59 protein-coding genes (2 of these 59 running past the window's edge) are annotated in these 55,866 nt (G+C 71.9%); 27 read left to right on the forward strand and 32 right to left on the reverse strand.

The features are described 5' to 3' along the window. The 4 genes in view from QM517_RS07335 to QM517_RS07350 are tightly spaced (at most 28 nt apart) and all read right to left on the reverse strand, a layout consistent with a single transcriptional unit that may run on beyond the window. A protein-coding gene (locus QM517_RS07335) for a 1,4-dihydroxy-2-naphthoate polyprenyltransferase (protein WP_283286251.1) crosses the window boundary here: on the reverse strand, positions 1–398 show its 5' portion. It extends 574 nt beyond the left edge of the window; the window shows 398 of its 972 coding nt (coding positions 1–398); it begins with the start codon at positions 396–398; the stop codon falls past the left edge of the window. Positions 399–409: 11 nt separating this feature from the next. Next, positions 410–1,552, reverse strand: coding sequence for an AMP-binding protein (locus tag QM517_RS07340; RefSeq protein WP_374114681.1), 1,143 nt, complete (start codon positions 1,550–1,552; stop codon positions 410–412). Positions 1,553–1,580: 28 nt separating this feature from the next. Beyond that, positions 1,581–2,483 carry a 1,4-dihydroxy-2-naphthoyl-CoA synthase gene (locus QM517_RS07345; RefSeq protein ID WP_283286253.1) on the reverse strand — a complete coding sequence of 301 codons (903 nt, stop codon included), beginning with the start codon at positions 2,481–2,483 and terminating at the stop codon, positions 1,581–1,583. 5 nt (positions 2,484–2,488) lie between these two features. Then, positions 2,489–3,286 carry an LLM class F420-dependent oxidoreductase gene (locus tag QM517_RS07350; protein WP_283286254.1) on the reverse strand — a complete coding sequence of 266 codons (798 nt, stop codon included), beginning with the start codon at positions 3,284–3,286 and terminating at the stop codon, positions 2,489–2,491. Positions 3,287–3,333: 47 nt separating this feature from the next. On the opposite strand from QM517_RS07350, the gene QM517_RS07355 reads away from it, so the two are divergent. Continuing rightward, positions 3,334–4,335, forward strand: coding sequence for an o-succinylbenzoate synthase (locus QM517_RS07355; protein ID WP_283286255.1), 1,002 nt, complete (start codon positions 3,334–3,336; stop codon positions 4,333–4,335). Here QM517_RS07355 and QM517_RS07360 read toward each other — a convergent pair. Beyond that, positions 4,322–4,948: a TetR/AcrR family transcriptional regulator gene (locus tag QM517_RS07360; protein ID WP_077052389.1), complete on the reverse strand. Its 627-nt coding sequence runs from the start codon at positions 4,946–4,948 to the stop codon at positions 4,322–4,324. The two genes, QM517_RS07355 and QM517_RS07360, sit on opposite strands and share 14 nt — an antisense overlap. A gap of 122 nt (positions 4,949–5,070) precedes the next feature. Here QM517_RS07360 and QM517_RS07365 point away from each other — a divergent pair, with 122 nt between their 5' ends. From QM517_RS07365 to QM517_RS07375, 3 genes are all read left to right on the forward strand, one after another. Continuing rightward, entirely contained in the window at positions 5,071–7,968 is a 2,898-nt protein-coding gene (locus tag QM517_RS07365; protein WP_283286256.1) for an MMPL family transporter, read from the forward strand. Next, complete coding sequence (locus tag QM517_RS07370) at positions 7,965–10,007, forward strand: YhgE/Pip domain-containing protein (RefSeq protein ID WP_283286258.1); 2,043 nt, start codon at positions 7,965–7,967, stop codon at positions 10,005–10,007. The genes QM517_RS07365 and QM517_RS07370 overlap by 4 nt, the downstream gene beginning before the upstream one ends. Before the next feature lie 527 nt (positions 10,008–10,534). After that, the gene (locus QM517_RS07375) at positions 10,535–11,086 is read left to right on the forward strand and encodes an endonuclease domain-containing protein (RefSeq protein ID WP_283286260.1); all 552 of its coding nucleotides are present in this window, start codon (positions 10,535–10,537) and stop codon (positions 11,084–11,086) included. 92 nt (positions 11,087–11,178) lie between these two features. Here QM517_RS07375 and ccsB read toward each other — a convergent pair whose 3' ends face one another. From ccsB to QM517_RS07410, 7 genes are all read right to left on the reverse strand, one after another. Continuing rightward, positions 11,179–12,195, reverse strand: a complete 1,017-nt coding sequence (gene ccsB / locus QM517_RS07380; protein WP_283286262.1) for a c-type cytochrome biogenesis protein CcsB — start codon at positions 12,193–12,195, stop codon at positions 11,179–11,181. Between the two features lie 4 nt (positions 12,196–12,199). Beyond that, entirely contained in the window at positions 12,200–13,942 is a 1,743-nt protein-coding gene (gene resB / locus QM517_RS07385) for a cytochrome c biogenesis protein ResB (protein ID WP_283286264.1), read from the reverse strand. A gap of 25 nt (positions 13,943–13,967) precedes the next feature. After that, a complete protein-coding gene (locus QM517_RS07390) occupies positions 13,968–14,717 on the reverse strand; it encodes a cytochrome c biogenesis CcdA family protein (protein ID WP_283286265.1) in 750 nt (249 codons plus the stop codon). After that, a complete protein-coding gene (locus tag QM517_RS07395) occupies positions 14,714–15,307 on the reverse strand; it encodes a TlpA family protein disulfide reductase (protein ID WP_077052395.1) in 594 nt (197 codons plus the stop codon). Before QM517_RS07395 ends, QM517_RS07390 begins: the two co-directional genes overlap by 4 nt. Next, a complete protein-coding gene (locus tag QM517_RS07400; protein ID WP_077052396.1) occupies positions 15,307–15,951 on the reverse strand; it encodes a histidine phosphatase family protein in 645 nt (214 codons plus the stop codon). The genes QM517_RS07395 and QM517_RS07400 overlap by 1 nt, the downstream gene beginning before the upstream one ends. Before the next feature lie 84 nt (positions 15,952–16,035). Then, the gene (locus QM517_RS07405; RefSeq protein WP_077052397.1) at positions 16,036–16,722 is read right to left on the reverse strand and encodes a DedA family protein; all 687 of its coding nucleotides are present in this window, start codon (positions 16,720–16,722) and stop codon (positions 16,036–16,038) included. A 91-nt stretch (positions 16,723–16,813) separates the two neighbouring features. After that, positions 16,814–17,206 (reverse strand): hypothetical protein, encoded by a 393-nt coding sequence (locus tag QM517_RS07410; protein ID WP_278102560.1) that lies wholly within the window; start codon positions 17,204–17,206, stop codon positions 16,814–16,816. A gap of 67 nt (positions 17,207–17,273) precedes the next feature. On the opposite strand from QM517_RS07410, the gene QM517_RS07415 reads away from it, so the two are divergent. From QM517_RS07415 to QM517_RS07430, 4 genes are read left to right on the forward strand one after another with little or no spacing between them, the layout of a single operon-like run. After that, entirely contained in the window at positions 17,274–18,017 is a 744-nt protein-coding gene (locus QM517_RS07415) for a hypothetical protein (RefSeq protein WP_283286269.1), read from the forward strand. After that, a complete protein-coding gene (locus QM517_RS07420; RefSeq protein ID WP_283286271.1) occupies positions 18,014–19,270 on the forward strand; it encodes an adenosylhomocysteinase in 1,257 nt (418 codons plus the stop codon). The genes QM517_RS07415 and QM517_RS07420 overlap by 4 nt, the downstream gene beginning before the upstream one ends. After that, the gene (locus QM517_RS07425; RefSeq protein WP_283286274.1) at positions 19,267–20,562 is read left to right on the forward strand and encodes an amidohydrolase family protein; all 1,296 of its coding nucleotides are present in this window, start codon (positions 19,267–19,269) and stop codon (positions 20,560–20,562) included. The genes QM517_RS07420 and QM517_RS07425 overlap by 4 nt, the downstream gene beginning before the upstream one ends. After that, positions 20,555–21,922: an NtaA/DmoA family FMN-dependent monooxygenase gene (locus tag QM517_RS07430; RefSeq protein ID WP_283286276.1), complete on the forward strand. Its 1,368-nt coding sequence runs from the start codon at positions 20,555–20,557 to the stop codon at positions 21,920–21,922. The genes QM517_RS07425 and QM517_RS07430 overlap by 8 nt, the downstream gene beginning before the upstream one ends. Positions 21,923–21,938: 16 nt before the next feature. Here QM517_RS07430 and QM517_RS07435 read toward each other — a convergent pair whose 3' ends face one another. Next, positions 21,939–22,931: a nucleoside hydrolase gene (locus QM517_RS07435; RefSeq protein ID WP_283286278.1), complete on the reverse strand. Its 993-nt coding sequence runs from the start codon at positions 22,929–22,931 to the stop codon at positions 21,939–21,941. Between the two features lie 181 nt (positions 22,932–23,112). Here QM517_RS07435 and QM517_RS07440 point away from each other — a divergent pair, with 181 nt between their 5' ends. The 5 genes from QM517_RS07440 (at position 23,113) to QM517_RS07460 (ending at position 28,681) form a co-directional block, all read left to right on the forward strand. Then, positions 23,113–24,351, forward strand: coding sequence for a sugar ABC transporter substrate-binding protein (locus tag QM517_RS07440; RefSeq protein ID WP_278102566.1), 1,239 nt, complete (start codon positions 23,113–23,115; stop codon positions 24,349–24,351). Further along, complete coding sequence (locus QM517_RS07445) at positions 24,348–25,295, forward strand: carbohydrate ABC transporter permease (RefSeq protein ID WP_283286280.1); 948 nt, start codon at positions 24,348–24,350, stop codon at positions 25,293–25,295. The genes QM517_RS07440 and QM517_RS07445 overlap by 4 nt, the downstream gene beginning before the upstream one ends. Next, on the forward strand, positions 25,292–26,173 hold the full coding sequence (locus QM517_RS07450; protein ID WP_077052403.1) for a carbohydrate ABC transporter permease: 882 nt from the start codon (positions 25,292–25,294) through the stop codon (positions 26,171–26,173). Before QM517_RS07445 ends, QM517_RS07450 begins: the two co-directional genes overlap by 4 nt. A 39-nt stretch (positions 26,174–26,212) precedes the next feature. After that, positions 26,213–27,553 carry an aspartate--tRNA(Asn) ligase gene (gene aspS, locus QM517_RS07455; RefSeq protein ID WP_160897444.1) on the forward strand — a complete coding sequence of 447 codons (1,341 nt, stop codon included), beginning with the start codon at positions 26,213–26,215 and terminating at the stop codon, positions 27,551–27,553. 72 nt (positions 27,554–27,625) lie between these two features. After that, positions 27,626–28,681, forward strand: coding sequence for an ATP-binding cassette domain-containing protein (locus QM517_RS07460; protein ID WP_283286283.1), 1,056 nt, complete (start codon positions 27,626–27,628; stop codon positions 28,679–28,681). 9 nt (positions 28,682–28,690) lie between these two features. Here QM517_RS07460 and QM517_RS07465 read toward each other — a convergent pair whose 3' ends face one another. The 6 genes from QM517_RS07465 to QM517_RS07490 form a co-directional block, all read right to left on the reverse strand. After that, on the reverse strand, positions 28,691–28,993 hold the full coding sequence (locus tag QM517_RS07465; RefSeq protein WP_077052406.1) for a Dabb family protein: 303 nt from the start codon (positions 28,991–28,993) through the stop codon (positions 28,691–28,693). Beyond that, the gene (locus QM517_RS07470; RefSeq protein WP_083735193.1) at positions 28,990–29,268 is read right to left on the reverse strand and encodes a glutaredoxin family protein; all 279 of its coding nucleotides are present in this window, start codon (positions 29,266–29,268) and stop codon (positions 28,990–28,992) included. Before QM517_RS07470 ends, QM517_RS07465 begins: the two co-directional genes overlap by 4 nt. A gap of 31 nt (positions 29,269–29,299) precedes the next feature. Continuing rightward, complete coding sequence (locus QM517_RS07475) at positions 29,300–29,593, reverse strand: rhodanese-like domain-containing protein (protein ID WP_077052408.1); 294 nt, start codon at positions 29,591–29,593, stop codon at positions 29,300–29,302. 86 nt (positions 29,594–29,679) lie between these two features. After that, complete coding sequence (locus tag QM517_RS07480; RefSeq protein ID WP_003792170.1) at positions 29,680–29,778, reverse strand: 30S ribosomal protein bS22; 99 nt, start codon at positions 29,776–29,778, stop codon at positions 29,680–29,682. A gap of 83 nt (positions 29,779–29,861) precedes the next feature. Next, a complete protein-coding gene (locus QM517_RS07485; protein WP_022877899.1) occupies positions 29,862–30,053 on the reverse strand; it encodes a helix-turn-helix domain-containing protein in 192 nt (63 codons plus the stop codon). 142 nt (positions 30,054–30,195) lie between these two features. After that, entirely contained in the window at positions 30,196–30,591 is a 396-nt protein-coding gene (locus QM517_RS07490) for an ArsR/SmtB family transcription factor (RefSeq protein ID WP_077052409.1), read from the reverse strand. 95 nt (positions 30,592–30,686) lie between these two features. Between QM517_RS07490 and QM517_RS07495 the strand changes: the two genes are divergently transcribed. Together QM517_RS07495 and QM517_RS07500 are read left to right on the forward strand one after the other, a co-directional pair. Continuing rightward, positions 30,687–32,102, forward strand: a complete 1,416-nt coding sequence (locus QM517_RS07495) for a TrkH family potassium uptake protein (RefSeq protein ID WP_374114682.1) — start codon at positions 30,687–30,689, stop codon at positions 32,100–32,102. After that, positions 32,095–32,766 carry a potassium channel family protein gene (locus QM517_RS07500; RefSeq protein WP_077052411.1) on the forward strand — a complete coding sequence of 224 codons (672 nt, stop codon included), beginning with the start codon at positions 32,095–32,097 and terminating at the stop codon, positions 32,764–32,766. Before QM517_RS07495 ends, QM517_RS07500 begins: the two co-directional genes overlap by 8 nt. Here the strand turns inward: QM517_RS07500 and QM517_RS07505 are convergent. Beyond that, positions 32,763–33,050 (reverse strand): DUF1905 domain-containing protein, encoded by a 288-nt coding sequence (locus tag QM517_RS07505; protein WP_283286288.1) that lies wholly within the window; start codon positions 33,048–33,050, stop codon positions 32,763–32,765. The two genes, QM517_RS07500 and QM517_RS07505, sit on opposite strands and share 4 nt — an antisense overlap. A 1-nt stretch (position 33,051) precedes the next feature. Further along, the gene (proC, locus tag QM517_RS07510; RefSeq protein WP_283286289.1) at positions 33,052–33,897 is read right to left on the reverse strand and encodes a pyrroline-5-carboxylate reductase; all 846 of its coding nucleotides are present in this window, start codon (positions 33,895–33,897) and stop codon (positions 33,052–33,054) included. Between the two features lie 100 nt (positions 33,898–33,997). Between proC and QM517_RS07515 the strand changes: the two genes are divergently transcribed. Next, positions 33,998–35,110 (forward strand): alpha/beta hydrolase, encoded by a 1,113-nt coding sequence (locus tag QM517_RS07515; protein WP_283286291.1) that lies wholly within the window; start codon positions 33,998–34,000, stop codon positions 35,108–35,110. Positions 35,111–35,119: 9 nt separating this feature from the next. Then, positions 35,120–36,049 carry an LLM class F420-dependent oxidoreductase gene (locus QM517_RS07520; RefSeq protein WP_283286292.1) on the forward strand — a complete coding sequence of 310 codons (930 nt, stop codon included), beginning with the start codon at positions 35,120–35,122 and terminating at the stop codon, positions 36,047–36,049. Between the two features lie 15 nt (positions 36,050–36,064). On the opposite strand, the gene tadA is transcribed toward QM517_RS07520, so the two are convergent. After that, entirely contained in the window at positions 36,065–36,499 is a 435-nt protein-coding gene (gene tadA / locus QM517_RS07525; protein ID WP_283287301.1) for a tRNA adenosine(34) deaminase TadA, read from the reverse strand. Between the two features lie 86 nt (positions 36,500–36,585). Here tadA and upp point away from each other — a divergent pair, with 86 nt between their 5' ends. Beyond that, positions 36,586–37,218 carry a uracil phosphoribosyltransferase gene (gene upp / locus QM517_RS07530; RefSeq protein ID WP_077052416.1) on the forward strand — a complete coding sequence of 211 codons (633 nt, stop codon included), beginning with the start codon at positions 36,586–36,588 and terminating at the stop codon, positions 37,216–37,218. Between the two features lie 335 nt (positions 37,219–37,553). On the opposite strand, the gene QM517_RS07535 is transcribed toward upp, so the two are convergent. Continuing rightward, a complete protein-coding gene (locus tag QM517_RS07535) occupies positions 37,554–41,090 on the reverse strand; it encodes a TM0106 family RecB-like putative nuclease (protein ID WP_283286294.1) in 3,537 nt (1,178 codons plus the stop codon). A 139-nt stretch (positions 41,091–41,229) separates the two neighbouring features. On the opposite strand from QM517_RS07535, the gene QM517_RS07540 reads away from it, so the two are divergent. Beyond that, complete coding sequence (locus QM517_RS07540; RefSeq protein WP_077052418.1) at positions 41,230–41,436, forward strand: hypothetical protein; 207 nt, start codon at positions 41,230–41,232, stop codon at positions 41,434–41,436. Between the two features lie 61 nt (positions 41,437–41,497). Beyond that, entirely contained in the window at positions 41,498–43,558 is a 2,061-nt protein-coding gene (locus tag QM517_RS07545; protein WP_308208895.1) for an NAD(+) synthase, read from the forward strand. Between the two features lie 2 nt (positions 43,559–43,560). Here QM517_RS07545 and QM517_RS07550 read toward each other — a convergent pair whose 3' ends face one another. After that, on the reverse strand, positions 43,561–44,058 hold the full coding sequence (locus tag QM517_RS07550; protein ID WP_077052420.1) for a DUF427 domain-containing protein: 498 nt from the start codon (positions 44,056–44,058) through the stop codon (positions 43,561–43,563). A 113-nt stretch (positions 44,059–44,171) separates the two neighbouring features. On the opposite strand from QM517_RS07550, the gene QM517_RS07555 reads away from it, so the two are divergent. The 4 genes from QM517_RS07555 to QM517_RS07570 all read left to right on the forward strand — a co-directional run bounded on the left by QM517_RS07555 (position 44,172) and on the right by QM517_RS07570 (position 46,212). Continuing rightward, positions 44,172–44,369, forward strand: coding sequence for a hypothetical protein (locus QM517_RS07555; RefSeq protein ID WP_283286297.1), 198 nt, complete (start codon positions 44,172–44,174; stop codon positions 44,367–44,369). After that, positions 44,366–44,515 carry a hypothetical protein gene (locus QM517_RS07560; protein WP_160897446.1) on the forward strand — a complete coding sequence of 50 codons (150 nt, stop codon included), beginning with the start codon at positions 44,366–44,368 and terminating at the stop codon, positions 44,513–44,515. Before QM517_RS07555 ends, QM517_RS07560 begins: the two co-directional genes overlap by 4 nt. A gap of 70 nt (positions 44,516–44,585) precedes the next feature. Further along, complete coding sequence (locus tag QM517_RS07565) at positions 44,586–45,530, forward strand: aldo/keto reductase (protein ID WP_077052422.1); 945 nt, start codon at positions 44,586–44,588, stop codon at positions 45,528–45,530. A 124-nt stretch (positions 45,531–45,654) separates the two neighbouring features. Further along, positions 45,655–46,212, forward strand: coding sequence for a phosphorylase family protein (locus tag QM517_RS07570; RefSeq protein WP_283286300.1), 558 nt, complete (start codon positions 45,655–45,657; stop codon positions 46,210–46,212). A gap of 33 nt (positions 46,213–46,245) precedes the next feature. On the opposite strand, the gene QM517_RS07575 is transcribed toward QM517_RS07570, so the two are convergent. From QM517_RS07575 to QM517_RS07605, 7 genes are all read right to left on the reverse strand, one after another. Continuing rightward, on the reverse strand, positions 46,246–47,733 hold the full coding sequence (locus QM517_RS07575; RefSeq protein ID WP_077052736.1) for an MFS transporter: 1,488 nt from the start codon (positions 47,731–47,733) through the stop codon (positions 46,246–46,248). A gap of 119 nt (positions 47,734–47,852) precedes the next feature. Then, the gene (locus QM517_RS07580; protein WP_283286303.1) at positions 47,853–48,035 is read right to left on the reverse strand and encodes a hypothetical protein; all 183 of its coding nucleotides are present in this window, start codon (positions 48,033–48,035) and stop codon (positions 47,853–47,855) included. 9 nt (positions 48,036–48,044) lie between these two features. Next, the gene (locus QM517_RS07585; RefSeq protein WP_283286304.1) at positions 48,045–51,116 is read right to left on the reverse strand and encodes an SMC family ATPase; all 3,072 of its coding nucleotides are present in this window, start codon (positions 51,114–51,116) and stop codon (positions 48,045–48,047) included. Then, positions 51,113–52,267, reverse strand: coding sequence for an exonuclease SbcCD subunit D (locus tag QM517_RS07590; RefSeq protein WP_283286306.1), 1,155 nt, complete (start codon positions 52,265–52,267; stop codon positions 51,113–51,115). The genes QM517_RS07585 and QM517_RS07590 overlap by 4 nt, the downstream gene beginning before the upstream one ends. A gap of 78 nt (positions 52,268–52,345) precedes the next feature. Then, positions 52,346–52,663, reverse strand: coding sequence for a hypothetical protein (locus tag QM517_RS07595; RefSeq protein WP_077052427.1), 318 nt, complete (start codon positions 52,661–52,663; stop codon positions 52,346–52,348). Between the two features lies 1 nt (position 52,664). Next, the gene (locus QM517_RS07600) at positions 52,665–52,874 is read right to left on the reverse strand and encodes a hypothetical protein (RefSeq protein ID WP_077052428.1); all 210 of its coding nucleotides are present in this window, start codon (positions 52,872–52,874) and stop codon (positions 52,665–52,667) included. 90 nt (positions 52,875–52,964) lie between these two features. Next, positions 52,965–53,258: a GNAT family N-acetyltransferase gene (locus tag QM517_RS07605; RefSeq protein ID WP_077052429.1), complete on the reverse strand. Its 294-nt coding sequence runs from the start codon at positions 53,256–53,258 to the stop codon at positions 52,965–52,967. 431 nt (positions 53,259–53,689) lie between these two features. On the opposite strand from QM517_RS07605, the gene QM517_RS07610 reads away from it, so the two are divergent. The 3 genes from QM517_RS07610 to QM517_RS07620 are packed head-to-tail and all read left to right on the forward strand — an operon-like array spanning position 53,690 to position 55,769. Further along, positions 53,690–54,451, forward strand: a complete 762-nt coding sequence (locus QM517_RS07610) for a winged helix-turn-helix domain-containing protein (RefSeq protein WP_283286310.1) — start codon at positions 53,690–53,692, stop codon at positions 54,449–54,451. A 50-nt stretch (positions 54,452–54,501) separates the two neighbouring features. Continuing rightward, entirely contained in the window at positions 54,502–55,491 is a 990-nt protein-coding gene (locus tag QM517_RS07615) for a DNA-3-methyladenine glycosylase family protein (protein WP_283286311.1), read from the forward strand. Between the two features lie 56 nt (positions 55,492–55,547). Beyond that, positions 55,548–55,769 (forward strand): hypothetical protein, encoded by a 222-nt coding sequence (locus QM517_RS07620; protein ID WP_077052432.1) that lies wholly within the window; start codon positions 55,548–55,550, stop codon positions 55,767–55,769. Between the two features lie 9 nt (positions 55,770–55,778). On the opposite strand, the gene QM517_RS07625 is transcribed toward QM517_RS07620, so the two are convergent. Then, a protein-coding gene (locus QM517_RS07625; RefSeq protein ID WP_283286313.1) for a S16 family serine protease crosses the window boundary here: on the reverse strand, positions 55,779–55,866 show its 3' portion. It continues 1,706 nt past the right edge of the window; 88 of the gene's 1,794 nt are visible here — the last part of the coding sequence; its start codon lies beyond the right edge, outside the window — the gene reads right to left on this strand; its stop codon occupies positions 55,779–55,781.

The raw sequence follows: 55,866 nt of genomic DNA on the forward strand, positions 1-55,866 counted from the left end.
AGCGCGAAGAACGCCAGCGCCACGATGAGCACCGTGCGCGGCTTCGCCTTCCGGCCGCCCGTCAGGCGGCCGGGGCCCACGCGGACGTCGTCGGTCCCCCGGATGCCGTCGCTGTAGTCGTTGGCGTAGTTCACCCCGATCTGCAGCGCGAACGCGACCGCGAGGCACGCGAGGGCGGTCACCCCGTGGAGCTGGTCGTCGACGAGCGTCGCGGCGCCGGTGCCGATGAGCACCGGGGTGATCGCGAGCGGCAGCGTCCTCAGGCGCGCGGCACCGATCCAATCGCGCGCGGTCGCGCGTGTCGCAGCGCGCGGCGCGGGACGGTGCGCCTTCTGGGGGTTGCCGCCGGGACGCCGCTTCGGGGCCGGACGCGAGCGCTTGCGAGACTGTGCTGCCACGGAGGGAAAGCCTAATTCTTCGCGGAGCCGAACCGTTGCCGCAGGGCGGCGCGGTCGGGCTTCCCGGATGCCAGGACCGGCAGCGCGTCGACCAGGATCACCCTCGCGGGCCGGGCGACGGGTCCGACCGCTGCGGCGACGGCGGTGCGCACACGCTCGAGCGTCTCCCGTTCGCCTCCGGGCGCCGCCACCACGACGGCGGACCCCTGCCCCCACTGCGCGTCCTCGACCGGGATCACGACGGCGGACTCCAGACCCGGGATGCCACGAACCGCCGCCTCGACCCGGTCGAGCGAGACGTTCACGCCGCCCGAGACGATGACGTTGTCGAGGCGCCCGGTGACCCGCAGCACTCCGTCGGCGAACTCGCCGCCGTCACCGGTGCGGTACCACCGGGTACCGGCGGCATCCATGGGGAAGACTTCGGCCGTGCGGTCGGGATCGCCGAGGTAGCCGTCGGCCAGGGTCGGGCCCGAGATGCGCACCTCGCCGTCGACGATCGCGACCTCCACCCCGTCCAGCGGGACCCCGTCGTACACGCACCCGCCGCTGGTCTCGGTCGACCCGTACGTCCGCACGATCCGCACGCCGGCCGCGGCCGCCCGCTCGCGCAGCGCGACGGGCAGCGCCTGCCCGCCGATGAGGATGCGCTCGAACGAGCGGAGCGCCCGGAGAACCTCGGGGTCGCCCTCGGAGGCATCCAGCAGCCGCTGCAGTTGCGCGGGGACGAGGGACGTGTACGTCGGGACGCGCTCGCCGTTCTCGTGCGACGCCATGCCGAGAGCAGCCGCGGCGAAGGGCTCGGGACGGAAGGGCCCGGCCAGGACCGCCGGCTCCCGCCCGTTCACGAGCGCGCGCACGAGGACCTGCACGCCCGCGACGTAGGTCGCCGGGACCGCCAGCAGCCACGCGCCCTCGCCGATGCGCGCCGCCGTCGCGAAAGCACTCGCGATCAGAGCGTTGCGGCCGATCGCGACCGACTTCGGCACGCCCGTCGACCCCGACGTCGTGATGACCGCCGCCGTCCCGGCCGCCACCTCCTCCGGCAGCCCGCCGCCACCCAGGGCCACCGCGGGCCCCGCCCCCAGGACGGCGTGGCGCAGCGCGCGCAGCACGTCGCGGGGATCGTCGGATGCCGCCGCCTCCAGCTTCACGAGCGCACCGGGGCGCGGCATCCCGGGTTCAGTAGTGCCACGGGACGCCCGACCAGTCGGGGTCGCGCTTCTGGAGGAACGAATCGCGGCCCTCGGCCGCCTCGTCGGTGCCGTAGGCGAGCCGCGTCGCCTCGCCCGCGAACAGCTGCTGCCCGACGAGCCCGTCGTCGACCGCGTTGAACGCGAACTTCAGCATGCGGATCGCGGTCGGCGACTTCGTGAGGATCGTCCGGGCCATGGCCAGCGCCTCGCGCTCGAGGTCGGCGTGCGGGACGACGCGGTTGATCGCGCCCATCTCGTACGCCCGCTGCGCGGAGTACTCCTCGGCGAGGAAGAAGACCTCGCGCGCGAACTTCTGCCCGATCTGACGAGCGAAGTAGGCCGAGCCGTAACCGGCGTCGAACGACCCCACGTCGGCATCCGTCTGCTTGAAGCGACCGTGTTCCGCGCTCGCGATCGACAGATCGCACACGACGTTGAGCGAGTGACCGCCGCCCGCCGCCCATCCCGGGACCACCGCGATGACGACCTTGGGCATGAAGCGGATGAGTCGCTGCACCTCGAGGATGTGCAGACGCCCCGCCCGACCGTGGTCGGCGACCGACGTCTCGTCGTCGGAGTACTTGTACCCGTCGCGCCCGCGGATCCGCTGGTCGCCGCCCGAGCAGAACGCCCAGCCTCCGTCCTTCGGGCTCGGACCGTTGCCGGTGAGGAGCACGACGCCGATGCGGTGGTCCTGCCGGGCGATGTCGAGGGCCCGGTAGAGCTCGTCGACGGTGTGCGGGCGGAAGGCGTTGCGCACCTCCGGTCGGTCGAACGCGATGCGGGCCACCCGGCCGTCGTGCGTGACGTGGGCGGTGATGTCGGTGTAGTCCTCGGCCCCGGGCGCGAGCGTCCACTCGGCCGGGTCGAAGATGTCGGAGACCTTCACGTCACTCAGGCGTTCTTGCTGTCCCGCCAGGCGAGCCACCGCTCGATGATCGAGTAGTCCCAGTCGGGACCGGAAAATCCGAGCGTGAACAGGCGCGTGCCGGCGTCGTACAGCGCGTCGGCGACGGTCTCGTCGCGGTCCTTGAGCTCGTTCGACACGATGAGGCCCGACAGGTCGCGCCCCTCGGTCTCGGCCCAGCGCTCGATGACCCCGAACTTATGGGGCAGTTCGTCGGGCGTGACGAAGCTGTGCCAGATGTCGGCGTGGCGGGCGACGATGCGCAGCGTCTTCTGCTCGCCCTTGCCGCCGATCATGACCGGGATCTTGCGGGTGGGGGCGGGGTTGAGCTTGCCCCAGCGGTCGACGATCCGGTCGAGATCGCTCGCGAGCGCGTTCAGGCGGGACCCCGCCGTGCCGAAGTCGTAGCCGTACTCGTCGTAGTCGCGCTGGAACCAGCCCGATCCGGTGCCGAAGATGAAGCGACCGGTGTCGCCGCCCTTCTTGCTGATGTGGTCGACCGTGCGGGCCATGTCGGCCTGCAGGTCGGCCCCGCGGTAGCTGTTGCAGTTGACCAGCGCGCCGAACTCCACGCGCTCGGTCTGCTCGGCCCAGGCGGCGAGCATCGTCCACGACTCGAAGTGCTCGCCGTCGGGGTCGCCGTAGAGGGGGAAGAAGTGGTCCCAGTTGAACAGGATGTCGACCCCCATCTCCTCCAGACGGAAGACGGCGTCGCGGATGTCGGAGTACTGCACGTGCTGCGGCTGGATCTGGACGCCGAGCCGGACCGGGGTGTCGAAGAGCATGCCGCCAGCCTATTCCCGGTGTCCGACACCGAGGCCAGGATGGGGGGATGAGTCCCCTCCCGCCGCTCGCCGACGTCCTCGCCACCGCCCGCGTCGTGGCCCTCCCCCTCGCCACCCGGTTCCGCGGCATCCGGACGCGCGAAGCCGTCGTGTTCGAGGGTCCCGAGGGATGGACGGAGTTCTCGCCGTTCGTCGAGTACGGCGACGCCGAGGCCGCGACGTGGCTCGCGGCCGCACTCGAGTTCGGCTGGCATCCCACCCCTCCCCCGGTGCGCACCCGCGTCGTCGTCAACGCGACGGTCCCCGCCGTGCCCGCGTCCGAGGTCGACGGCGTGCTCGCCCGCTACGACGGATGCCGCACGGCCAAGGTGAAGGTCGCCGAAGCGGGCCAGGTGCTCGCCGACGACGTGGCGAGGGTGCGTGCGGTGCGCGCGGCGATGGGCCCCGAGGGACGCGTCCGCATCGACGCCAACGGCGGATGGAACGTCGACGAGGCCGAACGCGCCGTCCACGCCCTCGCCGAGTTCGACCTCGAGTACATCGAGCAGCCGTGCGCCGAGGTCGAGGAGCTCGCCGAGCTCCGGGAGCGCATCGGCTATCTCGACATCCCCGTCGCGGCGGACGAGAGCGTCCGGAAGGCGAGCGACCCGCTCCGGGTCGCCCGCGCGGGAGCGGCCGACCTGTTGGTGATCAAGGCGCAGCCGCTCGGCGGGGTGCGCGCCGCTCTCGCGATCGTCGCGGAGGCGGGTCTTCCCGCGGTGGTGTCGAGCGCCCTCGACACGTCAGTGGGGCTGTCGATGGGACTGGCCCTCGCCTCCGCCCTGCCCGACCTGGAGTTCGACTGCGGTCTCGGTACCGCGGCGCTGTTCACCGAGGACGTCGTCGCCTCACCCCTGCGTCCGCAGGGTGGGGCGCTCCCGGTGACCCGCGCGAGCCCGACCACAGCCTCGCTCGACCGTGTCGAGGCATCCGCCGACCGGCGCGACTGGTGGCTGCAGCGCCTGACGCGCTGCTACCGCCTCCGGGAGGCCGACCTCACTCGAGGATGAGCGTCAGGATGTGCGAGAGCCGAGCGGCGAGCTCGGGCTGCGCCGCGCGCGGGTCGCGACCGGCGATGAGCGCGTGCTCCGTCGCCGAGACCCACATCGACAGCAGCAGCTCGGTCGCGGCCTCCGGGGGAACCCTCAGGCGCAGACCTCGCGCCTCGGCGATGTCGCGGACGAGGTGCGAGACGTTCTCGGACAGCCCCCGGTCGAGGGCGAGGTACGCCACGGCGAAGTCCGCGTTGCGCAGCGCCTGCGTGCGGATCTCGGCGTTCAGAAGCACGTCGAGTCGATCCTGGGCGGCGATCTCGAGCACTTGCTGGACGAGATTGCGCAGCTCCGTGTGGGCGTCGAGGTCGTTCGCCTCGAGCGAGGCGATGCGTTCGCGCAGCGTCGCGAGCGTCGCCTCCGCCGACCTCTCGCACAGCGCGAGGAACAGCTCCTCCTTCGAGGCGAAGTTCGAGTAGAAGGCGCCCCGGGTGAATCCGGCGCGCTCGCAGACGGCCTCCACCGACGTCGCGTCGATGCCCTCTTCGGCGAACAGCTGGGCCGCGGCATCCATGAGTCTGGTGCGGGTGTTCTCGCGTCGTCGCGACGGCGCCGGTGCCGTGTCGGTCATGCGGCGCTCCTCTGGCTTCACGGGCGAGACTCAGGTTGGCCCCGCACCCCGACGACTACGATACATTGTTGTATCCGATACGGTGCTGTATCGACCCACCGCCGACCTCGGGAGCAGCCACCGTGTCCACATTCCTGTACACCCTGGGCCGTTGGTCGTTCCGCCACCCGTGGCGGGTCCTCTCGGCCTGGCTGCTCATCCTCGTGCTCGCGGGCGGCGGGGTCGCGCTCTTCGCCAAGGGCACCGACAACACGTTCGCGATCCCCGGGACCGAGTCGCAGGCCGGTCTCGAGATGCTCTCGCGCACCTTCCCGCAGGTGAGCGGCGCCAGTGCCGACATCGTGGTCGTCTCCGCCGACGGAGCCGGTGTCCGCGACCAGGGATATCAGGATGCCATCGGTACGACGATCTCCGACATCGAGAAGCTCGACTTCGTCGAGGCCGTCACCGACCCGTTCGACGAGCGCATCTCCGGCGGGGTGTCCGACGACGACCGTGCCGCCATCATCCGCATCCAGTTCTCGGGTGAGGCCACCGAGGTGCCCACCGCCACCGAGGACGGCCTGCGCGAGGCCACCACGGCGCTCGGCACCGCCCTCCCCGCGGGGTCGCAGGCGGTGCTGGGCGGTCAGCTCTTCGCCACCGAGATCCCCGGCGCGAGCATCACCGAAGCCCTCGGCGTGGTGATCGCCGCGATCGTCCTCATGCTGACGTTCCGCTCGTTCCTCGTGGCCGGGATGCCGCTGGCCACGGCGATCCTCGGCGTCGCGCTCTCCGTCGCCCTCATCTTCATCGCGACCGGCTTCGCCACGGTGTCCTCCACGACGCCCCTGCTGGCGGTGATGCTCGGACTCGCCGTCGGCATCGACTACGCCCTCTTCATCGTGTCGCGACATCAGGATCAAGTGCGCGGCGGCATGGACCCCGAGGAATCCGCCGCCCGCGCCACGGGCACGGCGGGCTCGGCGGTCGTGTTCGCCGGCATCACGGTGCTCATCGCCCTGATCGGCCTCGGCTTCGCCGGCATCCCGTTCCTGACCACCATGGGCGTCGCCGCATCCGTCGCCGTCGCCATCGCGGTGTGCATCGGGCTGACGCTGACGCCCGCTTTCCTCGGATTCGCCAAGGGCCGCGTGGTCGGCTGGGGCTTCGCCCGCAAGCGGACGTCCGGACGCCGCCGCCGCACGATGACGGCGGAGCAGAGCGCCGAGGCCGACGCCGCGGCCGAGGCCGCCCGCGCCGGGAAGGCGGCCGCCCGCAAGGCCCGCACCGAGCGCAACGGCCCGGCCAAGCGCTGGGTCGGCCTGGTGACGCGGCATCCCGTCGTCACCTCCGTCGCCGTCATCGGTCTGCTCGGCGTCACCGCCATCCCCGCCGGGAGCCTCGCGCTCACGCTCCCCACCGCGGGACAGCTGCCCCCGGGCAACGAGGCGCGCACCGCCTACGAGCTGACCGACGAGTACTTCGGGCCCGGTGCCAACGGTCCGCTCATCATGACCGGCACGATCGTCACCTCGAACGACCCGCTCACCCTCATGACCGACATCGGCGATGAGGTCGCGAAGATCCCCGGCGTCGCGCAGGTCGCCCTGGCGACCCCGAACCAGACGGCCGACACCGGCATCGTGCAGATCGTGCCGGAGACGGGGCCCGAGGACCCCCGCACGGCTGACCTCGTGCGGGAGCTCCGCGCGGCCGAAGACCGTCTCTACGACCAGTTCGGCGTCCGGCTGCTCGTCACCGGGTACACCGCCGTCACCATCGACATCTCCGACCAGCTCGGCGCCGCACTGCTGCCGTTCGGCCTGTTCGTCGTCGGACTGTCGCTGATCCTGCTCATGATCGTGTTCCGCTCGATCTGGGTGCCGCTGACCGCCGCGGGCGGGTACCTGCTGTCGGTGGCCGCCTCGTTCGGTGTCGTCGCGGCCGTGTTCGAGTGGGGCTGGTTCGCCGACGCGCTGCACGTGGCGAAGGTCGGACCGATCATCAGCTTCATGCCGATCGTGCTCATGGGCGTGCTGTTCGGCCTGGCGATGGATTACCAGGTGTTCCTGGTCTCACGCATGCGCGAGGACTATGTGCACGCCGACCGCGAGGGCCGCACGCCCCGCGAGGTCGCGCTGGGGGCGGTCCGCAGCGGCTTCATGGGCTCGGCCCGCGTGGTCGTTGCCGCCGCGGTCATCATGTTCTCGGTGTTCGTCGCGTTCGTGCCGGAAGGCGATTCGAGCCTCAAGCCGATCGCGCTGGGCCTCGCCGTCGGCGTCGCCGTCGATGCGTTCCTCGTGCGCATGACCCTGGTCCCCGCGGTGCTCGCGCTCCTGGGAGCGAAGGCGTGGTGGATGCCGCGCTGGCTCGACCGGCTGCTCCCCAAGCTCGACGTCGAGGGCGAGGCCGTCGAACGCGAGATCGGCCTGCGGGATTGGCCGACGGAGCCCGCCATCGCCCTCGCCGCCGACGACCTGCGCGCCGCCACGTCCTCCGACGACGAGGAGCCGGCGTTCGCCGACGTCCACCTGCGCGTCGGATACGGCGGCACCCTGCTGGTGACCGGCGAGACGCGCGTCACGCGCCCCCTCCTGCTCGCACTCGCCGGCCGACTCTCCGCGGTCGATGGTCGCCTGCGCGTCGACGGCCTCCTGCTCCCCGAGCGAGCCGGCGCCGTCCGCTCCCGCGTCGGGCTGGCGCTCCTCGACGATCCCGGATCCGCCGTCGACGAGGTCGCCCGGGCGCTCGCCGGCCGCACACGCCTCGCGGTGCTGTGCGACGTCGACCGGCTCGACGCCGACACCCGTTCCGACGTCGCCGAAGAACTCCGACGCGCCGTCGTCGCCGCGCGCGAGCGCGCCGACGACGCCGGGACGGCGTTCACGCTCGTCGTGTCGGCCCGCGACGAGCGTCGCGCCCTCGCCCTCCTCGCCGACGCCCACCGCCCGGACGTGACCTCGCTCGCGCTCCCCGCGCCCCACCGGCACCGCCCGGCCCCCGAGTCCTCCACCGATCTCTCCGAGGTGTTCGCATGACCGTCCCCGTCGAGCGCTCCCGCTCGCGTCGCCCCGTGACCTGGCTGACCCTCATCGGCGTCCTCCTGCTGCCGGCCGTGATCGGCGGCATCCTCGTCGGAGCGCTGTACAACCCGACCGATCGCCTCGACAACATCACCGCCGCGATCGTCAACGACGACAAGCCCGTACAACTCAACGGCCAGACGGTGCCGTTGGGCCGGCAGCTCACCGGCGGGCTCGTCCAGGGCGCGGACGACCAGCCGAGCAACATCGACTGGGTCATCTCCAACGACGAGGATGCCGCGGCGGGCCTGAAGGACGGCACCTACACCGCCGTCGTCACCATCCCGGAGAACTTCACCTCGGCGGCGCTGTCCACCCGCCCCGGCGAGACCCCCGAACGCGCGACGATCGGGCTCGAAACGGCCCCCGACGCGCGGGTGGTCGACGGCGCGATCACCGCGCAGCTGGCATCCACCGCCTCCTCCGTGTTCGGCACCGAGCTGTCGTCGCAGTACCTCACGAACGTGTTCCTCGGCTTCACGACCCTGGGCCAGAAGCTCGGGGAGGCGGCCAGCGGCGCGCACCAGCTCGCCGACGGCGCCGGGCAGGCCGCGACCGGCGCGACCACGCTGACCGACGGCCTCGGGCAGCTCTCGGACGGCGCCGATCAGGTCACGTCCGGCGCGCAGCAGCTCGCGGGCGGCACGACCCCGCTCGCCGACGGCGCCTCGCAGATCGCCGGCGGCGCGACCGCGCTGGCCGGGGGGACGCGCGAGGCCGCCTCCGGCGTCCGCGACCTCGCGGACGGCAACAAGGCGCTGGCGGCCGAGATCAACGACCTGGCCGACCAGATTCCGCCGGGCTTCGCGCAGGCAGCGACCGACCTCTCGAACGCAGCCCCGAAGGTGAACGACGCGCTCGTGGAGGCGGCCGCGGCGCTGCAGAAGGCGGCGGACGAGTGCACCGGCACGCCCGCGCAGTGCGACGCGCTGAAGAAGGCCGCCGCCGACGCGAACGCGGCGCTCCCGCAGGCCACCGAGACGGTGACCCAGATCGGCACTCTCGCCGGTCAGGCGGCGAAGCTCCCCGCCGGAGTCCGCGCGATCGCCGACGCGAACCAGAAGCTCGCCGACGGCGGGTTCAAGGCCGCGAACGGCATCGACACGATCGCCGGCGGCATCGACGGCCTCAGCACCGGCGCGAGCCAGGTGGCCGACGGCACGCGTCAGCTGGGAGCCGGCGCCGCCGCGCTCAGCTCCGGCGCGGCGCAGGTGGCATCCGGTGTCTCCGCATCCCGCGACGGCTCCGCGCAACTCGCGGACGGCGTCCAGCAGGTGGCATCCGGAACCTCCTCGCTCGCCGACGGACTCGACACCGCCGTCGCCCAGCTGCCCGCCTACACCGACGCGCAGGCCACGAACCTCGCGAAGGTCGTCGCCGACCCGGTGTCGGCCACGGGCGTGAGCACGTCGCTCTTCGGCATCTCGGCGGTCCCGCTGCTGGCCATGGCCGTGCTGTGGTTCGGCGGGGTCGCGTCGTTCGTCGCGTTCCAGGCCGTGTCGGCGCGGGCGCTCACGAGCCGGCGCGCGTCCGGGCTCGTCGCCCTCCGCGGCTTCGCCCCCGCGGCGATCGTCGGCGCCGTGCAGGGGCTCCTCGTCGCCGCCGTGGTGCAGGTGGCATCCAACTACGACTGGGGCGACTGGGCGCTGTTCGCGCTCGTCTGCATCGCCGCCGGCGTGGCCTTCGCCGCCGTGAACCAGGCGCTCGTCGCGGTGTTCGGCGGCGCCGGCCGCTGGATCGCCGCGATCGTCGGAGCGCTCGCCATCGCGGCCAACATCGTTTCGACGGTGCCACCCGTGCTCGCCGGGTTCGCCGCGTTGCTGCCGACATCGCCGGCGTATTCCGCGATGCTGGGCGCGCTCGCGTCGTCGGGGGGCGTCGGCACCGGGATCGTGGCGCTGGCGGTCTGGGCCGTGCTGGCTCTGATCGTGACGACGCTCGTCGTGGTCCGCCGCCGTACGGCGTCCGTCCGCACCGCCGCCCAGCCCGCGTAGGCGGGCGCGGCGCCGGGGCGCGTGCGTGTGCACTCGGTCGAGTGTCCAAGACACGCCGTATGGCTCCACGGCGTCGCGGCGTGTCGTGGACACTCGATCGGGTGAGGTGCTTCGCGACGGCTCCTCCACAGCGGTGCTGTTGTGGAGAGCGCGCCGCGCACTCGAACCGCTGGGACTGAGATGGGAGGGTGCGTCCTCGCCCCCTCCCTCCGCGTCTCCCCGATGCGTTCCATGTCCGGGATGCCGACGACCTCGGCGTTCCCCGACGGCGCTTGGTCGCGCGCGACGTCTGGGCTCCGTTCCACGGCGTGCGTGCGCGTTTCGGGACGACCTCGACCGAAACGCTCGACCGTTGTCGCCTGTACGCTCCTCGTCTCCGTAGCGGCCAGGCGTTCAGCCACGAAACTGCCGCGGCGCTGTGGGGAATGCCCGTTCCTCAGCGTCCGGGGGCGGGAACCCTGCATGTGAGCGCAGCGCCGCCGTCCCGAGAACCGCGAACCGTCGGCGTCGTCGGTCATCGCATCACTATGGACGCTGAGGACACCACCACCGTGGCAGGGCTGCCGGTCACAACGCCGGTCGCCACCTGGGCCCACCTCGCGGGCTCACTCTCCGAGCACGCGCTCGTGGGCATCGGAGATTGGCTGCTGGCTCGCGGCATCCCGAAGGCGACGCTCGAAGCGACGGTCGCGGAGTTCACCGGGAGGGGTTCGGTGGTATTGCGTCGCGCGGTCGAGCGAGTGCGCCCGGGGGTGGAGTCACCTCGTGAAACCGCGGTACGACTCGTGCTCGTCGACGCGGGGCTCCCTGAACCGTCGCTGAATTGGACGTTGCACTCGAACGGTCGGTTCGTCGCCCGCCTCGACATGGCGTATCGGGACTATCGCGTGGCGGTCGAATACGACGGCCGTCACCACGCGCTCGACGAGCAGTTTCGTCGCGACGCGGATCGATGGCGCGCTATCGGTGACGCCGGCTGGATCCTGGTGCGGATCGTGTCTCACCACATGGAGTCGCCCGAGCGCGACATCGTCGACCCGGTGCGCCGCGCCCTTGCGTCCCGTGGCTGGTCGCCGTGATCGCTCCGGCCGAGTGTCCAAGACACGCCGCGTCTCGATGCGCGCATACGGCGTGTCTTGGACACTCGGATGCCGCAAAGACCCCCGCGACCTCAGGTGGTCAGGCCGGAGTAGGCGTGGAGGCCCTTGAAGAAGACGTTGACGATCGTGAAGTTGAACAGCACGGCGGCGAAGCCGATGATCGAGAGCCACGCCGAGCGGGTGCCGCGCCAGCCGCGGGTCGCGCGGGCGTGGATGTATCCGGCGTAGAGCACCCAGATGACGAACGTCCAGACTTCCTTGGTGTCGAAGCCCCAGAAGCGACCCCAGGCGTCGTTGGCCCAGATGGACCCGGCGATGAGCGTGAAGGTCCAGAAGATGAACCCGACGATCGCGAAACGGTAGGCGAGCGACTCGAGCGCGTCGGCGTTCGGCAGGGTCTGCAGGAAGCTGCGCCGAGGGGCCGGGGCGTCCGACGACGCCGCGAGGGCGAGCTTGCGCTCCCGGCGCGTCTGCAGCAGCTGCATCACCGACAGCCCGAAGGCGAGGGCGAACAGCGCCGTCGCCAACGACGCGACGAAGACGTGGATGACGAGCCACACCGACTTCAGCGGATCGGCCAGCGGCACGACCTCGACATGGAACGCCAGTGTCGCTCCGCCCAGCAGCACGATGGCGAGCCCGGTGATGAGCGCACCGAGGAAGCGGAGGTCGAAGCGGGTCAGCACGACGAGGTACACCGCGACGACGAGAAGCACGCCGGTCAGCGCGAACTCGTACATGTTCGACCACGGCACGCGCCCCGCGGCGACGCCGCGCAACACGGTTCCCGCGAGGTGGAAGAGGAATCCGAGCGCGACGAGCGCCGTGCCCATGCGCGCCCACAGGTAGCGCGGCTTGGCGGAGGAGGGGCCGGATGCCGACGACCGCGGCGACGCGTCGATGACGCCGCCGCCGCCCGCGGTGACCAGTTCGCGCGCGACGACCTCGTCCTTGGCCTTGATCGCGAGGTCGGAGCGGCGGGCCAGGTCGATCGCGTACGCGATGAAGGCCAGCACGTAGATCGCAACGGCCGTCCACACGAGCAGGAGAGAGATCTCGTCGAGGAGCAGCGGGTCGGTTCCGGGCATGGTGTCAGTCTACTTTTCCGGGGTCGGGGCGGCTCTGGTCGTCCGAAGCCGGACGGGAGGGGCGGCTCTGCGTCTTCGGAGCCGGGAGTGAGGGGCGATGCCGTTCGACGACCTGGTCGACCGCGGCGGCGAGCGTGGGATCCTCCCCGCGGGCGAGGCCCGCGTACTCCACGCGGACGCTGTCGCCGTGGGTCGTGGCCTTCACCCACATGCGACGGCGCGGTACGAACAGCGCGGCGAGCAGGCCGAGGGTCGCGAGCGCGGCGAAGCCGAGCACCCAGGGCCCCGCGAGGTCGCGGTGGATCGACAGCGACGCGAAGCGCTTCACCGACCCGGCATAGCCCGTGGCACCGTCCGGCGCCTCGTTCTCGAACGTGATGGTGCCGAGGCCGTTCGGCAGGTCCTGGGTCTCGCCGGGCATGAGGCGCAGGGCGGGGGTGCCGCTGTCGCCGCCGGCGATCTGGGTCATGCCCGTGGGGTCGAGGGTGTAGACCGAGCGCGGGGTGCCGTTGTCGATACCGAGGTCGCCCGCGTACACGCGCAGCGTGAGGACCGGGTACTCGAGGTCGCCGTAGGTGGAGGTGAGCGCCCCCGACGTGAGGGTGTCCATCGTCGGGTAGAAGAATCCGATGAGACCGAGCTGCTCGGGCATGCCGTCGGCGACCTTGATGACGCCGAGCGAGGTCATGTTGGCATCCTGGGGAAGGAATGCCACGGAGTCGTGGAACACCTCCACGCCGTCGGCGTTGCGGATGGTCACCGTCGGCGCGTAGCCGTTGCCGAGGAGGTAGACGCGGTCGCCCTGCACGTCGAGCGGGTGGTTGACCCGAACCTGTCCGTCCTGGCTCTGGCCGTCCGGGGTGAGGGTGGTCACGTTGGCGGCGAAGTCGCCGGCCTGCCCCGATCCGGGCTGTCCGGGCGGCACGTAGGTGACGTCGAAGCGGTCGAGCGTCATCGAGTACGGAGCGAGGGCGTTGCTGTCGACGAAGCGGCCGGGATTGAACGACGAGTAGTCGAGGAGGCTGTTGGTGAACGCCTGTCCCTCGACGAGGACGCGCTGCCCGGTGTAGGTGAAGCCGCCGCCGACGCCGACGGCGACGAGCACGCCCACGAGCGCGGCGTGGAAGACGAGGTTGCCGGTCTCGCGCAGGTACCCCCGCTCGGCCGAGACCGAGAAGGCGCCGCGCCCGTCGTACCGGGCGACGCGGTAGCCGCTCTTGCGCAGCTGCGCCGCGGCGGAGCCGACGGCCGCGGCCGCGACGGTCGCGGCATCCTGCCCCGGCGGCACGGGGACGTCGACGGTGCGATGGTCGTCCAGGCGCGACAGCCGCGCGGGCGTCCGCGGCGGCTGCGCCCGCAGGGCCTTCCAGTGGTGCTTGGTGCGCGGCAGCACGCAGCCGATCAGCGAGATGAACAGCAGGATGTAGATCGCCGAGAACCAGGGCGACGTGTAGACGTCGAACAGGCTGAGCTTGTCGAACACCGGCGCGAGGTCGGGGTTGTCCGTGAAGTACTGCGTGACGCCGTTGGGGTCGGCGCTGCGCTGCGGGACGAGCGATCCCGGGACCGCGGCGATCGCGAGCAGCAGCAGCAGCACGAGCGCGGTGCGCATGCTCGTGAGCTGGCGCCACGCCCAGCGCAGCCACCCGACGACGCCGAGGCGCGGCGAGACGACGTCGTCGCCGGACGGGGGCGCGGAGTCGGCGTGGTCGGACGGGCGGAGCACGCCGTCGGTGGGTTCGGTCACGGTCTTCTTCCGGTCGTGCGAGAGGTCAGAGCGGGAGTTGGACACCCTGCATCACCCCCTGCAGCGTCGACATCCACGTGCCCCAGAGGCCGGTCACCATCAGCAGGCCGAGCACGATCAGCAGGGCGCCGCCGATGAGGTTCACGAGCCGGATGTGGCGGCGCACGAACGCCACCGAACGGGTCGCCCACCCGAACCCGAGGGCCAGGAGCAGGAACGGGATGCCGAGGCCCAGCGAGTACGCGAGGCCCAGGAGGGCGGCGCGGCCGGGGTCGCCCAGGTTGTACGACACCGAGAGGATCGCCGCCAGGGTCGGGCCGATGCACGGGGTCCAGCCGACCCCGAGCGCGATGCCCAGCAGCGGGGCGCCGATGAGGCCGAGGTTGCCGCGGGCCTGCAGACGCACCGAGCGCTGGGCGAGGCCGAACAGCCCGACGAACACCAGACCCAGGAGGATGATGACGACGCCCATCACGCGGGTGATCACGTCGGCGTACCGCAGGAAGAACATCCCCACGGTGCCGCTGAAGACGTTGACGGCCATGAACACCAGCGTGAATCCGGCGATGAACAGCAGCGTGCCGAACACCAGCCGGGACCGGGCCGGCGCGGATGCCGATCCCCCGCGCGGCGAGACGGCGCCGCCGATGTAGCCGAGGTAGCCCGGGACGAGCGGCAGCACGCACGGGGAGAGGAACGAGATCAGCCCCGCGGCCAGGGCGATGGGGATCGCGAGCCAGAGCGCGCCGTCGAAGACGAGGGCGCCCGGGTTCACGTGGTCTCCGCGAGGACCGTGCGCACCATCGCCTCGAGGATGGATGCCTCGGGCAGCTCGCCGATGATGCGCGCGGCGACGCGACCCTGCCGGTCGAGGACCAGGGTCGTGGGGGTGGCGTTGATGGGTGTCTTGTCGGCGAACGCCAACTTCAGTTCGGCGTCGCTCACCGCCATCAGGCTCGAGTACGACACCCCGTTGTCACGCGCGAAGGACAGCGCGGTCGCGGGCTGGTCGTACGTGTTGACGCCGAGGAACGAGACGTCCTGGCCCTCGAACGTCTGGTAGGCCTGCTCGAGGCGCGGCGCTTCGATGATGCACGGGCCGCAGGTGGCGTACCAGAAGTTCACGACGAGCACCTTGCCGGCGTAGTCGGCGCTGGAGGCGGTGGAGCCGTTGTCGAGCGTGCCGGAGAAGTCCACGGGTTCGCCGCGGTTCTCGGGGGCGAGCTCCTGCGTCTGGAACCCGTTGGCGGCGATGTAGCCCTTGTTGTCGCCAGCGCGGTACTGCTCGGCGAGCGGGTCGGCGCTGCACGAGGCGAGGCCCGCGACCAGCGCGAGGGCGGCGGCGGCGGAGAGGATTCGGCGCATCACACGGCTCCTACGTCGACGGCTCCGGCCGTCGCGGCCGGCTCGGCGTACGCCACCTCGACCCAGCGCGAGGAGCCGGCGGCGCCGTCTCGCCGCTCGAAGCTCGTGACGCTCGACAACGCGCAGCGGCGCTTGCGGGGGTCGTGGCGGGTGGGCTGCTGGGAGAGCGCGAGGTGCGTCACCCAGATGGGGAGCTGGTGGGAGACGACGACGACGTCGCCCGAGGGCACGCGGTCCCAGGCGTCGGCCATCGCCTCGGTCATGCGCGCGACGATGCGCTCGTACGGCTCGCCCCAGCTGGGCACCGCCGGGCGGGAGAGGTGCCGCCAGTTCAGCGGGTTGGCCAGGGCCTTCTTCATCCGTCGGCCCTCGAACACGTTCGTCGGTTCGATGACGCGATCGTCGATGAACGGCTCGATGCCGAAGAGTCCGACGAAGGGTTCGGCCGACTCGCGCGTGCGCTGCAGCGGCGAGACGACGAGGGCGCCGATCGGGCGCTCGAGCGCGTGCACGTACTCGGCGGCCTGCCGTGCCATGCGACGGCCGTCGACGCTCAACCCGAATCCGGGGAGCCGACCGTACAGCACGCGGCGGGGGTTGTGGACTTCCCCGTGGCGCACGAGATGGAGGCGGTCTGCGGGCACGGACTCCAGTCTACGGTCGGGTCTTGTGGGCCCGCTGAGCGAGGAGCGCCGTTGGTTCGACGGCGACCTATCCGCCCGCCCCGGTCACGCGTCGCGGCGCGCGGCGAGCAACGAGCGCACGCGCGCATAGAAGAACCACGCGACCCCCACCGTGACTCCGACGATGACGACGTACTTCAGGACGTCGGCGTACTGCTCGATGACGTGCCAGTTCTCGCCGAGCAGGTACCCGGCCAGCACGAAGATCGTGTTCCAGATGAGGCTGCCGGCGGCGGTGAGCAGGCCGAAGCGCCACAGCGGCATCTTCGCGACGCCGGCGGGGATGGAGATGAGGCTGCGGAAGATCGGCACCATCCGGCCGAAGAACACGGCCTTGCCCCCGTGCCGCTCGAACCACGCGACGGTGCGGTCGACGTCCTCGGGGTGCAGCAGGGGGACCTTCGCCGCGATCGCGCGGAGCCGGGCGGCTCCGAGCCAGCGTCCGAGTCCATACAGAGCGAACGCGCCCACGACCGAGCCGAGAGTGGTCCACAGCAGTGCTTCGAACAGCGTGAACGAGCCGCGGCTGGCGGTGAGTCCGGCCATCGGGAGCACGACCTCGCTCGGGAGCGGCGGGAAGAGGTTCTCCAGCGCGATCGCGAGGCCGGCGCCGATGGGGCCGATGATCTCCATCAGCGAGACGGTCCAGTCGGCGAGCGACGTCAGCCAGGACTCGTCGCCCGAGGAGGAGTCCGCGGACGCGCCGCGCAGGGTCAGGGTGCTGTCGGTCATCGGGTGCCTTCGCGCTCGGTGATCGGCCGCCCGTCCGGACGCCCGCACGAAGCCTACGGCCGCAGGCTCGGCAGCACCTGTGAGGAGGAGGTCAGGATGCCGAGACCCCGGCGCCGACGATCGCGGCGGCGACGAACCACGTCACGGCCATGAGGGCGATCCCCGTCAGCGGCACCCAGAAGGCGATGCGGTGCCGCACCAGGCGGATGATCGCGACGACCACGGTCAGCAGCAGCACGACCCACGGGGCGAGGACGGCGAACCAGAGGCCGAAGTTCATCACGCCGTAGTCGCACGTCACGGAGCCGCAGGCGTCGGACGCGAACGCGAGGAAGAACCCCGCGTACGAGCAGGCGAGGGCAGCGAGCGGCAGGAGGACGAGCAGCACGACCGTGATGACGAGGTCCCAGCCCCGGCGCGCGGGACGCGGCGGCCGCTCGGGCCGCAGCGTCCGGTACGACTCCGGGGAGAGGGAATACGTCACGGCCACATCCTAGAGATGCGGCGTCATCGATTCGCGTCGGACGGGCGTCGCGCCCTACGTTCGAGCCGTGTCGTCCTCCACGTCCGCCGCCCCCGCCGGGCCCGACGCCGTGTTCCCGATCGCGCGGGGGTTCCTCGACGCGCGTCCGGTCGGGCCCGTCGCGCTCTCCTACGGCGGCCCTCTTCCCGCCGTGCCCGCCGACCTCCGCGCCGATCTCCGCTCGGCCTGGGACCTCGACGTCATCCACGATCCCGCGGCGCCCGACCCGCTCGCCTCGCGGGCGTTCGGCATCCTGTACGGCCACCTGCGGGCCGAGCAGGTCGTGCTGGCACTGTCGGCCCGCACGAACCTGACGCTCGCCGGAGGCACGGTGCGCATCATCGGTGACGGCGCGCCGGCCACCGCGCTGACGACGGTGCTGCGACGTCTGGGGGCCGCCGTCGTGCGCGCGACCGACGATCCGGTCGAACGACTCGCCGCCCGGCTCGACGGCATCCGCGTCGAGGCCGTCGCCGCGCCCGGCTCGACGCCCGTGACGATCCTGACGGGTGTCGGCCACGACGGCCTCACGGCGACCGACGTGCGGGGTCTGGTCGCCGATGCCTCCCCCCGACCGGTGGATGCCGCCGACCTGCCGTCCCCGCGCCCGCACGTGCGCACGACCCCGAACGGATCCCTGGTGGAGATGCCCTCGCCCCTCCCCGTCGAGGGCGAGCGACCCACCTCGGCGCAGCTCCACCTCGTCGACGCCCTGATCGCGGCACTGATCACCGGCGCCGACGACGCCTTCGCCTCGGCGGTGACCCCGTGAGCGGCCGGATCGCCGACCCGGGGCTGTGGCGGGCCGGGCACGACCGGATCGAGTGGGCCCGCGCCCACATGCCCGTGACGACGGCGCTCGCCGCCCGGCTCGCCCGCGACGGCACCGTCGCCGGGGTCCGCATCGGCGTCTCGGACGTGCTCGAGCCCAAGACCGCGACGATCGCGCTCGCGCTGGCCGAGGCCGGGGCCGACGTGACCGTCACCTCCGCCGGTCGCAACACCGACGACGCGGTGGCTGCGGCGCTGGCCCACGCCGGCATCCCGACCTACGCCCGCGCCGACGCCGACCGCACCGAGGACCGGGCCAACGCCCTGGCGCTCCTCGGGCACCGTCCGCACGTGATCGTCGACGACGGCGCCTCGACGATCCGCCTCGCCCACCTCGAGCGCCCCGACGTCGTCGCGGAGATGCGCGGGGCGACCGAGCAGACGACCTCGGGGGTACGGCCGCTGCGGCGCATGGAGGCCGAGGGCGCGCTGCGCATCCCTGTCGTGGCCGCCAACGACGCCCGGTCGAAGTCGCTGTTCGACAACATGCACGGCACCGGGCAGTCGGTCGTGTTCGCCGTCGCCGACGTGGCGGACCGCTCCTTCCGCGGCGCGACCGTCGCCGTCGTCGGGTTCGGACGCGTCGGCACCGGTATCGCGCAGCACGCCGCCGCGCTCGGCGCGCGGGTGGTCGTGACCGAGACCGATCCGGTCGCCGCGCTCCAGGCGGCCTTCGCCGGGTTCGAGGTGCGCACCCTGGCGGAGGCGGTGCGGTTCGCCGACATCGTCATCTCGGCCACCGGCATCCGTCACACGATCGACGTCCCGCACCTCGATGCGCTCCGCGACGGAGCGGTCGTCGCGGTCGGCGGCGGCGTGGGCCAGGAGATCGCCCTGGATGCCGCTCGCGCGGCGGGGGCCGTCGAGATCGCGCGCACGGGAGCCGTCTCGATCCTCCGGATGCCGAGCGGTGCCGAGGTCCACGTCCTCGACGACGGGAACTGCCTCAACGTCAGCGCCGCCGAAGGCAACCCGGTGGAGATCATGGACCTCTCCTTCGGTGTCCAGCTCGCCTCCGTCGCCCATGTGCTCTCGACCCCCGACCTCGCCCCGGGGGTGCACGACCTGCCCCGGGCCGCCGACGACGAGGTCGCCGCCATCGCCCTCTCCTCGTTCGGCGGCACGTTGGACGCGCCGTCCGCGGCGCAGCAGGCGTTCCTCGCGACGTGGAATCCCGAGGAGGGCGAGGAGTGACCGTCGTCGTCCACCGCGCCCCGGTCGTCCTCTCCCCCGGCTCCCCGCCGCTGACGGACGGAGCCGTCACGATCGCGGACGGTCGCATCCGAGACGTCGGTCCCGCCGACGAGGTGCTCGCCGCCGCCGGCCCCGACGCCGAGCTGCACGAGTGGGACGGCGCGCTGACCCCCGGTCTCGTCAACGCCCACACGCACCTGCAGTACAGCGACATGGCGGCCGTCGGCCTCGCCGAGCACACCGGCTTCGAGGCGTGGATGAGCGCCTTCATGGAGCTCTACCCTGTCCCCCGCGACTGGGGCGCGTCGGCCGCGGCCGGCGCCGCCCTGGCCCTGCGCTCCGGCACGACGGCCGTCGCCGAGATCGTCACCGATGCCGCCGCCGGTTCCGCCGTGCACGACGCGGGGCTCCACGGCATCGCGTTCTGGGAGGTGCTCGGCTGGACCGAGCGCGCGTGGGCCGAGAACGGCGAGCGCACGGTGCGCGCCGAGCTCGCGGCCCTCCCCACCCCGCCGGCGACGGGTCTGTCGCCCCACGCGATCTACTCGCTCGACACGGCAGTGCTGCGCGATCTCTCGCGCCTCGCCCGAACGCTCGGTGTGCGCCAGCACATCCATGCGGCGGAATCGGCGTGGGAGGACGCGTACGTGCGCTCCGGGACGGGCGATCTCGCCGAGCGGTGGCGGGCCAACGGACGCGGCGAGTTCGCCCTGCTCCGCGACGGCGGCGTCGGCACGGGTGTCATCCGGTACCTCGACGACCTCGGCGCCCTGACCCCGACGACGCATCTCGCGCACGGGATCTACGTGGATGCCGACGACCGGGCGCTCCTGCGCGCCCGCGGCGTCGGCGTGGCGCTGTGCCCCCGCTCGAACGCCGTGATCGGCCTGGACCCGCCCCCGGTGGCCGCGTACCTGCGCGAGGGCAACGCCATCGCCGTCGGCACGGACTCGCTGTCGTCGTCGCCGAGCCTCTCCCCGTGGCAGGACGTCGCCGCGCTCGCGGACATCGCCCGCGCCCAGGGGTACGCCGATGACGACCTCCACGCGCGCCTGTTCGCGGCCGCGACGACGGGAGGCGCGCGCGCCCTCGGACTGGATGCCGACACCGGCGTCCTCCGGGCGGGGGCCCGCGCCGACCTCGCCGTCTTCCCGGTCGCCTCTGCCACGCCGCGCGACGCCCTCGCCGAGCTCGTCGAGGACGGCCCCGCCGAGGCATCCCTCACCGTCGTCGGCGGCCGCGTCCGCTGGGCGACCACCGCCGATCACGAACGGACCACCGCCCATGTCTGACCCCCGCCCGCTGCTGTTCGGCCTCTACGAACAGGCCTGCGTCGGCAACGGCTCCTCGGCCGCGAGCCTGTGGACCCACCCCGCCGACGACCGGTTGTCGGCGACGTCGCTGCGCTACTGGACCGACCAGGCGCGGCGCGTCGAGGACGCCGGCATGGACCTGTTCTTCTTCGGCGACGTGCTCGGGCTGTACGACACGTACCGGGGCGGGGCCGAGACCGCGATCCGTCACGGCGTGGAGATCCCGGCGCTCGACCCGATGCTGCACATCCCGGCGCTCGCCGCGGTCACCGACCGCATCGCGTTCGGGACGACGGTGTCGACGACGTACGAGCACCCGTTCGCGCATGCCCGCCGCTTCTCCACTCTCGACCACCTCACCGGCGGGCGGATCGGCTGGAACGTCGTGACGTCGTACCTGCCGGGAGCCGCGGCGAACTTCGGTCTGGACGTCATGGCCCACGACAGCCGCTACGACCGCGCCGACGAGTTCCTCGAGGTCGCGTACGCGCTGTGGGAGTGCAGCTGGGACGACGACGCCTTCGTCGGCGACAAGGCGTCCGGGGTCTTCGCCGACCCCGCCAAGGTGCACCGCATCGACCACGTCGGCGAGCACTTCCGGGTCGCGGGTCCTCACCTCGTGACCCCGTCGCCCCAACGCACCCCCGTGGTCATCCAGGCCGGATGGTCGCCGCGCGGCCGCGAGTTCGCCGCCCGGCACGCCGAGCTGATCTTCGTGGGCGACTCCGATCCGGTCGCGGTGCGCGAGGGGCTGGCCGGCATCCGCCGTCGGGCGGAGGAGCTGGGGCGGGATGCCTCCCAGATCCGCGCCGTGGTGGGCATGAACCTCGTGGTCGCCCCGACCGCGGTCGCGGTGCAGGAGAAGATCGACTCGCTGCAGGCGCACTACGCGGCGGAGGCGCAACTGGCGGCCTACGCCGGGTGGGGCGGGATCGATTTCTCGCAGTACGCCGACGACGAGCCGCTCGTCAAGCGCAGCACGAACGCGACGCAGACCAAGGAGACGCGCAGCGACGCGCCCGTGCTCACCGCCGGAGACGTGCGCCGCCAGTTCTCGAAAGTGACCGCGTTCGCGGACGACCGCTTCCTCGGCACGCCCGACACGGTCGCCGACTCCATCGGGGCCTTCGTCGAGGAGTCGGGGGTCGACGGCTTCCTGCTGCACCCGTTCCTGTCGCCCGGATCCGTCGAGGACTTCGCCGAGCTCCTCGTCCCGGCGTTGCGCGAGCGGGGGCTGTACGGCGGCTTCCCGCAGGACGGCACGTTCCGGTCGCGGCTGCGCACCGACCGCCGCGACCGCCTCGGCGACGACCACCCCGCGCGCTCCGGCGCGCGGTGAGCCGGCGGCGCCGCGGTCAGTCGCGCGGCGCCGGTCCGGTCGAGAGCGCGTGGACGAACCGGCGGAGGAACTCCGTCTTGTCGAACGCCGTCACCGCGCGGACGGTCGGGCCCTCCGGCGTCCCCCACACCAGCGGCAGTCCGTCGTGCGTGAGCGCGATGCGGGTCGCGAGGGAGTCGGCGTACGGCGTGTAGTCCACCGGCCCCTCGATCCAGCTGGTGACGATCTCCGGGCGGTGCAGGATGACGGTCGCGAGGCCGTCGTGGGCGGACGAGATCCGACGCCCCCACTTGTACTGGTAGAAGTCGTTGTACGCGTCGAGCACCTCGCCGGCGAACGTCGCCCACGGGGTCCCGACCCCGCGCAGCACGGCGAGCACGTGCTCGTCGAGGATCGCCGTCGCCGTGACGTTCACTCCCACCATGACGACGTTGCCGGAGTTGCGCGCCCCGAACACGATCTCGGCGGCGCGACGGTCGTTGGCGGTGTTGGCATCCGTCAGGGTCGCACCACCCGGGGCCGGGTACGGACCCGCCCCGCCCATGATGACCACCGATCGGAACTTCAGGAACAGGTCGGGGTCGCGCTTGAGCGCGCGGGCGATGTTGGTGAGGGGCCCCAGGGGGTGCAGGTCCACCTCGCCGGGGTGCTCCGCGGCGATGCGCACGATGGCATCCACCGCGCTCTCGTCCTCGACGCGCAGCTCGGCGCGCTCGAAGCGGTCGCCGAGGCCGTCGGTGCCGTGGACGAAGTCGGCGATGGACGCCTCGCCCTCGATGGGGGCCGCCTCCCCCAGGTGCACCGGGATGTCCTCGCGCCCCGCGAGCCGCAGCACGGTGCGGACGTTGCGCGCCGAGTCCTCCACCGGCGTGTTGCCGTAGATCGTCGTGATGGCCTCGATCTCGACGTCGGGCTGGGCCAGCAGGTACATGAGGGAGTGCGCGTCGTCGAGGCCGGTGTCGGTGTCCACGAGGACGCGGCGGACGACGGAAGGAGAAGCGGATGCCATGCACTCACCCTGCCCGGTCGCTCCCGCCGACACGGCGCGGTGTTACATCGCGTGACGCGTTCGTTCCCTGTTCGTCACGAGAAGCCCCCAGAGTGAGGGATGACACGGGCGGCCCCGACCCGTGTCCCTCACAGCACAGGTCGATCGGCGCCGTCGGCGTCATCGGGAACGGACACACCCCATGGCATCCACGTCTCAGCGACTGCGGCGCGTCGCACTTCCCGCGGCCGGTCTCACCGCCGCCCTCGCCCTCACCGCCTGCGCCGGCGGTCAGGCCGCCCCCGCTCCGACCGACGGGTTTGACGGCGTCAGCCTGACCGTCTGGAACAACATCGACTTCGAGCCCTACCAGGGCCTGCAGAAGCAGTACTTCGAGGCGTGCGCCGCCGACCTCGGCATCACGGTCGACGTGCAGACCCAGTCCGGCGACTACACCACGAAGCTGCTGCAGGCCGCCGGCGCCAAGGCCCTGCCCGACGTGGCCCTCCTCTCCACCGACACGCAGCTGCCGCAGCTGGCCGCCCAGGGCGTGCTCGCCGACCTCAGCTCGTACGACGTGAGCACGGACGGTCTCGCCGACAGCGCCGCCGACCTCGGCCGCTACGACGGCACGCTCTACGGTCTGCCCGTGCAGGTCGAGGACTACGCCATCTTCTACAACAAGGCCGCCTTCGCCGCCGCCGGAGTGTCCGAGACCGCGCCGAAGACCTTCGACGACCTCGTGAAGCTCGCAGCGTCGTTGACCACGGCCGACCAGAAGGGCATCGTCCTCCCCGGCATCGGCGGCGACGGCTCTACCCCCGTGTACTTCCTGCCGTTCCTCCTCTCCGCCGGCGGCGACCCCGCCGACCCGACCGGCACCGGTGCCGTCGAGGCCGTCGACCTGTACAAAAAGCTCGTCGACAACGGCTCGCTCTCGTCCGAGTTCGTCAACTGGGGCTGGGACTCGATCGACCAGTGGACCTCCGGCAAGACCGCTCTGACGGTGTCGGGCCCCTGGAACCTCGTCGACACCTCGATCCCGTTCGAGTGGGGCACGTTCCCCTTCCCGACCGCCACCTCCGGCGAGTCGCCGAAGGTGAACCTCCTCGGCTACGCCTACGGCGTCGCCGCCAACGCCGATGCGACGAAGGAAGCCGCGGCCGCGGCGCTGGTCAAGTGCCGCGCGTCCGAGGAGAACCAGGTCGACACCGCGGTCCAGGGCGGATACATCCCCGCGCTGAAGAGCGCGCAGGCCACCTTCGTCGAGAAGGTCCCGGCCGCGGCCCCGTTCGTCGACGCCGTCGACGGTGCCTACAACTCCGCGCAGCTCGGCACCGAGTGGAACACGCTGCAGCAGCAGTACGTCGACGCCATCCAGGCGGCGACGGTCGGCGGACAGACGGCACAGGCCGCCCTGGAGCAGGCCAGCGGCAAGTGACGGCGGACACGCTGACGACGACCGGCCGGCCGGGGGCACGCACCCCCGGCCGGTTCCGGCGTTCCCTGGCCGCGCGCCAGCGCGGTGAGCTGTGGGGGTTCCTCACCCCGGCCATCGTGTTCTTCGTCGTCTTCTTCCTGTTCCCCCTCGGGTACGGCGTGTACATGAGCACGACGAACTTCACGACGGGGACGTTCATCACCGGCCGGGCGCCGTTCGTCGGGACGGCGAACTTCGAGGCGATCCTCTCCGAGCCGATCACCTTCCGCGCGCTGGCGAACACCGTTACGATCACCGTGGTCTCGGTCGTCGTCGAGCTCGTCCTGGGGCTTCTCCTCGCGCTGCTCTTCGCCCGGCGCTTCCCCGGCAGCCGGTGGCTGCCCACCCTGATCCTCCTGCCGTGGCTGCTCCCGGCGGTCGTCGTGGCGACCGTCTGGAAGTCGCTCCTCGCCGGCGACGGACCGATCAACGACGTGCTGGGTTCCCTCGGACTTCCCGCCGAGGCGTGGCTGGCGAACCCGGCCACTGCCCTCCCTGCCGTCATCGTGGTCGCCGTGTGGGCGAGCCTGCCCTACTGGGCCACGATCCTGGGCGCTGCCCTGAAGCAGGTGCCGGCCGAACAGCTCGAGGCGGCTCAGCTCGACGGGGCGGGCGCCTGGCGTCGCCTCGTCTCGATCGTGCTGCCGACGATCTGGCCCGTGATCTCGGTGCTCGTCGTCATGAGCGTCGTCTACACGCTCCTCATCGTCGACCTCGTGCTCGTGCTCACGGCCGGCGGGCCCGCCAACAGCACCGTGACCCTCGGCCTGCTGTCCTACCGGCAGGCGTTCCAGCAGTTCCAGTTCGGACTCGGCGGCGCCTACGGGATGCTGCTGCTGGGCATCAGCATCCTGTTCGCGATCGTGTACACCGTGATGTCCATGCGCCAGGAGCGTGACGAATGACCGCGACCCTGCCCGCCGCCCCGGCCCCCGCGACGACCGCCCCGGTCGCCGCTCCCGTCGCCGAGCGTCGCCGCCGCCGCGGCTGGACGTGGACGATCGTCACGATCGTCGTGCTCGCCGTCTACCTCTTCCCCGTCTACTGGATGATCTCGGCGTCGCTGCAGCCCTCCGCCAACTCGGCGGACACCGCCTGGTTCCCGGCCTCCCCCGGACTCGGCGGCTACGAGAAGGCGCTCGACGACGCCGGCATCGGCGGGTTGCGCGTCTCGGTCCTGGTCTCGCTCGGCTCGGTGCTCGTGACGCTGCTCGTGGCCATCCCGGCCGCGTACGCGCTCAGCCGCCTGCGGTCGCGGGCGGTCAGCATCGCCCTCATCCTGCTGCTGCTCGCGCAGATGATCCCGAGCGTCGTCCTGGCCACCTCGTTCTACGCGATGTTCAACTCGTGGGGCCTGCTCAACACGTTCATCGGGCTCATCCTGGCCAACGCCACCGCGGGCGTCCCGTTCGCGGTCATCGTGATGAGGGCCTTCATGCTGCGCCTGGACACCGAGGTGATCGAGGCGGCGACGGTCGACGGACTCGGGCCGATCGGCACGCTGTGGCGGATCGTCGTCCCGCTCTCGCGCAACGCCATCGTCACCGCCGGCGTCTTCGCATTCCTCTTCAGCTGGGGCGATCTGCTGTTCGGCCTGACCCTGGTCAACCGCAACGAGATGTACCCCATGTCGGTGCTGATCCTGGCGCTGGCGAACTCGAACCTCAACACGTGGGCGGCGACGATGGCCGCTTCCCTGATCGCGAGCGTCCCCGCGCTGGTGGTGATCCTCGCGGCTCAGCGCCACGTCAAGGCGGGTCTGAGCGCGGGCGCGGGACGCTGAGCACGGGCGGGCCCGCCCCCGCACGTAGACTGGTTCCTCGTGAGCGAACGCGTCCTGATCCAGCAGTTGAAGTCCCTTCCGGCCGGCCCCGTCTCGGTGTCGGGGTGGGTCGAGACCGTCCGCGATCAGAAGAAGGTCCAGTTCATCGTCCTCCGCGACGAGACCGGCGCCGTCCAGCTGGTCAACCCGGCCACGCGCCCCTCCGAGGAGGCCGGTGAACAGGATGCCGCGGCCCTGGCCCTCACCGAGACGATCGGCGCCCTCGCCAACGGCACGTTCCTGACGGTCCGCGGCGAGCTCAAGCACGACGAGCGCGTCAAGCTCGGCGGCGTCGAGATCAAGATCGGTGAGCTCGAGATCTCCGCTGCCGCCAACCCCGAGACCCCGATCGCCGCCGACAGCGGTCTGGACAAGCGCATGGACTGGCGCTTCCTCGACCTCCGCCAGCGTCGCAACAACCTCATCTTCCGCGTGCAGACCACCCTCGAGCACGCCATGCGCACGTACTGGGTCGAGCGCGACTACATCGAGATCCATTCCCCCAAGCTCATGGCATCCCCCTCGGAGTCCAACGCCGAGCTGTTCGAGGTGCCCTACTTCGAGGACAAGACCGCGTACCTCGCCCAGAGCCCGCAGTTCTTCAAGCAGATGGCGCAGGTCGCCGGCTTCGGCAAGATCTTCGAGATCGCACCCGCGTTCCGCGCCGACCCGTCCTTCACGAGCCGCCACGCGACCGAGTTCACCTCGGTGGATGCGGAGATCAGCTGGATCGACTCGCACGAGGACGTCGCCCGCATGCAGGAGGAGCTCCTGCAGACCGCGTTCCAGGCGGTCAAAGACAAGCACGGCGATGAGATCCAGGAGCTGTTCGGGGTCGAGGTGCAGGTGCCGACCCTGCCGTTCCCGCGCATCCCGCTCGCGGAGGCCCGCGAGATCGTCGCGGCCCGCGGCTACGACATCCCGCGCACCGACGGCGACCTCGACCCCGAGGGCGAGCGCCAGATCGCCGCGCACGTCCGCGAAGCGTTCGGCCACCAGTTCGTCTTCGTGACCGACTACCACCCCGAGATCCGCGCGTTCTACCACATGCGCGACCCCGAGACCGGGCTCACGAAGTCGTACGACCTGCTGTTCAACGGCGTCGAGATCACCACCGGCGCGCAGCGCGAGCACCGCGTCGACGTCCTGGTGGAGCAGGCGAAGGAGAAGGGGCTCGACCCCGAGCACCTCGATTTCTACCTCGACTTCTTCCGCTTCGGCGCCCCGCCGCACGGAGGCTTCGGCATGGGTCTCGCGCGCGTGCTGATGCTCCTGCTCGGCGAGTCGTCGATCCGCGAGGTCACCTTCCTCTTCCGCGGCCCCACGCGCCTGGCTCCCTGAGTTCCCCCGCCCGACGCCCGAGGTTCACTCACCGGGCCGGGCGAGGTCATCCGTGACGCCTAGCGTGTCGTCATGGTCGAAGGCAGCGCCGCGGTGGCCGTCCCCTCGGACGGTTCCTCGGGCGCGGGGTGGAGCGTACGGCTCTCGGGGGTGACCCGCTCACGCGCGGGCGCGCAGGTCCTCGACGGAGTCGACCTCGACCTGCCCGCGGGGGGCATCGTCGCGATCGTCGGCGAGTCCGGCTGCGGCGCGACCACCCTCGCGGGGATCATCGCCGGCCGCGAACGGGCCGACCACGGCGAGGTGCTCATCGACGGGCGGGCACGACCCGATGCGCCGCGACTCGGTGGGGTCTTCGATGACGGCGCTCCGCGCTTCGGGCGGGTACGCGACGCCGTGCTGCCCCGCGGGCGTCATCCCCGCGGTGCCGACGACGAGGTGAGGCGCCTCCTCGCCCTCGTCGGGCTGACCTCCCCGGATGCCGGGATACGGCGCCTGTCGCGGGGCGACCGGCAACGGCTCGCGATCGCGCGGGCGCTGGCCGCCGAGCCCCGAGCCCTCGTCCTCGACGATGCGCTCAGCGCTCTGCACACCGTCGGTCGGGAGCGACTGCGGGACGCTCTGGTCCGCGAGCTCCGCCGCCGCGGAACGACGACCGTCTGGGTCACCCGCGACACCGCCGAAGCCATCGCCGTCGCCGACCGCGTGATCGTCCTCGACCGCGGACGCATCGCCGCCGACGGCACACCCGAGCAGGTCTACGCCCGCGCTGCCGAGCCCGCCGTCGCGGCCGTGCTCGGACCGGTGAGCAGCGTGCCCGGCATCGTCGAGGGATCCGAGGTCGACGTGTGGGGGCAGCATCTCCCCCTGGCCGGGTCCGCGCACGACGGGCACTGCGAAGTGCTGGTCCGCCCCGAGAACGTCGTCCTCGTTGCGCCGGACGCGCCCGGGATGGATGCCGTCGTCGAGGAGAGCAGGTTCCTCGGTCGCGTGCGGCGGTCGCTCGTGCGCACGCTCGACGGCAGCCTCGTCCACGTGGATCACGCCGCCGATGCACGCCTGGACCTTCACGCCCGGGTGCGGATCGCCCTCGCGGCCGTTCCCGTGACGACGCGGCCGCTCAGCTGAAGGCTGGGCTCAGGCGGGGAAATCGATGCCCGCGCGCTCCGTCACCACGGTGCGGACGAACGCCGCCACCTCCTGGTGCGCCGGGTGCACCTGATACCGCTCGAGAGCCTCGACGTCCGCGAACTCGCTGACGAGAGCCACGTCCCAGTTCGTCTGCGGGTAGGCGACGTTCCGCCCCACCTCGAGGTGTTCGATCTCGGCGATCTCGCCGCGGAGCGACAGCAGCCGCTCGGCGATCTGCTCCGCGTGCAGCGCGCGGGTGTCGGCGTCGTCCGCCGCGAGCTTCCACAGGACGATGTGACGGATGCTCACGCGGAGGCTCCTTCGGGGTCGGCCGCGAGAAGCGCGGCACGGAGACGGTCGGCGGACACGCGCCAGTGCGCGTGCAGTTCGCCGTCGATCAGGACGACGGGGATCTTCTCCCACCACCGCTCGTAGAGGGCGGTGTCCTCGGCGATCGACGCCTGCTCGATGACGAGCCGGTCGGCCACCTCGGCCGGAAGCTCGCCCACGACCGTCTCGACGATCTGCTCGGCGACGTCGCAGAGATGACAGTCGGGCTTGCCGATGAGCGTGAGGGTCGTCACCCCACCCATCCTAGGAGGGCGCGACGAGGTGTCAGGACTCGACGTCGTAGCCCGAGGCGATCCACTCGCCCGTGCCGCCCTCGACGTTGGTGGCGTCGTGGCCGCGCGCCGACAGGGCCTCGACGACCCGCGCCGAGCGACCGCCGGCCTGGCAGATGACGTCGAAGGCCCCCTCCGGGAGCTGGTCCAGGTTCTCGCCGAGCGTCGACATCGGCAGGTTGACGGCGCCGGGGACGTGTCCTCCGGCGAACTCGTCGACCTCGCGCACATCGATCAGCGGACGATCGCGTCCGGCGTGCAGGTCGTGGACCGAGATGGACTGCATGTGTGCTCCTCGAAAGGACGTCGGTGATCGGATGCCGCATACACGAAGCGCCCGTCGGATGACAGGCGCTCGGTGTGGTGGTCGCGTTACTTCTTGTTGCGACGCTGGTGACGAGTCTTGCGAAGCAGCTTGCGGTGCTTCTTCTTCGCCATGCGCTTACGGCGCTTCTTGATGACAGAACCCACGGAAAACCTCACTAAGTCGGGGTCTGGGTGCCGATGTCGGCTCCCGGGAACGGGCAGGCGTTGGAAAAAGGCCTCGGACCAGTCTAGCCGACGTCGGACACCGGCCGCTGCACGGCCTCGGCGACCGCCGATTCGGGCACCCGGTAGCTGCGTCCGAACCGCACGGCGGGCAGTTCTCCGGCGTGCACGAGGCGGTAGACGGTCATCTTCGAGACACGCATCAGATCGGCGACCTCGGCGACCGTCAGGAAACGCACGTCGGGCAGCTCTGCCATCGATCACCCTTCGCCGCGGGTGTCCGCCACCCCTGTTCGCTGTGGACACACTCTAGGGTCTGCCCGAGACGCGTGTAAACCTATGGGGCTTCTGTGACGGAAGTGTGATGCGGATGCCGTGTTCCTGCGGCCCTGCGGCCGTTCAGCGGCCGGGGAGTTTGCGGAACGCGGAGGTGACCGAGTGCTTCACCGAGGCGGCCGCGCGGCCCATCACCTCGGCCGCGTGGACGGCGGGTTCCGGCAGGGCGGGCTCGTTCTCGACGTCGACCGAGAAGAACGGCACGAGCCAGTCGTCGACCTCGTCGAGCGGGGCCACCGCCAGGCTGTAGTAGCGGTGCTGGCCCTCCTCGCGCACCGAGACCAGTTCCGCCTCGCGCAGCACCTTCAGGTGCTTCGAGACGGTGGGCTGGCTGACGCCGAGCGCGTGCACGATCTGCGAGACGCTCGTGCCCCGCTCACCGCCGGTCGCCCGGTCCAGGAGCAGCTGAAGGATGTCGCGACGCGTGCCGTCAGCGATCACGTCGAAGATGTCCGCCATGGCATTAGGTTAGCCGCGAGCCCGCCCGAGTACCATGATTCGGGTTCCATCCCCGAAGGGAGCGACGCATGGCGGCGACGCCCGACGAGGTGCGTATGTCGATGCGCGTACGCCGCATCGCCTTCCGAGCATGGGACGGGCTGCGCGATCTGACCACGGCATCCCCCGCTCGATTCGCGGTGCTGGTGTTCGTCATCCTGATCCTCCTGTTCACCGCGCTCTTCTCGCTCCCGGCCGCGGCCGCGGACGGACACCGCACGCCGCTCGCCGACGCTCTGTTCACCGCGGTGTCCACCATCTGCGTGACCGGTCTGTCGACGGTGAACATGTACAGCCACTGGTCGCCGCTCGGGCACGTCATCACCTACCTGGGGGTGAACGTCGGCGCACTCGGCGTGCTCACCCTCGCCTCGATCCTGGGCCTCGTCATCTCCAAGCGCTTGGGCCTTCGGGCCAAGCTCATCGCCGCGGGCGACAGCAATCCGCTGCGCGCCCACGGCGGGCCGGTCAACGAGGGGCAGACCATCCGCCTGGGCGAGGTCGGCCAGCTGCTGCGCACCGTCGCGCTGTCCACCCTCGTGATCGAGGCCGGTCTCACGGTGCTGATCTACCCCTCGCTGGTCATCGGCGGGATCGATCCGCTCGTCGCCCTGTGGGAGGCGCCGTACTACGCCGCGATGGCGTTCACGAACACCGGCTTCATCCCCAACGCCGACGGCCTGACGCCGTTCGCGCAGGACTACTTCCTGCTCACGGTGCTCATGATCGGCGTGTTCCTCGGCTCGATCGGGTTCCCCGTGATCTTCACGCTGTGGCGCCACTGGTGGCGGTTCCGGCTGTGGTCGCTGCACGCGAAGCTGACGATCATCACGACCGTGGTCCTCTTCTTCGCCGGCGCCGGCGTCATTCTGCTGCTGGAATACGACAATCCCCTCACCTTCGGGAGCATGGACGCGTGGGACACCACGTTCCAGGCGTTCTTCCTGTCGGCCATGACCCGGTCCGGAGGCTTCTCCGTCGTCAACGTCGGCGATCTCAACGGTGCCACGCTCATCGTCGGATCCATGCTCATGTTCGTCGGCGGGGGCTCGGCATCCACCGCCGGCGGCATCAAGGTCACGACGCTGGCCGTCCTCGCTCTCGCCGTGTTCTCGGAGGCGAAGGGGCGTCCGTCGGTGCAGGCGTTCGGGCGGCGCATCCCCAGCGACGTGCAGCGCGTGGCGCTCTCGGTCGTGGCGTGGGGGGCGACGATCGTGGCGATCTCCACGGTCACGATCAGCCGCATCACCGATGCCCCCATCGAATACGTGCTCTTCGACGTCATCTCCGGTTTCGCCACCGTGGGCCTGTCGACGGGACTCACCGCCGAACTCCCCGACCCGGCCGTGTACGTGCTGGCGCTCACGATGTTCATGGGGCGCATTGGTACTGTGACTCTCGCCGCGGCCGTCGCGGCGTCCTCCCGTTCGCAGCTCTACGCGCTGCCCGTCGAAAGGCCGATCGTTGGTTGAACGGATCCGCAGCGACGCGCCCGTCCTCGTCATCGGCCTCGGGCGTTTCGGCGCGGCGTGCGCCGGCGAGCTGGACCGGCTGGACCGCGAAGTGCTCGCCGTCGACGGCAACCTCGACCTCGTCCAGAAGTGGTCCGAGCGCGTCACCCACGCCGTCCAGGCCGACGCGCGCAACATCGACGCACTGCGCCAGATCGGTGCGCAGGACTTCCAGGTCGCCGTCGTCGCGGTCGGGTCCCTGATCGAAGCGTCCGTGCTCATCACGGCGAATCTGGTCGACCTGAAGGTGCCCCAGATCTGGGCGAAGGCGGTGTCGCAGTCGCACGGCAAGATCCTCGCCCGTGTCGGCGCGAACCACGTCATCTACCCCGAGGCCGAAGCCGGCGAGCGCGTCGCGCATCTCGTCAGCGGCCGCATGCTCGACTTCATCCGCTTCGACGACGACTTCGTGCTCGCGAAGATGTATCCCCCGAAGCTCGTGCGCGGCGTCGGCCTGAACGAGTCGGGCGTGCGCACGAAGTACAACGTCACGGTCGTCGGAGTGAAGAGCCCGGGCCGCCCCTTCCGTTACGCGGAGGCGAACACCATCGTCACCAACCACGACCTCATCATCGTCTCGGGCACCAACAGCGACATCGAGCGGTTCGCGGCGCTGGATCGCTAGACGGCGATCTCCAGCGCGACGGTGACGACGTCGTCGACGCCGAGGTGCTCGGCATCCTGCAGCGCTTTCTTGATCGGCACGATGTAGGCGCCGTCCTTCGGCCAGAGCGCCGTGGTCACCCGCGTCTGCCCGATCGTGACGGCGGCGGGGATCATGCCCCAGCCGTAGGTGACCACGGGGGCGACCTCGGCGATCGCCGCGGCCTCGACGGGCGGCACGGTGACGAAGTGGTACGGCGCGGGTCCGCGCCAGTACCAGATCGGTCCCTCGAACCTCAGGCGCATGTCACGCCCCGGCGGCGAGTTCCTTCGCCCGGGCGAGCGCGGCCTCGGCCGCCGCGGTGAACGTGTCGTCGAGGTGCGCGTCCTGCAGCACCGCGACCGCCCGCTCCGTGGTGCCCTTGGGGCTGGTGACGCGGCGGCGGAGTTCGGCGGGATCCACGTCAGAGGATGCCAGCAGCTCCGTCGCGCCGATGAAGGTCTGCTCGGCCAGCAGACGTGCGGCGTCGTCGTCGAAGCCCATGCGGACCGCCGCCTTCGTGAACTCCTCGATGAGGAGGAACACGTACGCGGGCCCGGAACCCGAGATGGTGGAGAGCGCGTCGATCTGCGACTCGGGGACCTCGACGACGTGGCCCACCGTCTCGAAGAGCGCTCGGACGAGCGCGACGTCCTCCGCCGTCGCGTCGGCACCGGCGGCGAGACCCGTGACGCCCTTGCCGACGAGCGAGGGCGTGTTCGGCATCGAGCGCAGCGTCGCCACGCCCGCGCCGAGGTGACGCGCGAAGGTCTCGAGGGTCACGCCGGCCGCGAGGCTGACCACGACCGCGCCGGGTCGGAGGTGCGGCGCGATCTCGTCGAGGAGATCGGGCACCATGGCGGGCTTCACGCCGATGAGGATCACGTCGGCGGATGCCGCGGCGACGGTGTTGCCGTCGGGGGCGGTCTCCAGCGCGACACTGGTGACGCCCTCCAGCCCGGCGAGTTCGGCCGCCTTGGCCGCCGAACGGTTGGTGGCGGTCACTCCCCCGCCGGTGAGGCCCGCGGCGACGAGTCCGCGCAGGATCGCGCCCCCCATGGAACCGGCGCCGAGGAACGCGAGCGGGGGCAGGGTGAGGGTGGCATCCGTCATGCACGCAAGTCTACGAACCCTGAGTGCGGCCGATAGGGGCGCGCGTTAGAGTCGGAACGCGCCCGTAGCGGAGCGGACGCGAGTGACACGGAGGACCCCCATGACTCTCTTCGACGGCATCACCTCACGCCTGGTCGAGACCGGTCGGCTGAGCGTCAACGTGCTCGAGCGCGCGACCGACGACCCCGCGACCTCTCCCGAGCAGACCGTGGTGTTCGTCCACGGGAACGTCTCCTCGGCGCTGTTCTGGCAGGAGATCATGCAGGACCTGCCGAGCGACCTGCGCGTGCTCGCGGTCGACCTGCGCGGCTTCGGCGGAACCGAGCACACCCCGATCGACGCGACCCGCGGCGTCCGCGACTTCAGCGACGACCTCCACGCGACCCTGAGCGCCCTCGGCATCCCGACCGCGCACCTGGTGGGCTGGTCGATGGGCGGCGGCGTCGTCCTGCAGTACGCGCTGGACCACCCCGTCCTCTCCCTCACCCTGCAGGCGCCGGTGTCGCCCTACGGATTCGGCGGAACGCGCCGCGACGGGTCCCGACTCACCGACGACGACGCGGGTGTCGGCGCCGGCGGCGCGAACCCCGACTTCGTGCAACGCCTCATCGACCACGACACGACCGACGAGGCCCCCACCTCTCCGCGCTCGGTCTTCCGGTCGGGGTACGTCGCTCCCGGCTACACGAGCGAGCACGAGGACGTCTGGGTCGAGTCGATGCTCACGACCTCCACCGCGGGCGGGAACTACCCCGGGGATGCCGTGGCATCACCGAACTGGCCGGGTTTCGCCGCCGGGAAGATCGGCGTGCTCAACACCATGGCGCCGAAGCACTTCGACGTCTCGGGCATCGTCGACCTCGCCGAGAAGCCCCCGATCCTGTGGATCCGCGGCACGGCCGACGCGATCGTGTCGGACGCCTCGTTCTACGACTTCAACCACCTCGGCGCCCTCGGCATCATTCCGGACTGGCCCGGCGAGGAGGCGGCCCCGGCGCAGCCGATGGTGTCGCAGACCCGCGACGTGCTGGACGCGTACGCCGCCGCCGGCGGGGACGTCACCGAGGTCGCCGTGGAGGGCGCCGGCCACGCGCCGCACCTCGAGCGCCCGGCGCAGTTCCGCCAGGCTCTGCTGACGGTGATCGGCTACGTGGGTCGCCCCGCCGACCCGGCTCCGCCCACCGAGGCGATCATCCTGCGTTCGGCCGACTGAGAGGTCCCCGTGGAGTACTGCCTCTTCACCGAGCCCCAGCAGGGGTTCTCCTACGACGATCAGCTCGCGTTCGCGCGATCGGCCGAGACCCACGGCCTCGACGGATTCTTCCGCTCCGACCACTACCTGCGGATGGGTGAGGGCGACCCGCTGCCCGGCCCCACCGACGCGTGGACCACGCTCGCGGGCCTCGCCCGCGAGACGTCCCGCATCCGGCTCGGCACCCTGGTGTCGTCGGTGACGTACCGCGTGCCCGGCATCCTGGCGATCCAGGTCGCGCAGGTCGACGCCATGTCGGGCGGTCGGGTCGAACTCGGCCTCGGCACGGGCTGGTTCGAAGCGGAGCATGCCGCCTACGGCATCCCCTTCCCGCCGAAGCGGTTCGACCTGCTCGAGGAGCAGCTCGCCATCGTCACCGGGCTCTGGTCGACGCCGGCGGGTGAGACCTTCTCGTTCGAGGGCGCGAACTACCGCCTGGATGCCGCCCCCGCGCTGCCCAAGCCCGTCCAGTCGCCCGTGCCGGTGATCGTCGGCGGCGGCGGCCCGAAGCGGACGCCCGCCCTCGCGGCGCGCTTCGCGACCGAGTTCAACATCGGGTTCGTCCCGGAGGACGTGGTGGCCGAGAAGTTCGCCATCGTCCGCGCTGCGTGCGAGGACATCGGACGCGACCCCGCGTCGTTGAAGTTCTCGGTCGCACTGCCCACGATCGTCGGCGCGGACGACTCCGCGATCGAACGCCGCGCGGCCGCGATCGGCCAGACGCGCGCGCAGTTCGACAACGGCGCCAACCTGATCGGCCGACCGGAGCAGATCGCAGAGAAGGTCGAGCGTCTGCGGGATCTCGGCGCGGAACGCGTGTACTTCCAGCTCCTCGACCTGCGCGACATCGATCACGCCGACGAGGTCGGCACCGAGCTGCTGCCGCTGCTGCCGCGCTGAGCCGCGCCGGCGCGGTCAGTCGCGACGGGTCTCGAAGAACTCCCGCAGCAGCGCGGATGCCGCGGTCTCGGCGACCCCGCCGACCACCTCGACGCGATGCGGCAGACGCCGGTCGCGCAGGACGTCGTAGAGCGACCCGGCGGCACCCGCCTTGGCATCCCACGATCCGAAGACCACGCGCGGCACGCGCGCCTGCAGGATCGCCCCCGCGCACATGACGCACGGTTCGAGCGTGACCACGAGCGTGCACCCGGCGAGGTGCCACGTGCCCGCGTGCGCGGCGGCCGCGCGCAGGGCGACGACCTCCGCGTGGGCGGTGGGGTCGTTCGTCGCCTCGCGGAGGTTGCGTCCCTCGCCGATCACGCGTCCGTCGGCGTCGATGACGACGGCGCCGACGGGCACATCCTCGTGCGTCGAGGCCTCGGCGGCGAGCGCGAGGGCCCGCTGCATCGCGGCGAGGTCGGCGGCGGTGGGGGTCACGGTGCTCCGGAAAGACGGGGGCGGACTCTCGGGGTCGAGCGGCTAGCCTTGAGCCTATGCGTGTCCACGTCGCCGACCACCCCCTCATCACCCACAAGCTCACGGTGCTGCGTGACCGGCAGACCTCGTCGCCGGTCTTCCGTCAGCTCACCGAGGAGCTGGTGACGCTGCTGGCTTACGAAGCCACCCGCAACGTGCGCGTGGACCCGATCGAGATCCAGACCCCGGTGACGACCACCCAGGGTGTGAAGATCAGCGAGCCGCGACCGATCGTGGTGCCGATCCTGCGCGCGGGCCTGGGCATGCTCGAGGGGATGGTGAAGCTCCTTCCCACCGCCGAGGTCGGCTTCCTGGGCATGGTCCGCGACGAGGAGACCTTCCAGCCCACCACCTACGCCGAGCGCCTGCCCGACGACCTCAGCGACCGCCAGTGCTTCGTGCTCGACCCGATGCTCGCGACCGGCGGCTCGCTCGGCGCGGCCATCAAATTCCTCTTCAACCGCGGCGCGCAGGACGTGACGGCGATCTGCCTGCTCGGCGCGCCGGAGGGCGTCGCCGCGATCGAGAAGCAGGTCGAAGGACACGACGTCACCCTCGTGCTCGGCGCGCTCGACGAGCGCCTGAACGAGAAGGGCTACATCGTGCCCGGACTCGGCGACGCCGGCGACCGCCTCTACGGCACGGCCTGACGCCTGCCGGCCTGGCGGTGCGAGGCCTCGCGCCGCGCGGCCTGTCCGACGCTGCGTGGTCTGACGCCGCGCGGCCGGTCCGACGCTGCGTGGCCGGAGCCTCCGGTTTGGGGCGCGATTCGCGCTTTGGGGCGGGTATTTTCGCGCCCCAAAGCGCTAAATACGCCCCAAACCCGGAACACGCGTACGCGGAACGGTCGAGCGCGCGCGGGAACGATCGGCGGAAGCGACGCGACGCGGGAGTGATTGGCGCGGCACCGACGCGACGCGGGAGCGACCGGCGCGGGACTCGCCGTGCGCGGGTCGCGCTGGTCGGCGAGGGGCGTCTCGCGGCGTCAGCCGTCGGCACCGACCAGGCGAGCGAAGGCGCTGAGACGCGCGACGCCCTCGGGCGTGCGGGGCAGGTCGTCGAGCAGGGCGGGCGAGAACAGGATGAACGCCGCCTGCATCGCCCGCGAGATCGCGACGTTGATGCGGTTGCGCAGGAGCAGGAATTCCAGTCCTCGCGGGGCCTCGCGTCCGGAGGACGCCGCGAGCGTGAGGATCGCGACCACCGCCTCCTTGCCCTGGAACCGGTCGACCGTGCCCACCGGCACGTCGGCGAACCCCGCCGCCGCCAAAGCCTCTTCCACCTCGACCTGCTGCGCGTTGTAGGGCGTGATCACGATGATGTCGTCGGCGCGCAGCGGCCGCGGCGGATGGACCACGGCAGCATCGCCGACACCTCCGTCGGCACCCGTCCACTCGCGACCGACGAGGTCGGTGACGAGGGCGACGACGGCCGTCGCCTCCTCGGGCGAGGATGTCGCGTTGCCGTGGTGCCGGACCGGAACGGCACGGAGCCCGGGCTCGACACCGGCGAGCGACCGCAGCGCCGTGGACGGGTGGGCGGCGAGACGTCCCTCGTAGGAGAGACGCGACACCGGTGCCGCGACCGCCGGGTGCATGCGGCGGGTCCGCGCGAGGAAGTACCCGAATTCGGGCGGCACCACCTCGGCGCCGTCGACGACCCACCCGAGAGCCGAAGTGTCCACCGGCTCGGGATGGGTGCCCTGGCTGACCTGCGGCAGCTGCTGTGGGTCGCCGAGAAGCAGCAGGCGCGGTGACGCGAGCGAGACGGCGATCGTGGATGCCAGCGAGAACTGCCCCGCCTCGTCGATCACGAGGAGGTCGAGACTGCCGCGCGGGATGCGCCCCTCGTGGCTGAAGTCCCACGCCGTCCCCCCGACGACGAAGCCGTGCGCGGCGTTCTCGGCGGCGAAGGCGGGGACGCCGTTCTTCGGCAGCACCGTGAAAGAGTGCTCCGCGCCCGGGTCTTTCGGGGCCTTGCCGACCCTGCCCGCGGGGACGCCCGCGGAGATCACCTGGTCGAGCATGTGCTCGACGGTCGCGTGGGACTGCGCCACGACCCCGACGCGGTAACCGCGTTCGGCCACCAACCGGGCGATGACGTGCGACCCGACGTAGGTCTTGCCGGTTCCGGGGGGTCCCTGCACGGCGAGGTAGCTGCGGTCGAGGTCGGCGACGCTCCGCGCGATCGCGGAGACCTCGTCGTCTCCGGCGCCCCCGTCGATCGAGGTCACCGGCGTCAGAGCACCGGAACGGGTACGCGGCGGCCGGCGGCGGAGGATGTCGGCCGCAGGTCCCTCCGGGAGGGCGGGGGCCGCGGCCAGAACGGCATCCGCCCACGCGTCGATCGCCTTCTGCTGGTTTCCGGCGCGCGGCGGGGCCGGCGGCGTGAGAGCGAGCGGAAGGGTGTCCCAGGTCACCCCGTCGACGGCCACCTCCTCGATCACGGCGCCGTCGTCGAGGACCTCCCGTACCGTCACCCGCCGGGCCCCGTGGATCCACCGGGGCCGAACGTCGAGCGGGAACGGCGCCGGCAGGTCGTAGACGGCGAACGGTTCGGCATCCACCGACAGCCGACTGCCGGGGGCGACCTCGCCCCGCACCTCGACGAGGCGCCGCTCGGCGCCGCGGCCGGACTCCGAGATGTGCCAGTCGGCGACGACCCGCGAGCGAGCGGCATCGACGACGATCACGTCGCGGGTGTCCTCCCAGATCGAGACCGGCTCGCGCAGGCGGAGGAAGTGGGTCGCCCAGTACGTCTTCTCTTCGCGCGGGTAGTAGTCGATCGCGGCCGCAGCCAGGCGCAGGGCCGTCGCGTCGGGTTCGGCGGCGTCGGCTGCCCAGCGTTGCAGCTCCGTCGCGCGCAACGACGGCTCGTACGCCTGCTCGTCCGGTTCGGCCCCGCGCGCGGGCCTCGCCCCGCCCTCGCGCGCCCGCTCGACGAGCCAGTCGCGCAGGCGGCGGGTGGAGACGCAGTCGTAACGGTTGTAGTCGGCCAGGTCGTCGAGCACCCGCTGGGCGGCTTCGGCCTCGCCGTCGGCGGCGAGCGCGCGGGCTTCGACGTACTTCACGATGGAGTCGTCGCCGCGCTGCACGTCGCTGGTGCGCACCTCGTCGCCCATGTACAACGGCTCGAGCTTCTTGATCGAGTACGAGCGCGACCCCACCCGCAGCGCGCGGCGCACGACCGGGTACAGGTCGACGAAGACGCCGTCGCGCAGCAGCCGGTCGACGTCGGCCTCGCGCACGCCGTAGCGGGCCGCCATCGTCAGCAGGTGCGTGGGTTCGTACGGCGCGTAGTGGTAGATGTGCATGCCGGGGAACTGCTCGCGGCGCACGGCCACCATGTCGAGGAAGCGCTCGAGCGCCGCCCGTTCCTCGGTGAACGTGTGCGCCCACAGCGCTCCGTAACGTTCGCGGGTGTCGACCCAGCCGAACAGGTAGTCGATGCCCCACTGCTCCCGGTCGCCCTCGGTGTACAGCGGGTCGCCCTCGAAGTCGAAGAACAGGTCGCCGTGGTCGGGGCGGGGCAGCACACCGAGGGCTTTGGGCGCCACGACCTCGAACGTCGGCACGACGTGGTCGCCCTCCGAACCGTCGCCGGCCGGGCTCTCGAGCTGCAGGCGCGCCTGCGTCCGGAGCGAGACGAAGGTGTCGACGCTCATGCCGGCGGGCGGGGCGGGTGCGGACGCGAGCGCGTCGATCGTGTCGACGCCCGCAGCCCGCAGGCGGTCGCGCTGGACGGGCCGCATGCCGGCGACCAGCAGCAGGTCGCGGTGGGCGACGACCTCGATCTCGCAGGTCGGGCAGCGTCCGCACGCGAGGACGGCGAGCTCGCCCCGCGGGTCGCCCCAGGGGATCACCGGCCCCGCCGTTCCGAGCGACACCCGCCGGTCGGCGATCAGGGCGCGCAGCCGCGCCCGACGGAGGGCGAAGACGGGCAGCAGGTCATCGACCCGGTGCGTGCTCGTGCCGCCGTCGCCGAGGAGCAACTGCACCTCGTCGGACCGCGCGACACCGAGGCGGTCGAGCTGGTCGACATAGGCCGCGAGCTGCATGAGCGCGGTCACGCGGGCGCGGCGGGCGAGCTTGGTGTCCTGCACGATCCACGGGCGCGGGCCACCGTCGCCCGCGTCGGGCTCGCGGACCAGGAAGTCGGCGAAGCCCACGAACTCGTCGGTCGAGAAGGCGGCCTGGTACACGACCTCGGCCGCCGGGTCGGCCAGGGCCTCGCCGGTGAGCCGCACGGCCTCGGCGAGCGCGACGGTGTCGGAGGAGCGCGCCGCGGGGATCTCGCGGACGGCAGCGCCGAACCGCCGTCGGTAGTCGTCGAGCACGCGCAGCTCGTGCACGGTACCGAGGGCCGCGGCGCGCTCGAGCGTGGCATCCTCGGGGTCGGGCACCGCCTCGATGCGGCCGATCTTCGCGTCGATCGCCCTCAGCCAGGCGAACTCGCACTCCGCCGCCGCTTTGAGGTCGCTGGCGCTCCAGACGATCCGGGCGTCCTGCTCGATGTACCGCACGATGGTCAACGCTAACCGGGGTCGCCGACATCGCCGGTCGCACTGTCCACACCTCGTTGATCCGGAGACCGCCGGACGTTCACCGTCGGCTCGTAGTGTCCCGGCGTTCCGCGATTCCGGGACCCCGTGGCCCGAGGACGTGCGCCCCGATGTCGAGACGGTCGCGGCGTACTACGACCAGGGCGCCACCCTGTTCGAGCACCTCGGCGACGTGCACGACGCCTCCTCGCTCTCGGTCGTGTTCCAGGAGTTCCAGCAGATGCCGGACGCGACGGATGCCATCGGACGCGTGGGTGCGGCGGCGGGGATCAGCGCGGACCTCGCCGGGGAGTGCGACTCGCGCTGACGCTCCCCCGTCCGCCCGCGCCGTCCGCCACGGTGTCGGGGACACCTGACAGACTGGTCGCGTGATCACCGAGCTGCCGTTCGAAAACATCTACCGGCACGGGTTCGCGCGTGTGGCCGCGTGCACGATCCCCGTCGCGATCGCCGACCCCGCCACCAACGCCGAGGCCGTGCTCTCGTCCGCGCGCGAGTGCGACGCCGACGGCGTCGCGGTGGCCGTCTTCCCCGAACTGTGCCTGTCGGGGTACGCCATCGACGATCTGGTGATGCAGGATCCCCTGCTGGATGCCGTCGAAGCGGCCGTCGCGCGGATCGTCGCGGCATCCGTCGACCTCCTGCCGGTCCTCCTGGTCGGTGCCCCTCTCCGCCACGGCAACCGGCTCTACAACTGCGCCGTGGTGGTGCACCGCGGACGCATCCTCGGCGTGGCCCCCAAGTCCTATCTGCCCACCTACCGCGAGTTCTACGAGCAGCGCTGGTACGCCCGGGGCGACGACCAGGTCGGTCAGCACATCGTCGTGGCGGGCGAGACGGTGCCCTTCGGCCCGGATCTGCTGTTCGACGCCGCCGACGTGCCGGGTCTCACCGTGCACGCCGAGGTGTGCGAGGACGTGTGGGTACCGATCCCCCCGTCGTCCCCCGCGGCGCTGGCCGGGGCGACGGTGCTCGCCAACCTCTCGGGCAGCCCCATCACGATCGGACGCGCCGACGACCGGAACCTGCTGTCGCAGTCCCAGTCGATGCGGTGCCTCGCGGCGTACGCCTACGCCGCCGCCGGTCCGGGCGAGTCGACCAACGACGTGTCGTGGGACGGCCAGACGATGATCTACGAGGGCGGGCAGCTGATGGCCACGACCGAGCGTTTTCCCGACGGACCGCGCCGGAGCGTCGCCGACGTCGACCTCGACCGCCTGCGCCAGGACCGGCTGCGCCAGGGCACGTTCGACGACAACCGTCGCACCGCCGGCACGCCCTTCCGCACGGTGTCGTTCGTGCTGGCGCCGCCGACCGGCGACCTGGGCCTCCGGCGCTCGCTCGATCGATTTCCGTTCGTCCCCGACGATCCCGCGCGCCTCGCGCAGGACTGCTACGAAGCGTTCAACATCCAGGTCTCGGGCCTCGTCCAGCGCCTGGAGGCGATCGGCGCTCCGCGGCCGGTGCTCGGTGTAAGCGGGGGGCTGGACTCCACCCACGCGCTCCTGGTCATCGCGCAGGCGATGGACCGGATGGGCCGCCCGCGCAGCGACATCCTGACGTATACGCTGCCCGGGTTCGCGACGAGCGAGAAGACCAAGCGCAACGCGATCGCGTTGGCCGAGGCGGTCGGCGCGACGATCGAGGAGATCGACATCCGGCCCGCGGCATCCGAGATGCTCTCCCGGATGGGGCACCCGTTCGCGGCGGGTGAACCCGTGCACGACGTCACCTTCGAGAACGTCCAGGCGGGGCTGCGCACCGACTACCTGTTCCGGCTGGCGAACCAGAAGAACGGGATCGTGATCGGCACGGGCGACCTGTCCGAGATCGCGCTCGGCTGGTCGACGTACGGCGTGGGCGATCAGATGAGCCACTACTCGGTGAACCCCGGCGTGCCCAAGACCCTCATCCAGCACCTGATCCGCTGGGTCATCTCGGCCGGGGAGCTCAGCGCCGCGACCGTCGAGGTGCTGCAGGCGGTGCTCGACACCGAGATCAGTCCCGAGCTCGTGCCCGCCGGCCAGGACGGCAGGATCCAGTCGACCGAGGACCGCATCGGCCCCTACAACCTGCACGATTTCACGCTGTACCACGTGCTGCGTTTCGGCTTCCGGCCCTCGAAGATCGCCTTCCTCGCCGCGAAGGCGTGGGAGGACCCGGATGCCGGCGCCTGGCCCCCGGGCTACCCCGAGGGGGCGCGGCCGTCCTACGACCTGCCCACGGTCGCCCGGTGGATGGAGGTGTTCCTCCAGCGCTTCTTCGGCTTCGCGCAGTTCAAGCGCAGCGCGATCCCGAACGGGCCGAAGGTCTCCCCCGCCGGGTCCCTGTCACCCCGTGGCGACTGGCGCGCGCCGTCTGACGGGAACGCGCGCGCGTGGCTCGCGGAGCTGCGAGCCGCCGTGCCGCAGGCGTTCGACGGCGCCTGACCTCACCAGCCCATCGAGCCGGGGACGCCCTTGAACGGCCCCGCGAGGTCGCTCGTCACCCAGCCCCCGTAGAAGCCGCCCGGCTGGGGCTCGACGGTCTCGCCGGCGACGACGCACCGATCCATCGGCGCCGCGTACACGGCGACCCGGTCGGCGAGGACCTCGTATCCGGGCATCGGGTTCGGATAGTTCCACGCGGCCCTTTCGGCGACCGCGCCCTGCCCACCGTGGACGTCGAAGTACCGCGCGCCGCCCTTGAACTCGCAGAACGAGGCTCCCTGACCCGGCGTGAGCGCCTCCCCGAACGCCGCGATGGGCAGGTAGTAGACGGGCGGGTGGCTCGTTTCGAGCACCCGCACCACGTCGTCGGTGTCGGCGATGCGGACGCCGCCGAAATCGATCTGCACCCGCGTGCGCACCCGTTCCACCCGCGGCGGACGCGGGTAGTCCCACACGGATTCCTGGCCGGGACGGACGGGGTCGGGTACGGGGCGCGCCATGGGTCCACGGTACGCCGCGGCGACCGGCCCGGGGTCGGATCGACCCCGCTCGGACCGGCGGGTGGCACGGGAGCGCGCGGCGGTTCGATACCCTTTAGCCAGGAGGGGCACGAGTGAGCGGCGAACACGGCACCGGAATCAGTCGGCGGTACCGCGTCTACCAAGTGGGCGGGATCGTTCTCGGCGTGCTGTTCCTCGGGCTCGGCGTCGCCGCGCTCCTCGCGGGCGGCGGCCCCGTGATCGCCGCCATCGCCGGAATCGGGGGCCTCGCCGTGATCATCGTGTCGATCGTGATGATGGTGCGCTCATGACCGCCCCCGACGACGGCGGCCAGGGCGAGAAGCCCCGCAAGTACCCGCGCGGCCAGGTCGTGATCTGGATCGCCGTCTCGGCGGTGGGACTGTGGCTGCTGGGCAGCGGGCTCATCGGCATCCTTTCCGGAGGCTCCGGAAACTGACGCCCGCCGGGAATTCCCGTCGCTCGGGGTCGTTGTCCTGAAGGCATCGATCACCGAACGAAAGGGCATCATGACGCGCATCGGACAGAGCGACCTCGACATCCGACCCCTCTCCCTGGGCGGCAACGTCTTCGGCTGGACCGCCGACCGGGACACCTCGTTCGCCGTCCTGGATGCCTTCCACGCCGGCGGCGGCGACTTCATCGACACGGCCGACGGCTACAGCGCGTGGGCACCCGGCAACTCCGGCGGCGAGAGCGAGACGATCATCGGCGAGTGGCTCGCGAGCCGCAAGCCGGAGAACGTCGTGGTCGCCACGAAGGTCAGCACGCACCCCGACTTCCGCGGCCTGTCCGCCGCGAATGTGCGCGCAGCGGCCGAGGCGTCGCTGAGCCGGCTCGGCGTGGACGCGATCGACCTGTACTACGCCCACTTCGACGACCCCGAGACGCCGCTCGAGGAGACCGTCGGCGCGTTCGCCGACCTCGTCTCCGACGGGCTCGTGCGCTACGTCGCCGTCTCGAACTACAGCGCGGACCGCATCCGCGAGTGGATCTCACTCGCCGAGGCCGCCGGCGCCGACCTCCCCGTCGCCGTGCAGCCGCACTACAACCTCGTGCACCGCACCGCCGTCGAGACCGAGATCGTGCCCGTCGCCGAGCAGTACGGCTTCTCTCTCGTGCCCTACTACGCGCTGGCCAGCGGATTCCTCACCGGCAAGTACCGGACGACGGATGCCGCGGGCGATTCGCCCCGCGCGGGCGGTGCCGCGAAGCTCGCGACGCCTGCCGGGCTCGCGGTCATCGACGCGCTCGAGGAGATCGGTCGTGCCCACGGCGCGTCGATCGCGAGCACCGCGCTGGCGTGGCTGAAGGCGCAGCCGACCGTGGTCGCTCCGCTGGCCAGCGCGTCGCGCCCCGAGCAGGTGCCCGACCTTCTGGCGAGCATCTCGCTCGACCTGTCGGCCGACGAGCTGGCGCGTCTGGACGACGTGTCCGCCGCCGCCCAGGGCTGAGCCCGCGCCGGGCCGCGCGGCGACGCGGCCCGGCGGTCGGACCGGGCTCCGCGGTCGCGCGCGCCGCGCGGTCGGCGGCGGCCGCGCGGTCGGCCGCGTCCGCTCCGTCGGCCAGAATGGTGGGGTGAAGCTCCTCGTCGCCGCCCACGCGTCCGAATTCGTCGCCTTCGAACCCGACATCCCCGGTTTCGACCGACTGCTGACCGGCGTCGGCAAGATCCCCGCCGCGTACGCGCTGACGCGCGCGCTGTGCGAGGGCACGTACGACGAGATCGTGGTGGTCGGCACGGCCGGCGCCATCGACCCCGACCTCGAGGGCGGCATCTACGACATCTCCGCGACGATCCAGCACGACGTGAAGGGCCTGGACGGCACGTTCGGTCAGCACGTGTGGCTGCCGGCGCGGGTCGACATCGCCCCGGAGGGCGTCGTCATCGCCACCGGCGACCACTTCGTCGACGACGCCGACGCCGTCGCCCTCATCCGGGGACTCGACGCGCGCATGGTCGACATGGAGTCGTACGCGCTGGCGTGGGTCGCTCAGCAGTTCGACGTTCCGATCCGGATCCTGCGGGCCGTCTCCGACCGCGCCCAGGACGGCGCGACCGAGCTGTGGGACGACGTCGTCGAGCGGTGCAGCCACGAGCTGCGCGCGAAGATCCGCGAGCTCTACAACGTGTGACCGGCGCCTCCGGGGCACACCCGGCGGCCACCGCTACGGCGTCTGCGACCCGTGGCGGGCACGACCGGCGAGGTCGGCGACACCGACGATGAGCGCGAGCCCGAGGAAGACGCCGACGGCGATCATCCCGCTGGCGTAGGCGTCGTGGAACACCGTGAGCTGTTCGCGGTCGCCCTGCTCGCGGTACACCGTCGCGTAGAAGAGGGCCAGCGCGATGGCCGTCCCCACCGCCGTTCCGACACGCTGCCCCAGTTGGCCGATCGACCCGGCGACCCCGCCGCGGGAGACGGGGATGTCCGCGAGGGTGAGCGTCTGGTTCGGGGAGACGACCAGTCCCCCGGCGAGACCGCCCACGGCCATGACCGCGGCCATCGCCCACGGCGTCCATTCCGGCGGGGTGACGACGGCGACGAGCACGAGGGCCCCCGCGGCGACGACCATCCCGAGGATGCCACCCACCACGAGCGGGCGTCCGAGCCGGGTCACCAGGGTGCCGCCGATCCAGGCGCTGCCGGCCGAGGCCACCGCGAACCCGATCGTCACCATGCCGGCGAACACCGGGGGAAGCCCGAGGCCGCCCTGCAGGTACAGCGTGCCGAGGAGGAACATGGCCGGCACCGCCGCGAAGTAGGCGGTCGAGATCAGCACCCCGTTGCGGTAAGAGCCGAGCCCGAAGATCGCGAAGGGCATCAGCGGCATCCGCCCGCGGTCGGCGTAGCGGCGCTCCCAGAAGACGAACGCGGCGGCGAACACCGCGGAGGCCACCAGCAGCCACCAGCGACGAGGGTCGTCGTCGGGCGACCCGGTCGTGAAGAGGAACGGCCACATCAGGGCGACGATCGTCAGCCCGAAGAGCACGACGCCGATCGGATCGAGGTCGAGCGCGCGGTGCGACTTCGTCCGGGTGCTCGGGAGCAGCCATGCCGCCAGCACGATCACGATCGCGACGAGGGGGATGTTGATCCAGAAGATGAGCCGCCAGCCGTCGGTCTGACCGCCGAGGGCGATCAGGAGCCCCCCGAGCGTCGGACCGAACGCCGTCGCGATGCCGATGGTCGCCCCGAACAGGCCGAACGCGCGACCGCGCTCCTTGCCCTGGAAGAGCTGCTGGACGAGCCCGAGGACCTGGGGCATCTGGATGCCGGCGGCCACCCCCTGCAGGAGACGGGCGGTCAGGAGCACGGCGGTGTTGGGCGCGAGTGCGCACGCCAGACTGGTGAGGAGGAACAGCGACAGTCCGACCAGGAACAGCACCCGTCGCGACCGCAGGTCGCCCAACCGACCCGCCGGCACCAGCACCAGACCGAAGGTCAGGATGTAGCCCGACACCACGAGCTGCAGCTCCGTGGGTCCCGCGTTCAACGCCGATTCGATCGACGGCAGCGCGACGTTGACCTTCGTGAGATCGAGGATGGTGAGGGCCGCGACCGAGACGGCGATCCAGTACGCACGCCAGCGGTGGCGCGGGGAGAGCTGGATGTCGCGCGTAGGCGGGTGGGGGGACGTGCGTTCTTCAGGCATCGCGCTCACGCTACTCGCGGGCGACGACGCCGCGGGCGGGCTTGCGCCATCACTCGGTCGGAGTCGTGGGCGGACGTCGCCGTGCGTCGGGCCGGTTCCGCCCGGACTTCTGCGGCGCGTCAGTCCGCGTCGCGCCGGGCGAACATCGCGCGCAGCACCAGGAACACGACGACCGCCACCACCGCGATGAGCGCCAGCCGGAAGACGAACTCGATGAACCACAGGAGCACGTTGACGATCAGCCCCGCGATGATCACCGCCGCGATCACGCCGAGAACGGTCCAGAGGGTGCTCGTACGCATGATCCCAGCCTAGGCGGGCGCTGCGACCGTCGCGGAGTCCTGATGGATCACGCTCGGTCCGCGAGGGGTCGCCGTCACCCGCACCTGAGCCGGCAGCTGATCCTTCATCGACGCGACGTGGCTGATGACGCCGACCGTGCGGCCTCCCTGGCGCAGCTCGTCGAGCGTTCGCATCGCGAGGTCGAGGGTCTCGTCGTCGAGGGAGCCGAAGCCCTCGTCGATGAACAGGGTGTCGAGCCGGATGCCACCCGCCCGCGCCGTCACGACCTCGGCCAACCCGAGCGCGAGGGCGAGGGACGCGAGGAACGTCTCGCCGCCCGACAGCGACTGGGGCGGTCGGCATTGGCCGGTGAAGGCGTCCATGATCTCGAGTCCCAGACCGCTCGCGGCTCCCCGCGCGGCCAACGCGTCGGTGTGCTGCAGCCGGTAACGACCGGCGGACATGTGGTCGAGACGGAGGTTCGCGGCATCCACGATCTCTTCCAGCTCGGCCGCGAGGACGAAGGTCTCGAGGGTCATCCGGCGGGTGTTCGGGGCACGGCCGGCCATCGTGTCGGCCAGGCGCGCGACGACCGCGTGCGCCTCGGACAGTCGCGCGACCGAGGAGCTGCCCGCATCGACCCGCTGGGCGAGATCGCGCGCGCGCGTCGCCACCGCGGAGGCAGCGGCGTGAGCGGCGGCGGCGGACTCCACGGCGGAGCGGGCGTCGCGTACCGCCGCAGCCGCCGGGGCGAGGTCGATGGGCTCGTCGGGCGCCCCGACGAGGACGAGTTCGAGTTCGAGAAGTCGACGGCGGACGGCGGCGAGCGCGGCCTCGTGCTCGCCGACCGCGGATTCCAGGCGGCGGCGGGCGGCGGGGTCGCGAAGGGCGGTGCGCACGTCGTCCTCGTGGGCGAAGGCGCTCTCGCCCCGCAGCCCGTCGAAGGTCGCGCGCGCATCCGCGGCGGCACGGGTGCGCGTCTCGTGCTCGATCCGCGCGGCGATCACCGCGCGGACGGCGTCTCTGCGTGCCCGGAGGTCGCGGCGACGCGCCCGCACGCTGTCGAACGTGCCGCGTGCGTCCTCGACGGCCGCGCGCAGTGCCTCGGCGCGCTGAAGGTGCAGCGCGAGATCCTGACGGGCCGCGGCGAGCTCGTGCGCCCACCGCTCACTCTCGACCGAGTCCGCCTTCTCGCGGTCGAGGAGCTCGGCGCGCGCGGCGGCCAGGCGGTCGAACTCGGCCACGTCGGCCTCTGCGCGCGCGAGCGTCTCGCCGATGAGGTCGTGTCGCTCGCGAAGCGCGGTCACCGATTCTCCTCCGGCCCGGGCGGCGGCGAGCGCGTGAGCGTCACGGGCGAGCCGCGAAGCGTCGGATGCCAGCCGGTCGAGCTCGGTCGCGGCGTTCTTGCGGTCTTCGGCGGCCGAGACCTCGGCGTCGGTGACGGGTTCGCCGGCGCCCACCGCGGGCGCCGGGTGCTCGCGCGATCCGCAGACGGCGCACGGTTCGCCGTCCACGAGGGCGTGCGCGAGTTCGGCTGCGGCCCCAGCGAGCCGTCGCCGCAGGAGGGAGCTCCACGCCTCGACGGCGAGACGCAGTTCGTCGGCGCGCACGAGCGCGGCGAGATCGGCGATGTCCCGCTCTTCGGCGAGCTTCTCGGCGTCCAGCGCCGCGTCGATCCGGCGGGCGACCTCGGTCCGTTCGGCCGCGGCGACGTCGCGACGGGAGGCGGCATCGGTCAGAGCCGCGATCCGCTGATCGAGGCCGGCGAGCGCGGCCGGCACCCCGTCGCGCCGCGTGCGGACCTCGTCGGCGGACCGCTCGGCACGCTCGACGTCCGCTCGACGCCGCGCGACGTCGGCCTCGATCGCCGCCCACTCGTCCTCGAGGGCGAGCGCCTCGTCGACGCGCGCGATCACCGTCGTGAGCTCGTCGTCGCGGATGGTGAGGTCGGCCGCTGCGTCGAGTCCGACCTCGCCGAGGTCGGCCGCCGCCCGGACCGCGGCGTCGACCGCGGCACGCGCGGGCTCGACCGCGCGCCGTGTGCGGTCGAGCGCGTCGACCGACGCCCGCAGGACCTCCGCGGCCGCCGCGGCCGCCGACTCCGCCCGCAGGACCGCGACGCGGTCGGCGTCGGACTCGAGGGCGGAGAGGTGCTGCCGCGCCGTCTGCCGCTCGACCTGACGCTCATGCATCGACGCCGCCTCGCGCTCCGCGGCGAGCGCGGCATCGAGCGCACCCTTCGCCGCCTCCCGCTCGTGCGCGGCTGCCTCGACGCGATACTGCAATCGCTCGACCGCGCGGATCAGACGAGCGAGCCGTTCGTCGATCGTCCGCGTCGCGTGCCCCGGGCCCTCGGACTCCGCAGCGTCTTCGCGCACGTCGGATCCGCCCACGGCATCGGCCTCCGGCCCGACCTCGCGGGCCGCGTCGGTCTCGGCGACCATGCGCTCCGCCTCGTCCAGCAGTGTCGACACCTCGGTGCCCTCCGCGGCCAGGCGCTCGGCCGCGCGCTTGCGCCGATCGTCGAGGGCCGTGGCGTACTGCTCGAACGAACGGGTGCCGAAGAGGGTGCGCAGCAGCGCCTGCCGTTCGTCGTTCTTGGCGAGGAGGAACCGGGCGAACCGATTCTGAGCGAGCAGAATCACCTGCAGGAACTGCTGCTGGGTGAGCCCGAGGATTTCGTCCAGGTGCGCCGCCACGTCGACCGGTCGCGCTGCGACACCCGTCCAGCCCTCGGGCTCGAGCACCTCGAGAGCGGCCCGATGGGGCTCCTTCGTGGTCCCCGCGCCGTTGCGCTTGGGACGCTCGTACTCGGGCGAGCGCGTGACGCGCCACCGGCGCCCCTCGGCGCTGAACTCGACCGTCACGCTCGTGGGGTCGTCGAGTCCGCAGTGATCGCTGCGCAGACGCCGCTCGGCTCCGTCGTAGCGGGGAACACCCCCGTAGAGGCCGTAGCAGACGCCGTCGAGGACGCTCGACTTCCCGGCGCCCGTGCGGCCCGCGATGAGGAAGATCCCGTCGTCGGCGAAGGCGTCGAAGTCGACGACCTGCCGTTCGAGGAACGGCCCGAAGCCCTCGAGTTCGAGGCGATGCAGCTTCACGACCGCGCCTCCGTCACGGCGCGCGCGTCGAGCACCTCTCGGATGAGCTCGCGCTCGGCGTCGGATGCCCCTTCGCCCTCGCGCACGTGCGTGAGGAACGCGTCGATGATCTCGGTCTCGTCGCGGGCGGCGCGCACACGTCGGGCGTAGCCGAGGCCGTCGTCCTTCCGCGCCTCGGCCGGGGTGTGGGCGACCGTCGCGCACCAGGGGAACCGGGCCTGCAACCGGCGCATCGGATCGATCTGCGGAGTGGAGTCGGTGTACTCGGCCCGCACCCACTGGTCGACGTGCGCGTCGAACGCGGGATCGCCCAGCAGGTCGTCGAACGATGCCCGGAGAGTGACCAGCGGCCGCGGCACGGGCAGATCGAGCCACTGGACGGATGCCAGGCCCGTGGCATCCAGATCGATCAGCCACGACCCTCTCGGTTTGCCGGCCTCGCCGAAGCTGTAGTGCACAGGCGCGCCGGCGTAACGCACGCGGTCGGAGAGCTGCTGGCGCCCGTGGATGTGCCCGAGCGCGACGTAGTCGGGGCCGTCGAAGACCGGGAGCGGCACGTTGTCGAGCCCGCCCTGGCGGATCTCGCGCTCCACGCCGGGCGTCGCCTCGACACCGGCGGCGAAGCAGTGCGCGATGGCGATCGACCTTCCGCCGCGCGCCGCCAGGTCGCGGCGCACGAGGTCCATGGCGTGGCCGATGGTCTGCGCCTGACTGCGCAGTTCGACACCCTCCCACAGGTGGCGCACGATCGCGGGCTCGAGGTAGGGGATGCCGTAGAAGTGGACCGGACCGTGCGCATCGTCGATCGTCACCGGGGAACCGACGGCGAGCGGGTCGGTGACGACCGTGATCTCTTCGCGCAGGAGGGCCGACTGGAAACCCAGCCGGGCTGCGGAATCGTGGTTGCCCGAGGTCACGATGACGCGTGCGCCGGCGTCGGCGAGCGCCGCGAGCGTGCCCGTCAGAAGCGGGTAGCACGCCGCCGATGGAGCCGCCGAGTCGAACACGTCGCCCGCGACGATCACGACGTCGACGGCGTGCAGCCGTACCTGCTCGACGAGCGCACCGAGCACGCCGGCCAGGGCCTCGAGCGTCGAGTGGCCGTGGAACGACCGCCCGATGTGCCAGTCGGAGGTGTGCAGGATCCGCATGTTCACACGGTACGTCGGGCCTCCGACATCGACGCTCAGCCGGGGCGCGGGTCGCGCACGCCGAGGCGTCCGGCTCCGTCAGCCGGCGGCGACCTCGGCGGCGAGAGCACGGATGCGGTCGTCACCCAGGTCGAGGCCCACGTCGGAGAAGCGCTGACGGAGCACGTCGGCGATGCGCTCTTCGGACGCGTCGCCGACATCGGCACGCGTCTGCACGACGACGCCGGCGATGCGCGCCTCGTCGTCGGTGGGGTGCGTGTCCATCGCGGGTGCGGACTGCTCGCCCGGTCGCGTCGTCTTACCCTCGGGGTGCACGGCGCCGCCGACGGAATCCGCCGGCGAGGCCCCGCCCTCGGGGCCGTCGGACGGCTGGGGGCTGCGGGAGTGGTCGGTCATGTCAGTCCTCCGTGCTCATGTCGGGGTCGATGCCCTGACTGGCGGCATCGCCTTCGATCGGGTCCGAGGGCTCGGCGTCGTTCAGACGCGGCGACCCCTTCGCCCGCTCGTTCTGCTCGGCGGTCTCGCCGTCGGCGACATCGCCGCTCACCCAGCCACCGGGAGGGTTCGCATCGATGACGCCCTCGGGAAGGTCGCGGTCGTCGGTCATGGCATCCCCTTTCGACGCTCCCAGCTTCGCCGCCGGGGTGCCCCCGCAGCCGGGGGTTGACGCTTCAGGGAGGCCCGGGTACCGGGTCGCTCAGCTTCGGGCGCGGAGGAGGCTCGCACGCTCGGGGTGGGCGTCGAACCACTCGCCCACGTACCAGCACACGGGGAGGATCTCGCGGTCTCCCGCCTGCTCGATGGCGTCGACCGCCCGCTCCACGACCACGGCGGCGTACCCTCGTCCGCGGAACGTCGGGATGGTGAACGCGCGCGTGAGCGCGATCGTGCGGCCGTCGTCGCGATAGTCGAGGACGGACACCAGATCATCGCCGTCGTGCAGGGTGTAGCGCGAGGCGGCACGATCGTCGGCGAAACGCAGGTCGGTCATGCCCCTCACGGTACGCCGCTTCTCGGGAACGGGCGCCGGGAACGCAATGTGCGCAATGCACGGGCGCTTGCACGCCGAGAACAGAGCAGGATGCCACATCCTCGCCGGTCACGATTTGACGCAATCCGCCACGGTGGGTCATAATCGGCCGCATGACTCTCAACGCGCTTGCTCTGTCCGCCCGGGAGGCGAACGGAACTGCGGGCATCATGATGCCCGGCCGCGTTGTCATGTGTTGTCGAATGTGCCGCTAACAGCGACCCTCGCCCCGACGACCCCGCGCTTCTGAACGCCGGCGTCGTCGCCCGGTCGTCCGCCTTCCGCGTCGATCACGCGTACCCGGACACCGCGCTCCGGCCCCTCGGCCACACACCTCCCGCTGAACCCCGCTCCCTCGACGCCCGGGTTCACCACTGAAGGACACTTCCCTCATGTCGATCTCCGCCGTTCTCGACCGCCCCGCCACCACCGCCACTTCCGCCACCGCGGTCCGCCCGCAGCCCGCGCGTCGCGTCGTCGCCGCGCGGCCCGCCGTTCCGGCTGCCGCCCCCGCGACCCCCACCCCCGCGGCACGGGCCGCACTGCCCGCCGGGACCGCTCCCCGCGGCTTCGCCCTCTACGTCGGCATCGACGAGGCCAAGGCCGCCGAAGCCGGCGTCAGCCTCGGCACCCTCGTCGAGGCGCTGCGCCGCACGCTCGGCGAGCTCGCGCCCGCCGCCGAGACGTACGCGACGGTCGCGCTCGCCCCCGCCGGTGCCGGCGGTCGCGACGTCGACGTGGTGCGGCTCGCCCTGCACGAACCCTCCGCCGTCGCCCGCACGAAGGAGGAGCCGGCCGAAGAGGACCGCGCTCCCCGCGGCGTCGTCGTCGACATCTCGCGCAAGCGCGTCCTCATCGACGGCGAGTCCGCCGCTTTCACCTTCAAGGAGTTCGAGCTGCTGCAGTACCTCGTGCTCCGCGAGGGCCGCACGATCGAGCGCACCGAGCTCGTCTCGTCGCTGTGGGAGGGCGCGACCGACGACGAAGCGCCCGGTGAGCGCACGATCGACGTGCACGTGCGGCGTCTGCGCGCGAAGCTCGGCGCGTACGAGGACATCGTCCGCACCGTGCGGGGGGTCGGTTACCGGTTCGACCGGCACGCCGACGTGTCCATCCGCTACGGCCACGGCACGCCCTCGCCCGACCGCTTCTGAGCAGCTACCCCGCTGAGCGTCATGTCGGCGGGGCGACGTAGGGTGTCGGCATGAGATCGACGCGGGTGCACGTGCGACCGTCGTCGCGCGACCCGCGACCGCCGATCGCCGAGCCCCTCCAGACGGAGTACCGCCCGGCTCGGCCCGTCGACGTCGAGGCCGCGGTCGGTGCGCAACGCCACGGACGCAACGACCCGACGTTCCTGGCGTCGGGCGCGCTGCGCACCGGGGGTGTGCTCTGGCGCGCGAGTCGCACCCCGACGGGCGTCGCGACGCTCGCGCTCCGCCGCACCGCCGACGGCACGGTCCGAGCCGCGGCGTGGGGTCCGGGCGCCGAGTGGGCGGTGGACCAGCTGCCCGCGCTGTGCGGCGCGCTCGACGATCCCGACGGTTTCGACGCGTCGCGGCATCCGTCGGTCGCCGAGTGGCATCGACGGCACCCTGACCTCCGCATCGGTCGCACCGACCTCGTGTTCGATGCGCTGGTGAGCGCGGTCATGGAGCAGAAGGTCACGAGCCTCCAGGCGTTCTCCGCGTGGCGCAGCATCGTCACCTGGTACGGCGAGCGCGCCCCCGGTCCGACGCCGCGCCCGATGTTCGCCCCGCCGGACGTGGAGGGCTGGCGGCACGTACCGTCCTGGGCCTGGCATCGCGCGGGACTCGAACCGCCGCAGTCGCGCACGATCGTCGAGGCCGCGCGCCGGGGTGCCTCGGTCGAACGGGCAGCGCTGGATGCCGCGGACGGCGAGGCCCGCGACCGGGTGTTCATCAGCCTGCGCGGGGTCGGCGTCTGGACGAGCGCCGAGACGCGCATCCGGGCGTTCGGGGATCCGGATGCCGTGAGCATCGGCGACTACCACCTGGCTCACCAGGTGGGCTACGCCCTGACGGGGCACCGCACCGACGACGACGGCATGCTCGAACTCCTCGAGCCCTTCGCCGGGCACCGCCAGCGCGTCATCCGTCTGATCTACGCGGGAGCCGGACTGGAACCGCGACGCGGTCCGCGACTCGCGCCCGAAGACCACCGCGACCGGTAGACCACCGCGACCGGTCGCGCGGGGCATCGCAGGCGGCGCGCGCCTAGGCTGGGCGCATGACGCACTCCGGGACGGGCTGGCCCCGCGGACGCACGTACTGGCTTCTCGGTTCCGTGGTGCTGCTGGGCGCCGGCATCCTGTTCGGTCTGGTATGGCAGAACGTGTGGCTCGGCCTGCTGCTGGCGGCCGTGATCTCGCTGGGGTGGCTCATCGCGTTCGAGTCGAACCGCGGACGCAACGTCGGCGTCAACGACCCCGACAACGGCGTCGAGCTCTGACGCGCGGGCTCAGGAACGTTCGACGCCGGCGGCGAAGGCGAGCACCCGGGCGGTCACGAACGGCGTGACGTAGCCCGCGGCCCCCGCGGCGGGCGTC

The sequence above is a fragment of the Microbacterium sp. IEGM 1404 genome (assembly GCF_030056775.1).
Taxonomy (GTDB): Bacteria; Actinomycetota; Actinomycetes; order Actinomycetales; family Microbacteriaceae; genus Microbacterium.

Bases quoted from the DNA above. Each gene is read 5' to 3' on its own strand.
- QM517_RS07350 (WP_283286254.1), bottom strand. From the start codon at position 3,286: ATGCTCTTCGACACCCCGGTCCGGCTCGGCGTCCAGATCCAGCCGCAG.
- QM517_RS07355 (WP_283286255.1), top strand. From the start codon at position 3,334: ATGAGTCCCCTCCCGCCGCTCGCCGACGTCCTCGCCACCGCCCGCGTC.
- QM517_RS07360 (WP_077052389.1), bottom strand. From the start codon at position 4,948: ATGACCGACACGGCACCGGCGCCGTCGCGACGACGCGAGAACACCCGC.
- QM517_RS07370 (WP_283286258.1), top strand. From the start codon at position 7,965: ATGACCGTCCCCGTCGAGCGCTCCCGCTCGCGTCGCCCCGTGACCTGG.
- QM517_RS07375 (WP_283286260.1), top strand. From the start codon at position 10,535: ATGGACGCTGAGGACACCACCACCGTGGCAGGGCTGCCGGTCACAACG.
- ccsB (WP_283286262.1), bottom strand. From the start codon at position 12,195: ATGCCCGGAACCGACCCGCTGCTCCTCGACGAGATCTCTCTCCTGCTC.
- QM517_RS07395 (WP_077052395.1), bottom strand. From the start codon at position 15,307: ATGCGCCGAATCCTCTCCGCCGCCGCCGCCCTCGCGCTGGTCGCGGGC.
- QM517_RS07405 (WP_077052397.1), bottom strand. From the start codon at position 16,722: ATGACCGACAGCACCCTGACCCTGCGCGGCGCGTCCGCGGACTCCTCC.
- QM517_RS07430 (WP_283286276.1), top strand. From the start codon at position 20,555: ATGTCTGACCCCCGCCCGCTGCTGTTCGGCCTCTACGAACAGGCCTGC.
- QM517_RS07435 (WP_283286278.1), bottom strand. From the start codon at position 22,931: ATGGCATCCGCTTCTCCTTCCGTCGTCCGCCGCGTCCTCGTGGACACC.
- QM517_RS07440 (WP_278102566.1), top strand. From the start codon at position 23,113: ATGGCATCCACGTCTCAGCGACTGCGGCGCGTCGCACTTCCCGCGGCC.
- QM517_RS07450 (WP_077052403.1), top strand. From the start codon at position 25,292: ATGACCGCGACCCTGCCCGCCGCCCCGGCCCCCGCGACGACCGCCCCG.
- QM517_RS07460 (WP_283286283.1), top strand. From the start codon at position 27,626: ATGGTCGAAGGCAGCGCCGCGGTGGCCGTCCCCTCGGACGGTTCCTCG.
- QM517_RS07475 (WP_077052408.1), bottom strand. From the start codon at position 29,593: ATGCAGTCCATCTCGGTCCACGACCTGCACGCCGGACGCGATCGTCCG.
- QM517_RS07485 (WP_022877899.1), bottom strand. From the start codon at position 30,053: ATGGCAGAGCTGCCCGACGTGCGTTTCCTGACGGTCGCCGAGGTCGCC.
- QM517_RS07490 (WP_077052409.1), bottom strand. From the start codon at position 30,591: ATGGCGGACATCTTCGACGTGATCGCTGACGGCACGCGTCGCGACATC.
- QM517_RS07495 (WP_374114682.1), top strand. From the start codon at position 30,687: ATGTCGATGCGCGTACGCCGCATCGCCTTCCGAGCATGGGACGGGCTG.
- QM517_RS07505 (WP_283286288.1), bottom strand. From the start codon at position 33,050: ATGCGCCTGAGGTTCGAGGGACCGATCTGGTACTGGCGCGGACCCGCG.
- proC (WP_283286289.1), bottom strand. From the start codon at position 33,897: ATGACGGATGCCACCCTCACCCTGCCCCCGCTCGCGTTCCTCGGCGCC.
- QM517_RS07515 (WP_283286291.1), top strand. From the start codon at position 33,998: ATGACTCTCTTCGACGGCATCACCTCACGCCTGGTCGAGACCGGTCGG.
- tadA (WP_283287301.1), bottom strand. From the start codon at position 36,499: ATGCAGCGGGCCCTCGCGCTCGCCGCCGAGGCCTCGACGCACGAGGAT.
- upp (WP_077052416.1), top strand. From the start codon at position 36,586: ATGCGTGTCCACGTCGCCGACCACCCCCTCATCACCCACAAGCTCACG.
- QM517_RS07550 (WP_077052420.1), bottom strand. From the start codon at position 44,058: ATGGCGCGCCCCGTACCCGACCCCGTCCGTCCCGGCCAGGAATCCGTG.
- QM517_RS07560 (WP_160897446.1), top strand. From the start codon at position 44,366: ATGACCGCCCCCGACGACGGCGGCCAGGGCGAGAAGCCCCGCAAGTAC.
- QM517_RS07565 (WP_077052422.1), top strand. From the start codon at position 44,586: ATGACGCGCATCGGACAGAGCGACCTCGACATCCGACCCCTCTCCCTG.
- QM517_RS07575 (WP_077052736.1), bottom strand. From the start codon at position 47,733: ATGCCTGAAGAACGCACGTCCCCCCACCCGCCTACGCGCGACATCCAG.
- QM517_RS07580 (WP_283286303.1), bottom strand. From the start codon at position 48,035: ATGCGTACGAGCACCCTCTGGACCGTTCTCGGCGTGATCGCGGCGGTG.
- QM517_RS07590 (WP_283286306.1), bottom strand. From the start codon at position 52,267: ATGCGGATCCTGCACACCTCCGACTGGCACATCGGGCGGTCGTTCCAC.
- QM517_RS07595 (WP_077052427.1), bottom strand. From the start codon at position 52,663: ATGACCGACCACTCCCGCAGCCCCCAGCCGTCCGACGGCCCCGAGGGC.
- QM517_RS07600 (WP_077052428.1), bottom strand. From the start codon at position 52,874: ATGACCGACGACCGCGACCTTCCCGAGGGCGTCATCGATGCGAACCCT.
- QM517_RS07605 (WP_077052429.1), bottom strand. From the start codon at position 53,258: ATGACCGACCTGCGTTTCGCCGACGATCGTGCCGCCTCGCGCTACACC.
- QM517_RS07610 (WP_283286310.1), top strand. From the start codon at position 53,690: ATGTCGATCTCCGCCGTTCTCGACCGCCCCGCCACCACCGCCACTTCC.
- QM517_RS07615 (WP_283286311.1), top strand. From the start codon at position 54,502: ATGAGATCGACGCGGGTGCACGTGCGACCGTCGTCGCGCGACCCGCGA.
- QM517_RS07620 (WP_077052432.1), top strand. From the start codon at position 55,548: ATGACGCACTCCGGGACGGGCTGGCCCCGCGGACGCACGTACTGGCTT.